The sequence below is a fragment of the Flavisolibacter ginsengiterrae DSM 18136 genome (assembly GCF_059568575.1).
The window spans coordinates 57,672-100,180 of the sequence record NZ_JCANTR010000017.1 but is presented as its reverse complement, the minus strand read 5'-3'; the positions used below and the strand labels follow the sequence as shown (position 1 = coordinate 100,180).

Here is a 42,509-nt window from a genome sequence, read left to right as displayed (position 1 = left end):
TTTTAACCGGTACAAAGCGGTAGATGATCGAAGAGATAATGTTGCCTGTACCAAACCTCTCTGCGCTTCTCCTACTTCCTTCAAAGGCAGGATCACTCCAGAAGCGCTTACTGCTTACGCCCGGAAGCATTCTTACCAAAAATCCCCATTCCACATCCTTATAAAAGTTGGTGTCACCATCCACGGTGCCTGTTGCTGTAATGTATCCTACTTGCCTGGCCATAACTGGTATTAGATTTTAATAGCTGCAAGTTTTTGAAAATCCCTCTCAGTTCAAAACCCCTATGTCCGTTTTGGCCGTTTTTGACCGATTTGACCGGTAATGACCGCTTTTGGCCGTATTGGCAGCTTTTGACCGTTTTCCTCTCTAACCCATTGATCCTTACTTCTTTTTCCCTCATTGAACATTGAAAATTGAGCATTGCTCATTGAGCATTCTTCCTCCTTCAACCCAAGCCAGGACCGCATCAACCAATGCCTCTCCGCCCTAACCCCACTTCATCATTCAACATTCCTTGTTCATCTGTTCTATATTCCCCTCCTTCTCCCTATCTACAGTATACCAGCGCCCCACCTGCAGTATAGCTACGGTATAGATACTGCGTAATCACCACGCAGTATCTATACCGTAGGTAGGGAGTAGATAGGGGGCAGCTATACTCCAGGTAGGTAAAAGATAGTACCCAGGCTGCTACCAGGCAGCAAGCAACCCCGAGTTTTGATTCATCATAACCCACAAGGCGTTCCGCTGGAACGCTATAGAAGATTTAAACTATTAAGCTACCGACAAGGTGTTCCTATGGAACACTGGAATGACGACATTCCAGCCCCTGGCCTGTCAACCAGTACTTTCAACTATCCACTTGTAGATTGACTTAAATCTTGTAAAACAACAAAATGCTCAGTCCCCTGCTCATCAAACTATCAAAGGCTCTCTTAAACTTTAGCCTTTGTGCATCTTTGCGACTTTTGTGTCTTAGCGGCTCTCTAATCTCCAGACTCCCGACTCCTAACTCCCGACTCCCGAATCATCCCCCGGGTATGTGGTTTGCAGCACCCTTCCTATGTTTCGGTGGATATCGGCAAAGTTCAGGAAGACGGCTGCGGCAATGGCTTTATTATCAGTGGAGATGGCTATCGTTGTCAGCCTGTTTGTTTGTGCCCTGGTGGTCTTCATCTTTGTTACCCGCCGGATATTTTTTATGCACCGCACCGGTTTTGATGAGCGGGTATTCAAATTATTGAGCAGCCATGTCAGTGAAAAGAACAACGAGATCGTCCTGTTTTTTACCTTCCTGGGTTCTCATGAGTTCCTGATCCCAGCTAACCTGGTATTGATAGCCTATTACCTTATAAGAAAACATAAATGGTATTCCATTAAGGTGCCGGCTATAGCCATCAGCAGCCTGTTGCTGATGTTCATTCTCAAACACCTGTTCAATCGCCCCAGGCCGGGGATTCCGCTGCTTTATGAAGCGAAAGGTCTAAGCTTTCCCAGCGGCCACGCCCTGATGAGTGTGACCTTTTATGGATTGCTGATCTATATTGTTTTCAAGACCTTCCAAAATAAAGGCGCTAAGTGGACCCTTATTTTCCTTTTGATCGCGCTTATTCTCATCATTGGGTTTACCCGCATATACCTGCGGGTGCACTATACTACTGATGTGATCGCAGGGTATTGCATAGGCTTTCTTTGGCTGGTATTTGCTGTCTGGTTACTAAACCGGCTGGAAAAATACAGCAGGCAGAAGCTGGCCCCAGGAGTGGAGAAGCCAGTTCCTGCAATGGAACCCGGCGCTGCAGCCGAATAATACCTGTTATTTCTTTGGATTGTTACCAAAAGTGTCCCTTTTAGAAAGGTCCACGCGGTTCTCCAGCTTTGCACTGTCAGTTGCCGGTTGGGCATTCACATATGGCGTATCTGCAAGACCTCCATTGGAATCAATGGGTTTAATACCGTCATTTACGGCGCCGCTTTCTCCGCCGTTATTGCTACAGGATTGAAGCATAATAAAGCCTGCCATTGCGATCAAAACCTTTTTCATAGTAAGTATTTATTGTTTTTGTTGTGAGTTGTCCTTGTTCATAGAATCTATTGCTGCATGGTTGTGGATGGAATCTTTGGGAACAAAAGCCGTGTCTTTATTAACCATATTGTCCACTTTAGTGGGCGCTGCATTCTCTGTTGAATTGTTGCAGGCGCTGAAGAGTAAAGCCAGTATGCATCCATAAATAAGTTTCATATGATTCTACTTTCTCTTTGTCAAGCAACTACTTTGCCATGGTAGTTTTGGAAGTGCATTACCTGCAATCTTAGCGGAAGCTCTTGCAGAGCTGTTTTGGTCCGGGAACAATTGCTTAGTTCTGCTTATATAGTGACGTATTCTTAACGTTTATCTTACCTGTAAAGCAGGCATAAATTTGTACCTTTGCCCGCCGTTTCAGGGTAGTAACTACCTTTTGAAGCAGAAAAATTTCAGAGAATTATGATTTCAGTTAATAATGTATCGCTTTCCTTTGGTAAAAGGGTATTATTTGACGAGGTAAATATTGGATTTACCAAGGGTAACTGTTATGGTGTCATTGGCGCCAACGGTGCCGGTAAATCTACCTTTTTAAAAATACTTTCAGGGGAGATCGAACCTAATAAAGGAACGGTAACCATCACTCCGGGTGAGCGATTGGCTGTATTGAAGCAGAACCAGTTTGAATTTGACGAGCAAACGGTATTAAATACCGTTTTGATGGGCCACAAGAAGATGTGGGATGTGATGCATAAGAAAGATGCGATATATGCTGATCCTGAAGCTACTGAAGATGATTACATGAAGGCTGGTGAACTGGAGGCTGAATTTGGAGAAATGGGTGGCTATACTGCTGAAAGCGATGCGGCTACCTTACTAAGCGAGCTGGGTGTAAAGGAAGAATACCACCAGATGCTGATGAAGGACATTCCTTCTATTTTAAAGCTAAGGGTATTGTTGGCGCAGGCTTTATTTGGAAACCCGGATATCCTGTTGCTGGATGAGCCTACCAACGGACTGGATATTGAAACGATTGGCTGGCTGGAAAACTTCCTGGCTGATTATGAAAATATCGTGCTGGTTGTTTCCCACGACCGTCACTTTCTGGATGCGGTTTGTACACACGTGGCAGACGTTGACCGCTCCAAGATCAAGGTATTTACAGGTAACTATACCTTCTGGTATGAATCATCACAGTTGATGGCCCGCCAGATGACAGATAAGAATAAGAAGACCGAGGAAAAGCGCCAGGCGCTCCTGGACTTCATTGCCCGTTTCTCGGCTAACGCCTCCAAATCAAAGCAGGCAACTTCACGTAAGAAAGCTTTGGAAAAACTGACCATTGAAGAAATAGAGCCTTCCAACCGCCGCTATCCCGGAATTATATTCCAGCCATTGCGCGAGGTGGGCAACCAGATATTAAATGTGGAGAACCTTTCTTCGGCTATTGAAGGCCGTAAATTATTCAGCAAGGTGAGCTTCAGCATTAATAAAGGTGAGAAGATCGCTTTCCTGAGTAAGGACCCATTGGCGGTGACGAATTTCTTTGAGATCATCAATGGCAATATGAATGCTGACGGTGGGAAGTTTGAGTGGGGAACCACTATTACCAAGGCCTACCTGCCGGTGGAGAACAATGGCTTCTTTGACAATGGACTGAACCTGATGGAATGGCTGCGCCAATATGTGCCGCCACATGTAACAGACGCCGATGAACCATTCTTACGTGGTTTCCTTGGTAAAATGCTTTTCAGTGGAGACGATATCAATAAAAAGACCAACGTATTAAGCGGGGGTGAAAAGGTGCGTTGCATGATCAGCCGGATGATGCTGCAAAACCCCAACGTAGTAGTATTGGACCAGCCAACCAACCACCTGGACCTGGAAAGCATTCAAAGCTTTAACGAAGGCTGCCAAACCTTTCCGGGCATTGTGTTGTTAACCTCTCATGACCATACCTTCTTACAGACCGTTGCTAACCGTATCATTGAACTGACCCCTAAGGGTATCATTGACAGGTTAATGACCTTTGATGAATACATGGAAGATAAAAGAGTGAAAGAGTTGAGAGAAGAAATGTATGGAAGCGCCGTAATGGCCTGATAACCGTCTAAGTTTTAAAGGTGAAATATAAAGATCCCGCTCCTGTGAGCGGGATCTTGTTTTATGGATATACTTATACGACGAGGGTCATTTTCTATAGGTTAGGCCTTGTATACTTTCGTGGTTCAAGCTTCTTTTCTTACATTGAACAGAATTCATGGCCCTGTATCGACCATATAGCTTATTCCCCCTTGGCGATACTGCCTTGCTGATAGATTTTGGAAATACCATCAACGAAGCTATCAATGATGATGTGTTGAAGCTTTTTCATTTCTTAAAAAGCCGGAAGCATCCCTTCATCAAGGACCTGGTACCGGCGTATAGCTCTTTGGCCGTGTATTACGACATCATGGATGTATTGCACCATATGGAAAACGGCACCACCGCTTTTGATGTGATGGCAGAAATGATAGATGTGCTGATAAGAAGTGCAGGGGAAGGTGATTTAACTCCCGGCAAGACCATTAAAGTACCGGTATGTTATGCAGATAAATTTGCCACAGATATTCATTACCTGGCAAAGCAAAAAGGGCTAAGCGTGGAAGAGGTCATCCAGCTTCATACATCAAGAACCTACAGGGTTTTTATGCTGGGGTTTACACCGGGGTTTGCCTATATGGGCGTGGTAGATGACAGGCTGGCCATAAAAAGAAAGCCAGTGCCACAACCTGTAGTGGCAGGATCAGTAGGCATTGCTGGTTTCCAAACCGGGGCTTACTCATTGGATTCACCGGGAGGCTGGCAGATCATTGGCAGAACACCCTTCAAATTATTTGACTCAAAGCGCGAAAACCCTGTGCTGTTTGAACCGGGCGACCAGGTACAATTTTATTCTATTACCGAAGATGAGTTTGAGAATAGTTAAACCAGGCGTTTTTGATACCATCCAGGATGGTGGCAGGTGGGGCTCGCAACACCTGGGCATCAATATTAATGGACCTATGGACCGGTTTTCTGCTCAATTGGGTAACGCGCTACTGGGCAAAGACCTGAGGGCACCGGTAATAGAAATGCATTTTCCCAGTGCACAAATTGAATTTACCAGTCCTACGATCATTTGCCTTACGGGTGCCGACTTTGCGCCTACTATTGATGGTGTTGAAATACCCATGCATCATCCCATAATGGTGGGTCCCAATGCATTTTTGAAATGCAACCGGATGGTGAATGGCGCACGTTGTTACCTGGCCGTATGGCATGACCTTGAACTTAAGCCATGGCTGAATAGCTACAGTACCAACCTGAGAGCTGCAGTGGGTGGAATAGAAGGCAGGATGCTGGCAAAAGATGATATCATTCCCCTTATTAAGAAAGAAGAAAGCCTGGCTGCATTTCTGCAGGCAAAAGATTGTATCGTCATGCCCTGGAAATCGCAGGAGATCGTAAGCAACCGGAATAATATACAGTTCACTTATGGAAGCGAATGGCAGTGGATGCCCGCAGAGGCAAGGGAAACGTTTGTAACCAACTGGTTCCAGGTGACCAATGAAGCCGACCGCATGGGGTACAAACTGGCTGGACCAAAGCTGGAAGGCTGTAATATCCCTGAAGTTATTTCATCTCCGGTAACATTTGGCACCGTGCAATGGTTGCCCGATGGGCAGTTGATCATCCTGATGGCGGACCATCAAACCTCGGGGGGGTACCCCAGGGTGGCCCAGGTGATATCGGCACACCTGCCCATACTGGCGCAGAAAAAACCCAACGATGTGATACAATTTGAATTGACAGACCTCACTATTGCGGAATCAAAAAAAATCAAGCAACAGAAATATTTACAGCAATTACAATTGGCCAGTAAATTCCGCATTGAAGAATATATAAGTTGAAAAGATTAATGTTAAGTTGCGCCTTCTTTTCAATTAACTCACGAAACCCTATTTAAAGAGCGTAGATGTTGCGGGCCATAGATATTAATTGCGATATGGGTGAAGGTATGGGCAATGACGAAGCCCTGATGCCATATATAACCTCCGCTAACATAGCCTGTGGATTTCATGCAGGGAATGGTGAGACCATCAGGCGCACGATTGAACTGGCCAAATTATACAATGTACGTATCGGCGCACATCCTTCATTCAGGGATAAGGATTTCTTCGGTAGAAGAGAATTGGATATTCCCGGGGATAAGCTGTATGCTATCGTCATTGAGCAGATCATCAAGATGGATATGATAGCCCGGGAAAAAGGAGTGAAGTTGTACCATGTAAAACCACATGGCGCCCTGTATAATATGGCTGCAAGAGATCCGAAGATTGCGCGGATCATTTCACAGACGGTAAAGGATTTTGACGAGAGCCTGGTGATCTATGGATTGAGCGGTAGCCACCTGGTAAAAGAATCACAGGCCATGGGACTGGTGGCCGTCAACGAGGCCTTTGCTGACAGAACGTACAGGGATGATGGAAGCCTGACACCGCGATCGCAACCCAATGCCATAATAACAAATGAAACAGAAAGCCTGCAGCAGGTGATGCAGCTATTGGAGCAGGGCTCAGTGACCACCGTTACAGGAAAGGTGATCCCTATGCAGGCTGAGACCATCTGCATTCACGGTGATGAGAAAACGGCGGTTGGCATTGCAAGGACCATCAGCAATGCACTACACCGAAAAATGATGAACCGGTAAATAGTTTGCAGAATACATTAGCCAGCCTAACAGGGAATACAATAAACAACACATTTCCAATTCAACGATCAATGAGAATAGCACAGGATAAATGGAAGCATTTTTGGGTTGGCATAGCTATGGGATTATTGTTCCAGGCAGTGGGGATGTATCTGCTGCCTATGCATTTGTATGTGGCCACTGCTATCAGTTTGATCATAGTGGTAGCTATCAGTTATGGATTCGAATTGTACTCAAAGTTTACAGGCCATGGGCATTATGAAGTGATGGATGCGGTAGCGGCTATCATTGGAGGGGGGATGGGGGTTGTTGTGATGATAGAGTTGGTATTGGCGTGAAGGATCAGGAATGTTGTAAACATAAGTGGTTTTTACGATTTACGCAATAAGGGTAATATTGATTGGTAGGAAGCGACAATACAAAAAGTATATTAAAAAAGTATTGGCAATCAATACTTGTTTTTCTTAAAGGGTTAAATCCTACATCATATATTTACTTGTTAGTGGCAATGCAATGCGACCTGCTACATCAATAGCAACTATACAGAATGACTCAATCTGAAAATTCAACATCTAATAGTAAAGACAAGGTTCTTTCCGCAAAAGAGCTTAAGGCTATATTGAGAAATCCTCCAAATGAATTTATAAAGGAAGAGTATGAAAAACGCATTATTCTTATAGATGGATACACTATCGAAGACGAACACCTTATATTAGATGATAGCATAACAGTTAACTTGCCACTTACTTTTCAAGGTTGCACAATTAAGTCGGACAAATTATTTTTTATTAGTGGGTTGACATGTAATGAGACTTTGACTTTTGAGGGCTGCACAATCTCAGATTGTATTTATTTTAATAGTGGGAATTTTAAAGATGTCATAATTAAGTATGTTCATGTTAAATCCATTCATTTAACCGGCGGTACGTTTGATAAAGTAAGCATCTCTAGTTATAACATCGACGACATATGGGTATCAGGACCAAAATTTGAGAGCCTGCATATTGGGCAGCATCTTGTCGGAGATAATATAAGCAAACTTGTAATTTTTGCTAAAGAAGATGAAACCGGTGATATTATTGTTAACGACCAAAGCTTTGAAGAAATATCATTGTTTGGAACAAACAAAGGAAAAAGAATCAGTTTCTCAAAATTAAAATGCAACAGCATTTCTATAACAAATTTCAAAAACGAAGGTATTTTAAACTTTTACGGAATTGAACCAAAAGACCTAAGTAGTGATAACAGATACTTTCAAATAATCAATAGCAATTTAGATAAAGTTGAATTTTATAGAGCTTTGTTTTCTCAATATAAAGAGATTGTAATTATCGATAGTTTCATTACTGATGCGCTTTTTATAGGTTGCAAATGGAGTAACAATGTCAGAGCATTATATGGACCAGGATATGGCACTTTTGAAGATTCATTAAAAACAGGTCGCAAAACTACACCTCATGAGATAGTCGCAATTAAGGAAGCTTATAGACAGTTAAAAATTTCCATGTCAAAGCATAGCGACAAAATTCAAGAACATAAATTCTATTCCGAAGAGTTAAATTTTCACAACAAAACTCTGACGTGGGGGAAGCCGTGGGAGAATCAGTTTTGGGATAAGGTGATTTTGCTTTGGAGTAGGGTGTTTAGCGACTATGGACAAAGTTTTGTAAAGCCTTTGTTCTGGTTATTATTTGGACACTATATACTTTTTATTTTAGCATTACTATTTAATGGCTTTAACCCATTGCATATATCACTCTGCGAGCCAACTGCTGCAGGTTTTAAGGAAGCTTTTGAAAAGTTTTTTATTTATATCAATCCGTTAAGAAGACTTGAAACTTCTCTTACTGGATACTTAATTCTCTTAGATTTATTAATGAGAATATGGTCATCCTACATGATATACAATATTATTAGAGCATCCAGACGATTCATTTCGTAACCATGAAAGCACTGCCACTAACATTGCGTTTTATGCAAGTCGGGCATGACCAGCAAACATCAGCCAATTGCAAAGCCAAGCTGTGGTTCGGGCTAGACAAACAACTTTCAACTTTAGTTCTTAAATTCAACTTTATATTTTCAATCAGCAGCGGTTGTGGGAAGAAGGAATACTATTTCCCTACCCGCATAAAGCCCTGCCCGTTGTATGTAACTTTATGAGAGCCTTCGTTTCCATATTGACATTTATTTTGACACTGCCTTTGTTTAGCTATCAACAAAAGGTTGACACAGCGTATGACCTTGATAATGAAAAATATCTAAACTTCCTTGCCGCAGTTCAAAACAATTCGACATTTAGCTACTTCACAGTCATTAAAGTAAAAAATCTTAATACAGGCGTGACAAAAGAAATTTGCACAAAGGGGAACTTTGTTGCAGGTGCTTTGCACAGAGAATTAAATATTGGTTTCGACACAAAAGGACAACAAAAAGTACTTGACTTTGCAAAATCAAAAAAGAACAGATACTTTGAATTTAAAAATAAAGAAGCCCTTGACAATATTTCATTCTTCGACTACAAGACAAAGCTTGTTGACAAAATTCAAACCGAATATAATTTTGACAAAGCAATTGAAATTATTAAAAAGGATAAAGAGTTTTCAATCCAACTTTCTCACGACGAAATGAAAGCTTTTGCTCACGTTCTTTTCAACAAAGGTTATTTGACAGGAGAAAACAATTGTTGGGGCGGCGCATTAGAATACGTTGACAAGTTAAAAGACGACAAGTAAAAAAGCTACATATAACATGGGGTTCGCCGCAAGTGTGGCTGGACGGAAGATCAATCGACAGTTTTGCAAAGCCAAACTTCAGTTCCGGCATGACAGGCAACTTTGAAATTCAATTCTTAACTTCAACAAAATAACTCAATCAGCAGCGGGTGTCGGCGGACGGAATACTAATCCCACACCTAACGGCAAGCCCTGAACGTTACCAGCAAGCGTAAATTAAACCAAATTCAACCTGATATTTAGGATAATGAAAATTAGACTTACACGGACAATAAAACTTAATCAGAATATCTTGAAAAAGGTGGTAGCTGAACTACTTCCAATTAATGGTCCATTGACTTTTATTGAAGAAAGAACTCCATTAATGTTTCAGGTTGACAATTTTGACTGGGGTTCCTTTTTTGGAAAATGTTCAGAATACAGAGTATCAAATCAATTTAATGAAAGCGACTTTCTCATTGTGCTGACCGAGCTAAGGAATAATGCAAACTGGTTCAGTTGTTTTTCGATGAATGGAGAAAGAACTATTTTTATTCACGCATCTGATTGGGAAAATTATATTTATTCTGAGCCTGAACTTCCTGCTGCTTATGAAGTTGTTGCCAATGTCTTACAATCTTTATCATTTAATAAGTTAGGTAATGACATTTTTAAATATGTACACGGTGATCCCATAGGTTGCCTAAATGATATGTGTGGGTGGAAACCTGACATTACCTTTAAACTAAGAACGGGTGATATATGTCCTGATTGTTTAACTGTTCTTTCGACTATCATTGAAAAAGAAATAATTGAACAATCAATAACCGTATTTGAATCATTAAGAAAGAAGATGCTTTTTAATAAAGCTTGGCAAAAACCAATGTCTTTTGAAGAAAATCTTCCCTTTACTGTTGCCATAACAAAACGTAAACTAGGCACGACTTTAGAACCTTTCAGGAAAATGTTGATGCTAATTGACCATTTTGATTCAATAGTTCGAACAACAGTGCTCATGTTAGCAGGTCTCACAAAAACGAAGGAACAAATGAATGAGTTTCTACAAGCAAGAAATTTGAATCATTTGCCGTCCTTAGGAAATTGGGTTGACGCATTAGCTGCAATAGCGAAAGAAAATGCACAAATTTTTCCGGAATTACAGTTACCTAGAGACTTTTCAACAAAAGTCCAACAAGTTGTTCAATTAGCGAATGATAATAAAATTACTTATATCCGTAATGAAAAACGCGGACACGGATATATTGATTGTCAAGACAGTAACTACAAAGAGCTATTTATACAATGTATTGCAGCGGTCGAAAACATAGAGCAATTACTATCTCCCTTGTTTTACAGGTTCAACTATTATCATACAATAAACCTAAAGAGAATTGACGGCAACAAGTTCAAAGTAATAGCACATTTACTATCTGGAAGTAACCCAACATTTATTGAAAAAGAAATAACAACGGAATTTGAAAAAATAGATGACCTGCCTATTGAAGACAGATTTTATTTAGTCACTCCCGATTTAAAAAAATGGGTAGACCTTAACCCTTATTTTAAATATGGTGAGTGTAACGTTTGTCATCACAATAGACTGTTGGTTTATGATGGCATTTATATGTTAGACCCATATATCGGACATAGATTTCAAATAGACAAAAACGAAATATGCTGATAAACTAGAGAAAAACGCCAGCTGGTAACAGCGGTTTAGCGTAATGGCGCGTTCAGTGCTTCGTATGACAGTTTTGTGGTAGGTTCAAGTGCAGTTCTTCGATTGAACTTTTGTGCTAAAAATCTCAGCGTCCGCCCGGGGTCTTCTCCGATGGGCCTTGTGTCATGCCGGAGCGACCCCGGGATTACATTTGAGTAGTATCAGGGAAAAAAATGTAGTACATATAAATGATGTCTTCCCAGGTGTAATCCCGGGGTCTCCTGGCGCACAGTGCCAGGAAGTGAAGACCCCGGGTTGACAGTGAAATACTAATGAGCATTTGAATAAAATTTTTACATTAGTTATTTAATCAACATCGGTTGTGGGCATATAATGTCGACACATTGCCATACTTTAACTTTAGCGGTAATGCTTGGAGGGGTTTCTTAACTAAACAACATGAATCCGAAACATTCTTTTCCTTTTTTCTTCGTTGTTTTTCTTATAGGATTTAATAACGCCGCCGGACAAAAAATAATAAAGGATACTATCAACCTAAATAATGAGATATGTACCTATTTTACTACCCAACCTAAAGGAAAAATAGCTGGGATCCTATTGCTCCTTCCAGGTAGAGGTGAAAGTCCAAAAGAGGTATTCAAAAATACCAGTTTGCCTATTCTCCTAGAAGCAAAAGGCTATTTGACTGTGATACCAGGTTTACGATATTCATTATTTGCCGGCAAAACGATCAAAGCTCAGATAACCAAAATACTAAGTGCACAATCAATAAAGAATAACTTAAACAAACCCGATTTATTAATAGGAGGATTTTCTGCAGGAGGAGCTGTCGCTATGAGTTATGCTGAATTTTTATTGTCGTCGGACACAGTTTCAAATCTAAGAGGGGTTTTTGTTATTGATTCTCCCCTTGACTTAGAAAGATTATATATTTCATCTGAACGGATGCTCAAGTATAACTGTAGCGATTTGATTCATAAAGAGGGAGCACTTACGAAAGATTTTCTTGACAAGTCACTCGGAGGTTCACCAAAACTTAAATCCGAAAACTATGTAGCGCTTTCTCCCTATTCTGCGAGTAGTCCAGATGGCGGTAATGCCAGGTGGCTTAAAAATATTGCCGTCCGGCTATATTCCGAGCCTGATCTTCAGTTTGTTCAAAATAAATATTGTGAAGAGCTACAGTTTGAAGATATAAATGCGTTTGATTTGGAAAAGCTTAATAAGTTTCTTTTACAAATAGGCAATGACAGAACTGAATATATCACAACTACCGGAAGAGGTTTTCATAGCTGGAATATTGTGGACCCTACTGAATTAATTGACTGGATAATTAAAGTTAGCAATTGAATTTCCTAACTGCACTTCAGCTTGCAGCGTTTTGCTGCAATTACATAATCACTTTAACCTTTTTCACCACTTCCGTGGGTTTTCTTGTAACCAAAATTCAATTTTAGTCGTCTTATCTGGTTCATCAGGAAAACAGACTTATGAATTACAGGTACGCCTTATGGCAGATTTTATTTACCTGCATTCTATGTTCCTCGTATTGCTACGGACAAACGAATACAACGCAGAAGGATAAAATAAAAACAATTGATGGGAAAGGCTTTAGAACCAAATCTGAAATAGACCAGTTCCTGAAGTTGCAACAGAATTCCTTAGGCATCATTGGACTCTCCATTGCTTTAATAGAAGACGAACATGTTGTCTATTACCGAACGCTCGGCATGCAGAACAAAGAGAAGGAAGTTAAAGCAGATGAAAATACATTATACGAAGCTGCTTCGATGACGAAGCCGGTGTTTGCCTACACAGTGTTGAAATTGGCGCAAAGAAGGATATTAAATTTAGATACTCCTTTGTACAAATACTATCCCTATCAGGACATTGCACATGATAACAGGTATAAGTTAATTACCGCCAGGATGGTTCTTTCCCATACCAGTGGATTTCCGAACTGGAGACATGAAAAATTCAGAGAACTTACCATCGATACAGACCCAGGCAGCAAATTCGAATACTCTGGTGAGGCTTATGGATACCTTGGTTTAGTTGTAGAACATTTAACGGGAAAAAGTTTACAAGATGTGATCCAGGAAGAAGTTTTCACACCCCTGAACATGAAACATTCTTTTATGATTTGGAATGATACTGTGGCAGCCAATAAAGCAATGGGATATGAAAAAGGAATACCAACCCAGGTATTTAAACCACTACGACCCCATCCAGCGGGTACTTTGCACACGGAAGCCATGGATTATGCCCAATTTGTAATTGAACTTATGAAGGAAGACAAAGTTGAAGGAAGTATTTTCAGACAAATGTCTGTACCAGTTATAGAGGGCAAGGTTCCAAGTGTTGGAGACCCGAATTCGGGTATATGGGTGGGGCTGGGAATTTTTATAGAAAAAACACCCAATGGCGTTAAATACCAACATGGAGGTAACAACGGCGATTTTATGGGCAATTTTCAATTTTATAAAAAGCAGAGAAGCGGATATGTTTTCTTTATGAATTGTGACAAAATGCCACAATTCTTAGAAAATTTAAACAAATTTCTAAACAGTCCAGTAGACTAAAATTTAGCAGTAAACTTTATAATCTTGCATTTCCTTTTCCAATGAATCACTGCAGCAGTAGCTAAACACTTTTTGATATCCAGCGCGAGAATCATTGGCGGAATCACTTGTACCTTTTCTTCTCTTTTGCTATCTTTTCTCCAGGAGACAGTAAACAAACCCGTAGCAAAGCAGGGATTTATTTTATCCCCTTTTGACTGTTAACAAAAAGTTGTTGCTGGAGTTAGAAGAAGGAAAGCAGGAGGAGCAGAATCGATGAGTCCCGCCGGAGAGTCTGGTGGTGGAGGCCAGTACTGCGGTGACTCATCGGGGAAGGGAGGAGTGAGACTTATATTAGAAGGAAAATCTCAACATTTTATAACGTATGAAAAGAGTTATTGTATTGCATGTCTTTTTTTTAATGATGCTGCAACTTGTAGCCCAAACTAAAACTGTCAAAATTCATGGGATTGTAAAGGACACAACGTTGAAAAGCATTGAAATTTCCCATTTGGTAGATGATAAGCTTTCAAAGTGGGAGAATACGAAGCTAAATGTCGAAAATGGGGCATTTAACACTGCCATTCAAGTTCCTTTTCCGGTAGAAATAAATATCTCCTATGGAAATAGGGTCTACGGGAAAAATTACATTTATAGTGATGCGGAAATACTGATTCCTTCCGTCGGCGAGCCGCATATTACCAGGTCGCCTATCCAGGATGAGTACGAAAATGAATTCTTGCCTTTTTTCCAATCGAATGACCAGGTATATGACACCTTAAGGTCTTTTTACAGGAGGAATTATCAAAAATATGGTCAGGATATTCCGAAATCAATTAAGGACAGTGCAATGCTTTTGCAAAAGAGATATTACGGTCAAAGAGCTAACTTACTAAGCGAATACATAAAACTACATCCCGATTCTTACGTTGCTTTATGGGACATCAATTTTTTTGTTTCGTTGCCCCCCACACATAGATATTTTGATTTCGAAAAATTGTTTTCTGCTTTTTCAAACCAAATGCAGCAGCAAGCCTTTATGACTGTATTAAAGGAAAAGATAAAAGAATCTGCTAAAATGCAAGTGGGTCAGGTATTCCCGAAAGATTTTTTCAAAGGGTATGAACAATTGCAAAGCAAAATCAAGAAAAACAATCAGTACTATTTGGTTGATTTTTGGTATAGCCATTGTGGTCCATGCGCTATTCGGTTTCCCAGGCTAAAAGAAATTTATAACCAGTTTCATAGTAAGGGATTTGATATCGTATCCATTTCGGTGGATCGGCAAAAAGACAAAAAGGATTATGAGGCAGCCATGAAAAAATATGGTCTTTCCTGGAACCATGCTTGGGATAAGGATGGAGTAAAAGCCGAAATGTATAACATTCATGTTTTCCCAACTTATATCTTACTGGATAAAAATGACAGAATCATCAATTCTGAAATTCAGGATAATGAATTGGAAGCGTTTTTAAAAGAGAATTTAGGAAGTCGTTAGTCATACATGCTGCATGTAGCTACTCCTGGTATTTCTCCTGAGGGTAGACAATAAGCAACGATTTTATTATGGAAAAAGCTGAACTGTTATTCGCACAACAGGTAGCTTGTCAATATACTTGCTGTGGAAACATTATTCAGCTTTTGAGCATATCAACTGTATCTAACTTACCAGGGATGAAGGATATCGAACTTCAGGATCATCGGCTTGCGTTAGCTGCCTGATTTTTATTAAGAATAAGCAGCTTCCTTATTGTTTCCAGGCACTAAGTTCTTATTTGCATCAAGCTTTATCTTCTTATGCCAATAGATGTAAGATAATATACCAGGCACAAACCAAAACAGCATCGTAAGCATAAGGGGATTAAAGGTTGGTGAAATGGCAAGGCCTGAATAAACAGCAGCAATTAAGTCAAAAAACAAACCTGCATATGCCCATTCTTTTATCCTGCCGTTACCGGGAATCAGGAGAACAATAGAGCCAATTAATTTAGCCCAGCCAGTAAAAGGAATAAAATACTCGGGGTAGCCCAGCATGCCATGGATTAATTTAATTGAATCTTCGTTTACCAAAATGCTTGACCACGCCGAAAAAATCATTAATGCACAAAATAGAATGGTAAAGGTCCAGTACAGCGTGTTGATGGTTTTGGGTTTCATGATTTTGATTTGATTTACAAAGATGTAATTGATTGTTGATTTTTTCAACGTGCAATTACGGCATTTTTAAAGGTGAATTGCGTCAAAAGGTACAATCGAATGCCACTTTTCAATAGGATGATGCCGTATATGACAGGAAGATACAAAAACGTAAAGATGTATGCCATCATCCGGGATACTAACATGATCCTTAAAAAAGGGCTGGCTACATTCAACCAATTAATTGTAGTGGAAAGCAGATAGAAAGAAGTTTTCCAAATGGCCTTAGTCATGAAAGTTTTATTTCGTTTACTATAATTTTAATAGAAAGTTTTTGATCGCGGATGCACCAGCAATTTGCCTAACATAAACACAATTCTATAGTTTGAGATATAATGTTTACGTTATTGAGCTTTCAAAGAAAGTGTTTACTGAGAACGCAAGGTTTCGTGCCGCTAATCCTCAATTCAATGGTGTTCTTGAGTGCCTGTATGTAGGTATGACCAGCAAAACTCCGAAAGAACGGTTTGATCAACACAAGAATGGGTACATCAATAAAAAAGGCATTAATCTATCAGCCTACCTGCCTCATAAATACGGCAGGTATTTAAGACCCAGCCTGTACGAACACCTGAATGCTAAGGGTATGACCAGGCTGGAAGCGTTAAAGATGGAAGAAAAACTTGCAATGGATCTTAGAAGGCAAGGATATGCGGTTTGGTTTAACTAACAAACAATTGGGACCTGGTGGAAGTTTTTAGTATTTTAACCATCTAAAATTTACTTGTGCAATCAAAAGCAACAACAGTCGATCAATATATCGATGAACTACCGGAAGACAGGAAGAACGCGGTAGCAGAGTTAAGGAAAGTGATTAAGAAGCATATACCCAAAGGCTTCGTGGAAGGCATGGGTTATGGCATGCCCGGTTACTTTGTGCCACACAGTAAATACCCGGCCGGCTACCATTGTGATCCTAAATTACCATTGCCGTTTTTGTCGTTTGCCTCCCAGAAAAATTTTATAGCTGTCTATCATATGGGTATATACGCAGATGCCAAACTAATGCAATGGTTTACCGAAGCTCATGCCAGTGCATCCTCCAAAAAATTGGATATGGGAAAGAGTTGCCTGCGTTATAAAAAGCCGGAAGACATTCCCTATAAGCTAATTGGCGAACTGGTTTCAAAAATAACGCCCGATCAATGGATAGAGATTTATGAAAGTAAATTTAAAAGCCAAAGGAAGGGGAAATAGCCAGGCTATTACATTACTCATATATACCTGGAACTATTTATATCCGGGTAGTTCAGAATTAGATCAACTTAGTCAGTAGAATGATCTATCTCAGCTTTTTAGTCAAAAGGTAATAATACCTTTTGTTTAAACTGTTTTATGGAAGTTTGGCTCCCCTTAAAAAGCATATTCCTGTTTATAATAATTTCACTTTCACTTAGTTCTTGTGATGTATATAGTTTTTCAATGCCACAGCCTGTGGATAAAGAAAATATTAAAACCTTCCCCAACCAATTTCTTGGCGCCTGGATTGATGAGGATAGTACAATTACATTTTTAGTAAATAAGGCGAATGTGTCAATGATTCAAACCCATGATGAAAAAGTTGTTGTGGGGGCATGGCCAAAACCCGGCAAAAACGGAGCTTATATTTATACTCCTCATTTTTATAAGAGTATGGAGACCATCCATTATGATTCTTCTAAAAACCCCATAGACACTATTGCTAAATATCTATTAAGGCGCGACAAGGTTTACGAAAAAACTGTTGATGGCTTTTTAAAAAATGGGTTTCCTTACCGGCAAGACAAAGACACTCTTATTATTTCTGTAAAAGATACGGTTAGTATTGACCTTGGAAAGAATGCATTTCTCAGGCAATTGAATAAGAATATTTATGCCTTCAATTTTATTCAGAATTCATTGAATGAACATACCACATGGTGGGAGGTAACTTTACTAGAAATAAAAGATGACAAAACCATTTATTTATGGGATGTAACCAGTAAGGTTAAAAACCTTCCCTGCATGTTTTATAGCAACAATGGTTCAAACTACTTAGACTGTCAATTTACTACTGCAGAAATGATAGGTCTTATGAAGGACAGTACATTTGAAGTAAGCGATCCGTTGCATAAAATGAAGATATTGTGAGTATATTTCTTCACCCGTGAGTGACCATTTAGTAATGGTTAGACTCACGGGGAAGAATACATCTTATAATGCTATCATTTGCCCGATGACTTCCTGTGGTCCGCCGGCAGGTCCCATCAAATTCACCTGGTCGAAATAATTGTACCAGCCTGCGCCTTCCACTAACTTTTCAAAGCCTTGAGCTGCTTCGCTATTCGGGAAAGTCCAAACTGCAAAAAAATCGTAGTCCGCCTTGCTAAAGGTGGCTTTATCATTGGCGCCCCAGCTAACTACCTGGGCACCATTTTCTAATAGCTGTTGAATAGCCGGCCCTAAGGCGTTCATATAGTTTCCCCTTTCTTCCGTTGACAGATCCATCCAGGCTTGTTTGGCCTTCCATAATTCAATGTAAGTGATCATCGTGTACTTTTGTTTAAGTAACAAACATATGGAATAAGTGTCCGTATGCGTTAGATATTTTTACTATAGGAAGAAGTGTACTTAGCGGGAATGTCCTTATTTAATATTATCCTACAGAATACACCGACGACTTAATGAAAAGTGATTTTGAGATTAGATAATTTTTTATCTTGACCATGAAAAATAATATGAAAACTATACTGGAAACAGAGCGCCTTTTATTAAGGGAATTCAGTTTGGATGATACAGCATTTATTATTGAATTGCTGAACAGTCCCGGATGGATCAAATACATTGGCGACAGGAATATCAAAACAGAACAACAGGCCCTGGCTTATTTGCAAAATGGCCCCTTAAAAAGTTACCAGCAAAATGGATTTGGTTTATCCATGGTGGAGAAAAAGGATGGCCATGTCCCTATAGGCATGTGTGGTATCATTAAACGGGACACCCTGGACAATCCTGATATAGGATTTGCTTTTTTGCCCGAGTATAATGGCAAAGGGTATGCTTTGGAAATGGCAGCTGCAACCCTGGCCTATGCAAAACAGGCGTTGGGCCTTCCGGTCATATCTGCTATTACGCTGGCTGATAATTCGAAGTCGATACGGTTACTGGAAAAGATTGGATTGCAGTTTAGTCAAACAGTAGTTTTTCCAGGAAGTGAAGAAGAGTTGCTGCTGTATAATGGATGAGTGAGTAAAGCACTAATTAATAAAACACAGAGGTCATCCCTATAAGGAATGACCTCTGTTCTTTTTTACCCGCGTATCATCAATAAAGCTGCGTGCTTTACTGCGGGAATAAAAAGATCCTTAATGCATTTCAGGAACTAATTCTTCTACTTTTTCAAAAGTGTAAACTTTTAATACAGGTTCTTTTGTGGTGAAGCCAATAACTTTATTACGCAGTTCTTTATAAACTGGTCCATTTTCATAAAGCTCAACTTCAGCCTTTGTTTTCCACTCAGAAAATGCAATGAATTCATCTGTAGTAACAATAGGTTCAAACAACCTGGCGTCTATACAGCCCTTAACTTTTCTTAAAGCAGGAATAATTTCCTTCCTGTATAATTCTTTTACTTTATTGATGTTTTCTGGTGCAATTCTCAGGAACATTTGTCTAACTAACATAAAAGACTCCTTTTGTTTTGATGAAGAAATTTAGTTTTCAGGGAGTCAAATTTGAAGAGCAGCACAAGGTATGTATGCTGTATTTACCAAACAATGATAGTGGTCATAACATGCCAGAATAAAACAAGTAATGCATGGATTAACTAGTAAAAATTGCAGAGAAATATAAGACATGGATGTACCAAATACAGCAGCTTTTGACAAACATTTATTCTTTATAAACCTTACATTACCTTACTAAGAATATCATGTACAACTAACACTAAATGAGATTTGCAATGAAACAAAAACAATTATTATCAACCACAATAGGTATCGTGTTGGCAATGGTTGCACAAAGCCAGGAATTGAAAAACACATCTTATATAAACCAGTCAGGTGAAAAGGTGTTAAGAATTGAAATGATATTACCTGTGGATAATCAAACTGCCTGGGAACTTTTTACAAATGACCAAAAGTTACAACGTTGGATAGCTCCTTTGGCGCATGTTGAATTAAGGGCTGGTGGGTATATACTCACCAACTACGATATCAATAAAAAATTGTCAGACTCCTCTTCTATCAGGCTTCCGATTTTAAGTTTCATTGACAATGAACTAATAGTTCTTAAAGTGATGCTCAATGATAACTTTCCCCAATCGGTGAGGGATGCTGATGAGAACCTGCAGGAGATCATCCAGTTTCAAAAATTGGGCAATAATACTACAAGGATCATTTCATCCATGACAGGATGGAAAACTGGTCCTGACTGGGATAAAACCTATGACTTTTTTGTAAAAGGAAACGAATGGACGTATAAAGAATTACTGAAGAATTATAAATAACTATATCTACCCATACTATCGTTGATTAACGCAATGATACCAGGTGGACTGCATAAAAAAAGCCTCCTTTCATAGCGAAGGGAGGCTTTTTATTTTTACATTCTATAATTAGAATGTCCGTGGAGTAGCTTTTGCTTTTTGTACCTGTTTTTGAATGGTATCCTTATCGCCTACCATCACCTTGATCATTTTGTTGTAGTCAACATAGCTGCGTACCATATTGGAAACTGTTTCAGGTGTAACCTTGTACAGGTTCTTTACATAGTTATTCAAATAGCTGTCATCCAGGCCATATAGATCCAGGAAGTTCAACTGTCCAATGATACCGCCAGGAGAAGAATTACGCAACACAAATATGCCTGCTTCATAATTCTGAATGCCCGACAATTCTTCTTTGGATGGAGGTTCTGTTTGCAATCTTTTGATCTCTCTTTCAATTTCTGTCAGTGCATCCACAGTGTGCTCACTGGTCACATCCGCCTGCTCTATCCAGAGCGAAGAGCCTACCTGGTTGTTCAATGAACTGAATGGAGAATAGGTATAGCCTTTGTTCTCGCGTATATTACTGGTTATGCGTGAGCCAAAAGAGCCACCTAATAAGGAATTGGCTACCAGGAACGGAACATAATCTTTATTGGTTGGTGTCACTACCGGGAGGCCTACCATCAATGTAGTTTGTGGAGCACCCTTGCGATCAATGACCAATGTATCAGAAAACGCTTTTGCTGTAACTGGTGGATAGGTCACCGCGGGTCCTGCTTTCCATTTTGTCAATGATGTATTGATGGCATTGTTGACCTCTTTGTCATCAAACTTTCCGACAACGTACAACACAGAACGCTTTGCTCCAAAGTTGGCATTGTAAAAATCTTTTACCATGGCAGTGGTATAACTGTTCAGCATTTCTTCTGTTGGGAATAAACGCCCATAAGGATGATCCTTGTATACAGCGGCATAAAACTGCTCCTGTGCCTGTGCCTGCGGGACCGCCTTTTGAGTGGTCAGCCTGCGTTTAAAATCGCTTTTCAATCTATCCAGTTCACTGGCAGGAAAAGAGGGTTGCATTACGAGGTCAGAGACCAGCTTAATGAACTCAGGTGCATATTCTGAAAGCACTGTACCTGAAATGGTAGTCTGGTTGGAGCCTACATTGACATTCAGGCTGCCACCCATCATGGCTACTTTTTTGGAAAGCGCAGCGAAGTTCAAGTTTGAAGTGCCTTCACGCAACATCCTTCCTGTCAGGTCAGCCAGCCATACCTGGTTAGGTCCTTCATGTACATTACCTGTCTTTATGATCAGGCTTATATTGGCCTTTGGTAATTCACCATAATGAACCACCATAGTTTTCAGACCATTTGGATAGGTCTTAACAGATTTAGCTGAGAGTTTGAAATCTTTGGCTACGCCGCCGGCAGGAGGTGTTTGCTTTTGAGCAACCAATGTTTGACAGGTGCAAAAGCTTATGGCGGCAATGATAATTATTTTGATCGTTCTCATTATTTGGAAGCTTTTGGTTCAATGATTAAAATGGTTCTGTTGTTAGGGGCGAGGTATTTCTGGGCCACCTGCCTTATGAGCTGCGGTGTTACTTTTTTAAATGAAGTTTCCAGTTTGTTGATCTTTGATGGATCATCATCAAATAATGCAAAGGAAGCCAGCAGGTTCACCTTGCCAATGCCAAAAGTGCCACCCATAGCATCATACAAGCCTGAACGCATTTTCACAATGGCCAGCTGGAGATCTTCCTGTTTGGTATTATTGGCAATATCGGCCACTGCCAGGTCATACTGCCTGATGATAGAATCGGCAGGTACTGAAGCATCGTGAATGAGGCTGGATGTCCATAACATGGGTCCATTATAGTCAAACATGCTTCCCAGGCCTATGTTGATGCCGGAGTTTACACTGCTGGCATAACCTTTCTTTTGCACCAGGGCTTCGTATAGTTTGCTATCCTGTCCCTGGCCCAGCATCTGGTCTATCAAGCCCATGGCATAATATTCCGGCGTATTACGCTCCGGCATTTTATAGCTGATGGCGATGGCTGGCTTTTTGGCCAGGGCATCTTCCTTGGTAAAGCGTTGCTCTTTTTCCTGGGGCGGTTCTGCCAGGTCAGGTTTTGGAGGCAAAGTAGATGCGGGGATCTTTGCAAAATACTGCTCTACCCATTTGCGGGCCGAGGCAATTTCAAAATCTCCCGAAACTACCAATACGGCGTTATTAGGGGCATAGAAAGTTTTGAAAAATGCATCTACATCTTCCAGTTTCGCAGAATCCAGGTCTGCCAGGTCACCATAAAAGTTATGTGAGTTGTACCAGTTCTTATTGGCATATTGAGGCATGTCAAGCCAGGGGAAACCACCATAAGGCTGGTTGAGCACATTGACCTTTACTTCGTTCTTTACTACGCCCTGTTGATTGGTCAGGTTGTCCTGCGTGATCTTCAAACCTTTCATGCGGTCGGCTTCTGCCCATAAAGCTGTTTCCAGTTTATGTGCAGGCATAACTTCAAAATAATTGGTAAAGTCAAAGCGGGTAGACCCGTTCAAAATGCCACCATTCTTTTGTACAAGTTGAATGAATTCCATCTTGCCCAGGTTTTCAGATCCCTGGAACATCATATGTTCAAATAAATGCGCAAAACCAGTGCGGTTCTTTGGCTCAATGCGAAAGCCGATGTTGTAATAAACACCTACAGCGATAGTAGGTGCTGTTTTATCCGGAGATAAAACCACCTTCAATCCATTGGGTAATTTGTAATACGTAACGGGCACCTGCAGTTCGTCGCCGGGTCCATTGGCGGGCTTGTGCCAGGAAAGAAGTGCAAGAACCGGCAAAAGCAGTCCTAAACTCTTGAAAGGCAATACACGTGAGTACTTCATAAGCATATGTGTGTTAAATAATTTACAGTTTTGAAACAGAAGATCTGTTGCCGCATAATAGCAGTTCAATATATATAAAGAAGGTCATTTGTTCTGGAAAATTATACCAGTGGTTGAAATGCCATGCGGTTCAGGAGATCTTTCGTTTTTCAAAGGTTCAATGACTACCTTCATAACAAAAACTATCCGGAAAACAATTGCATCCATACCAGGTCTGTTCAAAAAGTCCCTGAAAGAATTGTTGAAGCAAGATCCCTTGCGGATGGCTGGAGCGACAGCCTTCTTCACCACCTTCGCACTCCCGCCTATTTTGGTTATCCTTATACAGGCTTTGAAGTTGATCCTTGACCCCCGTACTATCAGGGTGCAGTTATTTAATAACCTCAGGGAGATCATTGGCAGGGAGGCCGTGAAGCAGTTGGTTGATGTCCTTGTTAACCTCCACAAGATCGCCCAGAACTGGTACATTACTTTGGGCGGGTTTATATTTTTACTATTTGTGGCCACTACCCTTTTTAAGGTCATTAAAAACTCCATCAACCAGCTATGGATGGTGCGGCCTCACAAGCGAAAAGGCGTAATTAAAGGATTACATACACGTATACAGTCGCTCCTTGTGCTATTGATCGCAGCCGTTCTTTTTGTGATCGGTATCATGATGGAAGGTGCAAGGACCCTGGTCAGTAATTATATTTTCGAATTCTCACCCCTGCTCTCCATTTATTTTAAAGGGATTCTGAACCAGGTGGTCTCTGTTTTAATTGTGATGTTATGGTTCATGATGGTATTCAGGTACCTGCCCGACGCCCGACCTGAATGGAGTATAGCTTTTATTGGGGCCCTCGTCACCTCTTTGTTGTTTACTGCAGGTAAGGTCATTCTTCACTGGCTTTTGACCTATAGCAGTATTAATAACGTTTACGGGGCTTCAGCTTCAATGGTTTTATTACTGCTGTTTGTATTTTATTCTTCCCTGATCCTGTACTATGGAGCCAGTTTTACCATGGTATGGGGTGAATACAAAAGGAAGCCCATTATGCCCCTTCCCTACGCGGCACATTACCGCGTGATAGAGGAAGTAGTTACCGGACCAAAGCCCAAATAAGGGCAAAAAGCAGAAAATATTTCAAAAAGCAGTCTTTTTGGCTATGCAAACAGTTATTCCTGTAAATTGTTTCCCCGGATAAATTAGGTGGTACTCCTTTTGTAATTACTAAACCAGATAGGGAATTGATGCTATTGAAATGGGTATATATCGGCAGTTGTGTGTTGACTGGTATTTTGATGGCAGGACGTGCCGAAGCGCAGGGCCAGAAAGAAACAGAGAACACCCTTGACAGCCTCCGTTCAAAAAAGGGAGTATTGGGAGTTATTGCCCAAACCCTGATAACAGATACCACGAAGGAAGAAAACAAAATACTTGAGCGTGCCGATTTGCCTTTTCAGAAATACAACAACAAGATCATTCGAAACATTACCATCGAACCGATAGATTTCGGTATCATGATCGGGGATACCAGTAAGAGATTCAATAATACCCTGACAGATATAGCCAATTTTGTCCATTCCAATACAAGGGGATGGGTAGTTAGGAATAACCTGTTCTTTAAAGAGAATGATCCCCTTTCTCCCTTTCTTTTGGGGAATAATGAACGCTATTTAAGAGATCTCCCTTTTTTACAGGAAGCGCATATAAAAGTGAAGTCAATAAAAGGCAATCCTGATTCAGTGGATGTGGTGGTATATACCAAGGATATGCTTTCCATTGGTGGCGCGCTGGCAGTGAGAAATTCTCAAAGTGGACGGGTGGAGGCAAGAGAAGACAATTTTATGGGCTGGGGCGACAAAATGGAGCTAGAGACCCTTTACGATAAGGCAAGGAATAATCAATTTGGATTTGGAGCCGAATATGTAAAACGCAATATTATTGGCAGTTTTATAGACGGAAGTGCAGGATACCTGAATTTCAGTCCAGCCTTCAGTACCCAGAAAGCCGAAGAGCAACTGGGTTATTTAAAACTGGAGAAGCAATTGGTTAACCCTTACATGCGCTGGACCTATTCTGCCTCTGCAGCCTGGCATTCTACCACCAATATGTTCAATTCGGATTCATTGTATCATAATAACCTCAAATACCGCTATCGTGTTTATGATGCCTGGGCCGGATGGAACCTGAGTTCAAATAACATTGGTAGTGAAAATGAATTTGGGCGTATGCGGTATTTGGTGAGTGCCCGTTTCTTTGATCAGCAATTCACAGAGAAGCCATTGGAATATAAAGACCGCTATTATTACGCTTATGCCAACTCAAGGGCGTTGTTAGGCTCCTTTTTCATCTTTAAACTCAATTATTACAAGACCCAGTATATCTATGGTTTTGGAAGGAAGGAAGACGTGCCGGAGGGATTGGAAGCCTCCATCACTGGTGGCATGACCATAAAGGAAGGCAGGAACCGTCCCTACCTGGGATTATCTTTCGACAGGTATTACCTGACCAGGAAAGAAGGGCATATGAGTTATTCCCTGGCTGTCGGGTCTTCTTTGTATAAGAGTAAGTTGGAGGATATCAACCTTATCGCCAACATCAATTATTTCACGCGGTTAAGACAATTAGGTACAAAATGGAAACAACGGTGGTTTTTTAACGCCAGTTTTGGCAGGCAATTCAATGGTCTGCTGGATGAACCTTTGCTTATGGAAAGCAAGTATGGCTTTGATAATTTCCAGAATAATTTCGTGGGTGGCTTTATGCGTTCCACCGTTAAGGGCGAATCGGTTTTCTTTAGTCCATGGAATCTTTTCTTCTTCAAGTTTGCACCTTTTGTGTTCAGCAGTGCTACCGTGTTTCAATTTCCTTCAGAAATGGCCAACTGCAATTCCCGGATTTATTCAGCATTGGGTGGTGGAATAAGGACACGTAACGAAAGCCTCATTTTCGGGACAATGGAGTTAAGAGGTTCCTATTTTCCTAAAAAGGATGCTTTCAATAATACCTACCAAATACAGGTGAATACCAATATTCGATTTAAATACAAACAGAACTTTATTCGCAGGCCTGAATTTGTACAGGTGAACTAGCACAGTTGTACTAAGTAATATTTAAGATGTAATATTCCGGGAATGAAACTAATGAGCGTGCATTCTTTCCTTTTCAACAGCTCTTTTAATCCGTTATACTTGTTTTTTGAACGCTGCGATGGAGCGTACCTACCTGCATGAGGGCTGCGGAACCATACCAGGGATGCAATTCCATATCAAACAGTCCCGCTTTTACCGCAGGATCAGTAGCAACTAAATTTTTGGCTTCTTCTATGGTGGTCACATTGAAAATAAAGATACCTGCGAGGTCTCCTTTGTCAAGGAATGGACCGGCAAGTAACAACTTGCCCTCTTTGGCCAGCCTGCCAATATTTTTTAAATGGCCTTGTATCAATTGATTCCTTTGAGAAGAATCAACAGTTTTGGAACCTTTTTTTAAAAATGCCATCACATACTGCTTCATGCCATATTGATCAGCCCCCCATTTTTTAGCAAGCACGGAATCATAACTCGTTTTATCCTGTGAAAAAGAAGCGAGGGTTATTAGCAGGGCTGAAAGCAGTAAGAGGGGTCGCATCGTGTAAATTTTAGAAATGAAACTAATAAGATTTATGAACCTGGCAAAGCTCACCATTGATAAGGGAATAAGTAGTATGCATTTGAATCATTTATGAAATCACAAAAGAAAAATTGCCAGATTTGCAGCTACAAAAAGATATGCAACTAAAAGTTATTGCCTTTGATGCCGATGATACACTTTGGGTGAATGAGCCTTATTTCCAGGAGACAGAACAGAAATTCTGCTCATTGCTGGAGGATTACCTGCCCCAACATACTACTGCAAGGGAATTGCTGAAGACCGAGATAGATAACCTGGCCTTGTATGGATATGGAATAAAAGGTTTTATGCTTTCCATGATAGAAACAGCGATGTCTGTTTCTCAAAAAACTATCAGCCTCGATGTCATTGAAAAGATCATAGAATATGGAAAGGCTTTGCTGGCTCGTCCTATAGAATTGCTTGATGGCGTGGAAGAAGTGTTGCAGGAACTAAAAGGAAGATACAGGCTGGTGGTTGCAACAAAAGGTGACCTGCTGGACCAGGAACGAAAGCTTAAAAACTCGGGCATCGAACATTATTTCCATCATATAGAGATCATGTCAGATAAAAAGGAATCGGACTACCAGAAGCTGATCAGGCACCTGGATGTGCAACCCGCCGAGTTCCTGATGATAGGCAATTCACTCAAGTCAGATATATTACCCGTGTTGAACCTTGGCGGCCATGGTTTTCATATTCCCTACCACACCACCTGGGCGCATGAGCACATTGACCATACGATAGAGCATGAAAATTTTAAACTGGTAGAACAGATCAGGGAAGTATTAAATCATTTGCCATGAGCAGTTATTTGTTGGATATTGATAATTGGAAACGTAAAGATCATTTTCATTTCTTCCGACAGTTCGAAGAGCCTTTTTTTGGTGTTACTGTAAATGTAGATTGCACGAATGCCTACAAGACGGCTAAAGAAAATGGCATATCCTTCTTTCTCTATTATCTCTACCATTCCCTTCATGCTGCAAATGCCGTAGAACCTTTTCGTTACAGGATTGTGGATGACAAGGTAATTGTATATGACCGGTCCAATGCTTCACCAACCATCAACCGTCCTGATGGGACATTTGGATTTTCTTACATAGACTATTACCCGGATCTCCGTGAATTTTTGACTCATGCAAAAAATGAAATAGAACGGGTACAAAACAGTTCCGGCCTTGTGCCTGCAGAGCCAGGACAAAACGTGATTCATTATTCCTCATTACCGTGGGTCAGGTTTACCGCACTTGCCCATGCCAGGGCTTTTTCATTTAAGGATAGCATACCAAAAATATCATTTGGAAAAATGGTAGAAGAAAATGGTCGTCAAACCATGCCCATGTCTGTCCATGTGCACCATGCTTTGATGGATGGCTTTCATGTAGGACAATATATTGACCTGTTCGAAGAGCTGTTGAATCATCCCAATTTGTAGGCATACAATTCATTGCGGCATAGACACGATTCGTGTAAGCTATTGTGAGGTCTATTCGGTTGTGCATTGTTTAACCTCCGGAATACATTCAACTTTACAGCACATAAACTCCATTTTTTCTCATTAGCAGTTAGTTTTGTTATCGGCGGTAATTTCCATTACCGCTTCTTTTTTGCCCTGAGCACCGAAGCATGCCTATACATCTATGATCTCTTGCTGGCATCCGGCATTGTAGCTGCAAGGGTACTGCCATTGTGGAGTATTGTAACCCTGTACTATACATGTTTATTCTCCGCATTGTCCCTGTTCTTTACCCGATGCCATACGGGGATACTACGGGGTTACTACGGAGATAGTACGGGTTTGCTACGGAGAACTTATACTGGAGCTTAGCTACTGGCAGGAAGCAGCTAAACTGTAAGTTGGAAAAAGACTCTTGCATCAAAGGCATCAATAAAAAAGAAAGACCGTCCATTAAAGACGGCCTTCTTCAACTGAACAGAGTGTATCTGTTTTTATTTTTTGATCTTTTTATCTACAGTCCATGTATTGACGTTGGACTTGATGATCATTTTGCTGTCTGCATTTTCTAAAGTAGCATAATAGGAAGTGCCTTCCTCTGTTGAGAACTCTATCAGGCTGGCGATCCAGTAGTCATTGTAATTTTCTTTCAGGTTATTCTGCAACAAAACAGGCAACTGCGTAGAAAGAATATTTTTTGACAAGCCTAATAAAGTACCTGTACCATCATAATAGGCAGTAACGTGCTGGTTGGTAAATGTGAACTCAGCTTTGTAAATGTCTTTACTAACGGTCCAGGCTACTTCTTTAGCAGTGCTGAAGGACTTCTGGAAAGAATGTAAAACTGGTTTGGTTACAGGTGAATCAGCTGCAAATGTACTCACACCAAAAAGGGTGAATAAAACGATGGAGAAGAAAAACTTTGTCATAAAATGTATTTTAAAGTGTTTTGAATTTTAATTCCACCACAAACCTACATTGGATAAAATCCTTCATCAAGGGCAATGGTACCGAACTGCCATTTTAGGTTGCTAAATGGCGTTAAACCCTTACTGAATTGTAATCAGCCATGGTGGGTTTTTATGTATTTGATGACATGCATGTACATAAGAAAGCCACCCGTGGGTGGCTGTTTCTCGTGTTTTGGTTGTTGTTTGGTTAAGGGTCCTTTTTGGTTGGTTCTGTCTTAGCGGGTTTAACTGTTTTCAGGAATTTATAGATGGCTATCAATTCTGTATCTGTCATTCTTCCAAAGGCTTCCCAGGGCATATGGCTGTAAGGGATCAACTTGCCCATTCTAAATCGTTTAATAAAACTTTCCTGGCTCCAGTTAGTAATGCGTCCCGTTGGATCAGGCGTCAGGTTGGGCGAGATGAGTGTGGGATGTCCTTTCTCTTCGAAGACCGTTCCGCCTGCAAGTGGTGCTCCCACAAAATTGCCAATACCATCTCTTTTGGTGTGGCATTCATTGCAATTGGCTACTGCCATCACCATGTGCCTTCCATAGGCAACAGTGGTATCAGCTTTTACAGCTATTGCCGGTGTAGCTGATGGACCTGAGGGTTTGATCAAAAATGCTTTAATGAGTTTTCCTACAAGATTATAATTATGATCAGGCACTTTATTCTTTACTGGTTTAACAGACCGGAGGTAGGATATAATAGCTGTAAGGTCCTCATCACTTAGATCCTGGAAGGGCATGAAGGGAAGAACAGCTTCACCGGTTTTCTTGACACTGTATCGCAACACCCGTGCAATTTCACCATCAGTCATATTGCCTATGCCTGTTTCTTTATCAGGGGTAAGGTTGCGGGTATAGAATTTACCAAATGGCAGGTCAAATGCAAAACCACCAACCGGAAGCACTTCCTGGCCATGGTTCAATAATGAATCTTTATTGGGAAGGGGACTGTGACAATCAATGCAATGGGCAGGACCTATTACAAGGTGTTTCCCCCTGGCAATGATGGCACTATCTGTAGAGGCTTTGATGTTGGGATAGGGAGCATCATATTTTAAATGCTGGCGAAAGATGGTGATTAATGTAACACCTGCTATAAGGACCAGCACCACGATGAGGGTCCATTTTAAGATCTTGCGTATCATAAACAATGGTTAAGGCCCCCGAAACTATAGCCATCGTAAAAAGATCACAACATGCCTGTGTATGAATTGGTGAAAACCCGGAATGGAATGTTATAAAAATATTCTCCGCAGGAAAGAATAAGTAGGAATGTTATAGCACCAGCAATTCATTAGCTTAACTATTGCTTTGCATAGGCGCTGCTTTCCCCGGAGGCACTGATCACATTATACTCCACATGATCTGCCAGGCGGTGATCAGGAGCTGGAAGGGTCTGTGATTTTTGGGGAGCTATATTGGAAAACTGTATGGTTTTTTTCTGCAACAGATCATTTTGTTCTGAAAAGTAGGAAACTTCTACTGTGGCATTTTTTAGCTGTGCTGAACTCTTATTATACAAAATGAGTTTAAGTCCCTGCACACCCATCATCCAATCGGCGGGTGATTGATTGGATCTCACCTGCACCTGGTCGGATAGGTCAATAGTTGTAGCTCCCTGTTCATCATCCCTGCGGGAGGCTGATCTTCCATTGCTGGTTGTATTGGCTGCACGTGCATCATCTTCTGCCTGCTCTTTTTTATTCTTCTTGAATAGCACATTCAGCAGACCACGTATAGTTCTTTTTTCTTTGGGCTGCTGTTGGGTGGTGGCAGCTTCAGTTTTTTCATCCGCTGGCGGCACAACGGTTGTGTTTTGAGTCGTTTGTTCAGTTATTTGTTGCGCCGGTTTTACCGTTTCGTGAATGGCTGGCGTGACAGCGCTTTTGGTGGCCAGCTCATTTTTGGATGTTACTTTTTTGACTGTAACCGGAGTTTTCGCACCAGGAACTTCATGCGAAGCAGCTTTGACTATAGAGTTATCTGAGGACGGAATAACTATTTCCTCTTTGGGTTGTATTTCTTCTTTGGGTTGCTCTATACGTGTGGCAGTAGAGGTGACGGGTGGTTGGTCTGGTTTGGATGCAGATGGCTTGAGCAACCACCAGGCGCCGGTTAAGCCAATGACAATAGTAATTCCGAATGCTATAGGTGAAATGCCGGCCAATATCTTTTTCTTTCTTTTTTTCTGGAAGACCCATGAAGTATAATCTTCTTCTACATCTTCCAGCTTCCTTGCATAATTGGTGCGGACGTCCTGCCTGGCCGCATCCTCCTGCGGGGTGTAGGATTGTATTCTTTTGCGCAGTTCTTCTGCTTTTTGTTCAATAGGGTCCTGTGCTACAGTTTGCGATTGACCTGGCATAGTTCCGCCGGGCATGCTGACATATATTTTTTTGGGAGCAGACGGCGCGGGAGTAGCCTGCCTTATGGGTTCTGTGTCTTCGCTAACAGGAGGTTGAGGAATAGGGGAAGGTCCTGTTCCCTTAACATAGGGTTTTAATGTATCAATCTCTGTGGGGTATGACCATCCATAGCTTTTTCCCTCGACCCATACAAGGTCTTTGGGTTTCAATTCAAGGTGAAGCAATTCTTCGAGGCTGTGCGGCCCCGTTTGCTGGTTGTTACGAAGAAGCAAATAAACCTTTTCCATACCCTTGGTTATTTAGGTCCTGAAAGAATATATGAGAGTTAACGATGAGAGAAATATTCTATTGCACAGCGGTTTTTAATGAAAAGCTAATTTCTCTCAGAGCCTGAAGGAATTATTTATAGACAACTCCGCAACCGGAATAAGTTTGATTATTATACTTTACCAGTATCTTGTTCTGGTAGGTGAAGTCACTCATGCCATCGCTACAAAAATAGGGAAGCACCATTAGTTTGATCTGGGATGAATCGTTTTGAGCGAGGTAAACAGTGGTGTCTTTTGACGATAATGTTTCCTTACGTTTTAATTTCAGTGCTTGTTCCCAATCGGCAAGACGGAAGCTAATGGTATCATTACTATTTACTTCTAGACTCCAGAAGGGTTCATTACCCACCCCGTACAATACCAATCCCTGTGCTTTTTTCTCCTGCCAGATATCCCTTTCCAGAACATCCTGGAGCTTTACCATGGAATAGCTCTTTTTATACGAGGGATCATAATACTGGAGGGTGTCACCTTTCCATTTATAACGTCCGCGGGCCACCTGTTCCTGGTACAGCCATATATAACCATTGGAAGGCAGGAATGTGCCCTGGATTGTTACCATACTGTCTTTTTTTGATCCGGGATATCTTTCCTGTAGCTGGTAGGTCTTGTTATTATAAAACTTTACGGTTTGTTCAATCTTCGTGGAATCCTCCAGGGGAAAAACGACGCGGTAAATGCCAACAGGGCTTTTCAGTTGGTCGGCCTTTGGCTTGATGGGAGCATCCATATCCATGCTTCCTGGTTCTGCAGGTTTTGCCGAATAGGAATTTGATGATACCGAACCCTGCAGGGTATCTGCCACTGTCACATTGCTGTCTTCATGGATATTCACAGCTTTATCCTGCTGATGGTTGGAGCAGGAGCAAATGAAAAGCAAGGAGAACAGCGAACCAAATTTTACCATGTATACGGTTTATTACAAGGGTAAAAAAGTTGTGCCATAAAAAACCCCGCTTTGCAGGCGGGGCTTAGATTTTATTGAGGAATTAATTAGTCTAAAACCTTGACCCCTTTGGCAGCAAACTGCACATCTTTTTCAGAGCCCTTTATGCTGGCGATCTCTTTTTTTGATTTACCGGCATCTTCAGCATAATGCCTGCGCATTTCTTCTGAGACTTCTTTTACAGTGGCAGCACCTTCTATCAGTACGGTTTTGCCAACAATGTTCTCAGGCATCAGGAAAGCGTGGTCTTTTGCCCTAACCAGCATGGCAGTTCCATCCTTTTTCTGCACCTTGATCCAGCAACCTTCAGCCTTGCATACTTCCACTACTTTTGCCTTTACCAGGCCTTCGTATTGATTGTCCACCAGTTTGGCTTTGATGTCATCAGGTGCAATGGCAGTTGATTCTCCGGAGGTCACAAGTCCATATACAACTCCTTTTGCTGCGGTGATCTTTTCTTTGTCCTGGGCGTGCAGGGCAAGGCCCATAAGCAATATAGCTGGCAACAATAATTTCTTCATGGCAATACAGTTTGAGACAAATATAATTGATAAGCGTAGCATAGTTTGACCTGTAGTAAAGATTCGCAACACTTATGGAGATGAATAGCAAGCTTTGAAAAATGGCAAACTAAGGAATGTTTTTTTCATTTCCCTTTAACCTAATATTAATGATTATTGGCCGATATTTTTTAGGTATGTTTTGCTAAAAACCTTAGCTTCGCCTGCAAATAATATTTTAAGAACAGATGCACATTTATGTTCTACATTAGAGCCATCTTTCTTATAACTCTTTCAACTAAAAAATATGTCAAACGCTGAAAAATTAAAAGCACTCAAGCTTACCATGGACAAGATCGACAAGGATTTTGGTAAGGGAAGTGTAATGATGATGAACGAAAAGGGCGAAAAGGAAATAGATGTCGTTTCAACCGGGTCCATTGGTCTTGACGCTGCGCTGGGCGTTGGCGGATTACCAAGGGGAAGGGTTGTAGAGATATACGGACCTGAAAGCTCTGGTAAAACAACTGTCGCTACCCATGTAATTGCTGAAGCACAAAAGAGAGGTGGGATGTGCGCCATCATTGATGCTGAACACGCCTTTGATAGTGCCTATGCACAAAAGCTGGGGGTAGATATAGATAATTTGCTGATCTCCCAACCTGACTATGGTGAGCAGGCTTTGGAGATTGCTGACAGATTGATCCTGTCCGGGGCCCTGGATGTGGTGGTGATAGACTCCGTGGCTGCGCTGGTACCTAAAGGGGAACTTGAAGGTGAAATGGGTGATTCCAAGATGGGTCTGCAAGCCCGGTTGATGTCACAGGCTTTGCGTAAGCTGACAGCCACTATTTCCAAGACCAACACCATTTGTATTTTCATCAACCAGTTGCGTGAAAAGATCGGGGTGATGTTTGGTAATCCTGAAACAACAACAGGTGGTAATGCACTGAAATTCTATGCTTCTGTACGCCTTGATATTCGCCGTATGGCACAGATCAAGGATGGCGAGGAAGCTATCGGAAACCGCGTAAAAGTGAAAGTAGTAAAGAATAAGGTAGCTGCTCCTTTCCGCACCGCTGAATTTGACCTCGTATTTGGAGAGGGTATTTCCAAGATCGGTGAGATCCTGGATATGGGGGTAGAAATGGGTATTGTTCAGAAAAGTGGTAGCTGGTTTAGCTACAATGGAGATAAATTGGGCCAGGGCCGTGAAGGTGTAAAATCACTTTTGAAAGACAATCCAACACTTGCTGATGAAATAGAGGGTAAGATCAGGGAGAAACTCAGAGAATTGCAATTAGCCTGATGAGGGATATAAAACAAAAATCCTCCTGGTGAAAACAGGAGGATTTTTATTTCAAAGCCTGTGAAAATCATTTCAGGCAATAAATGGTGTTCCAATAGGTTTAAACTTTCAAACGGTTGTTCAGATTTGGATTCAAGACACGAGGCTAATGGCTTTCATAATTATCTGCCTGGATCGGGCAGTAGAATCTTTACAAAGACTCTGCCATATATATAATTGTTTGATATACAGTCCATATATTTATAATTCACTCTATTTTTTAACGAATACTGAGCCTTATTCCCTGGAATTATAAACCCTGGCTTAGCTAATTTTGTATGTATGGCATTTTCCCTTCAATCTTCCTATCAACCCGCAGGCGATCAGCCTTCAGCCATACAGGAGCTTACCGAAGGCATTTTAAGAGGTGAGGGCGCCCAGGTGCTGCTGGGTGTTACCGGTTCAGGAAAAACCTTTACAGTAGCCAATGTGATCCAAAATGTGCAGCGGCCAACACTGGTATTGACCCATAACAAAACACTGGTGGCACAGCTATATGGCGAGTTCCGCCAGTTTTTCCCGGATAATGCTGTAGAATATTTTGTTTCCTACTACGATTATTACCAGCCAGAGGCATACATGCCGACCACAGATACGTATATAGAAAAAGACCTTAACATCAACGAAGAGCTGGATAAGCTCAGGCTAAGGGCTACTACCAGTCTGTTGTCAGGGCGCAGGGATATTATTGTAGTTGCCAGTGTGAGTTGCATCTATGGTATGGGTAATCCTACGGATTATGAAAGTGGGATCATCCGGATTGCCAAAGGCGAAAAAATATCAAGACAGGGCTTTTTACACTCCCTGGTCAATTCTCTGTATAACAGGACCTCCATTGAGTTTAACCGGGGAACTTTCCGTGTAAAAGGAGATACGGTGGATATCAACCTGCCTTATGTAGACTTTGGCTACCGGGTTACTTTTTTTGGTGACGAGATCGAGGAGATCGAAAGCATAGATGTAAAGGATAATAAGCGGATAGGTAAACTGGAGAATGCCGCCATTTTCCCCGCTAACCTGTATGTGGCACCCAAGGATATGATCCAGAATGTGATGTACGAGATACAGGATGAAATGCAGGCCCAGGTGGATTATTTTAAAAGTACAGGGAAGTTCATAGAAGCCCAGCGATTAAAGGAAAGGGTTGAATATGACCTGGAAATGATCCGGGAACTTGGGTATTGCAATGGTATTGAAAACTACTCCCGGTTCTTTGACAGGCGCAAACCAGGCACTAGACCATTCTGTTTATTGGATTATTTTCCCAAGGACTTCCTTTGCGTGATAGATGAAAGTCACCAAACAGTGCCCCAGGTGAGTGGCATGTATGGCGGTGACCGTAGCCGAAAGCTTACACTTGTGGACTATGGCTTCCGCCTGCCTTCTGCATTGGATAACCGCCCGCTCAATTTTCATGAGTTCTCTGACCTGGTAAACCAGGTGATCTATGTAAGTGCTACGCCGGGGGACTATGAATTGGAACAAACAGGTGGTGTGGTTGTGGAGCAGGTGGTAAGGCCAACAGGCCTCTTGGAACCTCCTATTGACGTGCGTCCCAGTGTGAACCAGATTGATGACCTGCTGGATGAAATTGATAAAAGAGTCAAAAAAGGAGACCGCGTTCTTGTCACCACACTTACCAAGCGGATGGCTGAAGAAATGGATAAATACCTGAAGCGGATCGACATCAAGTCGAAATACATTCACAGTGATATTGACGCACTGGAAAGAGTGGAGATCCTTCGTGACCTTCGACTGGGTAAGATCGATGTATTGGTGGGAGTGAACCTGCTTAGGGAAGGACTGGATCTTCCGGAAGTGTCATTGGTAGCTATACTAGATGCAGACAAGGAAGGTTTCCTGCGTAATGAAAGATCCCTGACGCAGACTGCAGGACGTGCGGCCAGGAACGTGGAAGGCCTGGTGATCTTTTACGCCGATACGATGACTGAAAGTATGCAGCGCACCATTGATGAAACCAACCGGCGCCGCGAAAAGCAGGTAGCTTATAATATACTGCACAATATAACGCCTACGACTGTCCGCAAATCAATTGAGCAGGTAATGGCGCAGACCTCTGTTCTTGATATCAAGGGTTATGATCCTGATTCTCCCTATGCGGTTGAGGAGATCATTACCAAGGCAGCAGAAGATGATGCAGAGTACACAACCATTCCTCAATTAGAAAAAGCCATTACACGCACTAAGAAGGAAATGGAAAAAGCAGCAAGGGATATGGATTTTATGGAAGCAGCCCGTTTGAGGGATGAAATGTTTGCTATGCAGAAAAAGCTGGAAGGGATGAAGATCTGATCTGATTACAAATCCTTACTGATAGTGCTTTTTGCCCCCTTAGCCCTTGCCCAATAAGGTTTTTCGTAGTTCTACGATAGGGGGCTAAGTGGTTCCACTCTATTTTATAAAAAAGGGATAGCAAAGATTTGCAGGATCAAAAGAGCCGATATAATTTGGCATTGCACTTTAAATCCAAATCTAATGAAGAAGCGTCTTTCCCGAGTCCTTAACTTTTTTGCATTTAACCTACTGTTTTTTGCACTTTACCTGAACTTTATTCACAAGGATAGCAACACTCCGGCTCCTATCTCTGCTAAATCTACCACTGCATCAGTGCAGGGAACTGTTTTAGTAAGCAACCCGGAACAATATATCAATAAAGAGATAAAGCCACAAGGAAGTGTTCAGGCTCAAAAGCTATCCTATAATTAATTTACTAACCCAGATACACAGACCTTAAACAAGCCCCGCAAACCGAGCGGGGTTTTGCAATTTCTAAACCTTTACAGAAAGGTATTTAACTAACTTCGCCGGCATGGACAAAAGACTGTTTTTGCTGGATGCGATGGCCTTAATCTTCAGGGCTTACTATGCCCTAATCCGCAACCCGCGGATCACTTCCAAAGGGAAAAATACAAATGCCCAATTTGGCTTTACCAATACGATCATTGAATTGATCAATAACCAGAAGCCTACCCATATGGCTGTATGTTTTGATACTGCAGCCCCCACAGAAAGACATACCGATTTTGCCGAATACAAAGCACACCGACAGGAAGCGCCTGAAGATATTACCCTGGCTATTCCTGATATCAAAAGGATCATCAAAGCACTGAACATCCCGATCATTGAAAGTGATGGTTATGAAGCTGATGATGTGATAGGCACACTAAGCAAACAGGCGGAAGCAAAGGGTTATAATGTATTCATGGTAACACCTGATAAAGACTATGGTCAACTGGTAAGCGATAAAGTAAAGATCTATAAGCCCGGCTACCAGGGCGGAGATGTAGAGATCATGGGACCCAAGGAAGTGTGCGAGAAATGGTGCATAGATTCCGTTGACCAGGTCATTGATATTTTGGGCTTGATGGGAGACGCGGTTGATAATATCCCGGGCATTGCAGGCGTAGGCCAAAAAACCGCCTGTAAACTGCTGACAGAATACAAGACATTGGAAAACGTTTTGGCCAATGCCGACAGTATTAAAGGAGCATTGGGAGAAAAAGTAAGGAACGGAAGAGAAGATGCTATCATGTCTAAAAAACTGGCTACTATCATTACTTCTGTACCAGTTGATTTTCATGAAGAGGACTTCCTTATCAAGGACTGGAACACTGATGCTTTGAGAGATGTATTGACAGATCTGGAATTTAAAACCGTACTAAAACGCTTGCTGGGTGAAGAGACAGATGCAGGTGCTATCAAAAAATCCGGTAATGGACTGCAAACGGAATTGTTTGGCAGTAATGCTGTGGAAGCAGAGCCGGAAGTGATCTCGGTTGTTCAGCCGGGAAATAATATTTCCAATACACCGCACGATTATGAGCTGGTAGAAAGCGAAGCTGAATTTGCTATGTTGCTGGAAGTTCTAAACAAATACCAGGAGATCTCATTTGATACAGAAACCACTAGCATAGATGCGAATGATGCCGACCTGGTTGGTTTGAGCTTTTCGGTGCAACCGCACAGGGGATGGTATGTACCTGTTCCATGCGATGATGTGAGTGCCACTAAAAAGATACTGGAGCGCTTTGCTTCTTTGTTCAATGATGAAACAAGAACATGGATAGGCCATAACATCAAGTATGATCTGTTGATTCTAAAATGGTATGGAGTTGATATCAAAGGAAAACTGATCGATACCATGTTGGCGCATTACCTGATAGAGCCTGATGGCAAGAGCAATATGGATTGGCTTAGCGCTAAGTACCTGAACTATGAGCCTATACATATTGAAGAACTGATAGGGAAAAAGGGAAGGAACCAGCTCTGTATGAAGGATATTGAAATAGAGAAGGTAAAGGATTATGCTGCAGAAGATGCTGATGTGACCTTGCAATTCAAAAACATCTTTATCCCCAAGTTGAAGAAACTTGAATTAGAGCACATATTCTATGAAGTAGAAAATCCTTTGGTTCCTGTATTGACAGCAATGGAATACGAAGGTGTAAGGATCGATATTGATTTCCTGCATGAATACTCGAGGGTGCTGGATATAGAATCAAGGGTACACGAAGAGAAAGTATATGAAGCAGCAGGCGTGAGGTTCAACCTGGGCTCGCCCAAACAATTGGGGGAAGTATTGTTTGAGAAATTAAAATTGGATCCCAAAGCCAGGAAGACAAAGACAGGCCAGTATGCAACGGGTGAAGATGTATTGAGAAAGATGGCCGTAGTGCACCCGGTAGCTGATGATATTTTAGCTTACCGCGAGTATACCAAGTTGAAGTCAACCTATGTGGATTCGCTTCCGCTCCTGATCAATAAGAAGACTGGAAGGGTGCATACTACCTATGGACAGGCTGTAGCTGTTACAGGCCGTCTGGCAAGCAATAACCCTAACCTGCAAAATATACCTATCCGAACGGACAGGGGCCGGGAAATACGTAAAGCATTTATTGCCCGTGATGCAGACCATGTGATCGTGAGCGCTGACTACTCACAGATAGAATTGAGAATAGTAGCAGCATTGAGTGCTGATCCCAGCATGTGCGAGGCTTTCCGCCAAAACAAGGATGTACACACGGCAACGGCAGCCAAGGTGTATGGAATAGAAGAAGAAACGGTGACCAAGGAAATGCGCAGGAAAGCCAAGAGTGTAAACTTTGGAATTATTTATGGGCAGGGCGCATTTGGTTTGGCAGAGAACCTGGGTATCAGCCGTACAGAAGCCAAGGAGATCATTGACAACTATAAAAAAGAATTCTCCGGCATAACCAAGTACATGGCTGATATGATCCATTATTGCCAGGAGCATGGTTATGTGCAGACTGTACTGGGACGGAAGCGCTGGTTGCGGGATATCAACTCGGGCAATTTCACTGTACGTGGTTATGCGGAACGCAATGCCATTAACTCACCCATACAAGGTACAGCAGCAGATATGATCAAGCTGGCCATGGTAAAAATTGATAAGGCTTTTAAAGAGCATAAATTCAAATCAAAGATGATCCTGCAGGTGCATGATGAACTGGTCTTTGATGCTACGCGTGACGAAGTGGAACTGATAAAACCAGTGATACTGGATTGTATGCAATCTGCCATGACCCTTCCTAATGGCATTCCGATCCTGGCGGAAGTTGGCGAAGGAGATAACTGGCTGGAAGCACATTAAATAAATGCGTTGAATTTGCTTTGTCTGTTTGAATATTTCGAATACAATTAAAATGATGACATGAGTGATGAGATAATGAAAACAGGAGATAGCCCGGAAACATCGGATTTTAGCAAAGGCATCATTTATTATTGTTATGATGCTTATTGTGGCTGGTGTTATGGATTCAGTAAGGTGATGAAGGAAATTGCCACTGAATATAAAGAGGTCTTTGATTTTGAAGTGCTTTCCGGTGGAATGATATTCGAAGAAAAGCCCCGGCATATCAGTGCCATTGCGCCATTCATTCAAAAGGCTTACAAAAATGTGGAAGAATTGACAGGTATAAAATTCGGAGAAGACTTCCTCTGGCACATCTTTCATGCGGATGAAAGCGACTGGTATCCCGAATCAACATTACCTGCTATTGCATTGTGCATCTTTAAAGAATATTTTCCTGAGAAAGCAGTATTCATTGCCAGTGACATTCAATATGCACTGAACTATGAAGGCAGGGATCTGACGGATAAGGAAGCATACCGTCACCTGGTACAGAAATATGGTATCCCTGAAGAAGAATTTTACACAAAGCTGCAAAGCGAAGAGTATAAAGAGAAGGCTTACTACGAATTTGCCCTGGTTAAGCAATTACAGGTTACAGGTTTCCCCTGTGTATTGCTGCAGGTGAGTGATTCAAAATTCTACCTGCTGGCGCAGGGCTATACTGACCATGAAACCTTGAAGCAAAGAATAGAAAATGTCAGGCAGGAATTACAAGCAGCCAGCTAGATCTTTTATCCTGCGAGTTCATATGATTGCCTGATCCATTTGATCAACTGGGGTGTCACATCAGTTTTGTTTTCCAGTTTAATGCGGTGTGTACACATAGCATTCCAGCTACCTGCAGCTTCCAGCTTACCAGAAGCAGGTGTGTCCTTTAACATGAGGCCTACATCCAGTCTTGTTTTGGTGGAAGGCTGCAGTATGGCAAACTGCTTCTTCCTGCGTACACTCACATAGGCTTTTTTGGGTGCCAGCTCAACATCAGGTCCAAATTGCCTGATCTCTTTGATCAAGAGTTCATACAATTCTTTCAATGCCTCCTTGCCTTTATATTGTTCTGCAACCAGTTCATCGTCGGGTGAAGCGGCGGCATGGGTCTCCTTTGCCTTATGCACAACCATATTGGCATAACCATGACCGATACCATATTTTTCTTTAAGCATCGATACCAGTTCCCCATGCTTTTCGAGGCCACTCGTATTGACAATTGTTATCCATTCATCAATCGATTTACCCGTTTTTTCTTCCAGGTTCTTTACCTGGTTTTCTACAGCTTTTTTTATGGCATCTGTTGACATACGTTAATAAGATTTACAACCAGGAATTAATGTTGAGGAATGCTGTGAAGCGCAACCCTGTTTCCTTCCGAATCCAGGAATACGGCCATGTGGCCATGCTCAGGAGAGATCTCGGTTTTAGGAACAATGATCTTTCCTCCGGCTGATTCCACCTTATCCAACACTCTTTGCACATCCGGGTTGGCGTTAAAATAGATCATAGGACCTTCAGTTGCGGAAGGTTTATAAAACTCACCTGCCTTACAGATCGCACCACCAACACCTGTTTGAGTATCTTCAATGGGGAACATCCGCATTTGTAAATTGGGTAGGTCCATTGGTATCAATGATACGCCGAAGATGGCCTCGTAAAACTTTTGAGCCCTGTCAATATCTGTAGCGGGGATCTCAAACCAGCTTATAGCATTCTTAAAGGTCATAGCAGTTATGTTTCATTAAAGGTAAAAAGGTAAAATCTAAAAAGTAAAAATGTAAAGGATCTCCTGGCTATAATACCCTCTCCCTGTTGTATTTGTTGGGCTGTAAAAATGAATTGACAATGATGATACATTACAATACAACCATGCTCAACTGACTAAGCATTTTTAATTATCCCTTGTCCTCATCCTGTTTGCTGCCCTGGCAGCTGCAGTACCAAAATTGCGGAGGTTGTAGGTAAAGGTGAGCATGAAATATTGCTGCAACACCTGGTTTTGAACATCCTGGATATACTCACTGGTAACCTCCCGGGTAA

General features: G+C 41.5%; 44 protein-coding genes (1 of these 44 only partly in view). 27 read left to right on the top strand and 17 right to left on the bottom strand.

Translation table 11 applies throughout. The features are described 5' to 3' along the window. Positions 1-223 (bottom strand): hypothetical protein (locus BP74_RS16500; RefSeq protein WP_496375484.1); only part of this gene is annotated, 223 nt, incomplete at its 3' end. An 841-nt stretch (positions 224-1,064) separates the two neighbouring features. Here BP74_RS16500 and BP74_RS16495 point away from each other — a divergent pair. After that, positions 1,065-1,811: a phosphatase PAP2 family protein gene (locus BP74_RS16495; protein WP_496375666.1), complete on the top strand. Its 747-nt coding sequence runs from the start codon at positions 1,065-1,067 to the stop codon at positions 1,809-1,811. 6 nt (positions 1,812-1,817) lie between these two features. Here the strand turns inward: BP74_RS16495 and BP74_RS16490 are convergent, their stop codons facing one another. After that, complete coding sequence (locus tag BP74_RS16490; RefSeq protein WP_496375664.1) at positions 1,818-2,045, bottom strand: hypothetical protein; 228 nt, start codon at positions 2,043-2,045, stop codon at positions 1,818-1,820. Between the two features lie 9 nt (positions 2,046-2,054). Beyond that, positions 2,055-2,243 carry a hypothetical protein gene (locus BP74_RS16485; protein ID WP_496375662.1) on the bottom strand — a complete coding sequence of 63 codons (189 nt, stop codon included), beginning with the start codon at positions 2,241-2,243 and terminating at the stop codon, positions 2,055-2,057. Between the two features lie 243 nt (positions 2,244-2,486). On the opposite strand from BP74_RS16485, the gene BP74_RS16480 reads away from it, so the two are divergent. The 11 genes from BP74_RS16480 to BP74_RS16430 all read left to right on the top strand — a co-directional run bounded on the left by BP74_RS16480 (position 2,487) and on the right by BP74_RS16430 (position 15,210). Beyond that, complete coding sequence (locus BP74_RS16480; RefSeq protein ID WP_496375660.1) at positions 2,487-4,127, top strand: ABC-F family ATP-binding cassette domain-containing protein; 1,641 nt, start codon at positions 2,487-2,489, stop codon at positions 4,125-4,127. Positions 4,128-4,284: 157 nt separating this feature from the next. Then, positions 4,285-4,992 (top strand): 5-oxoprolinase subunit PxpB, encoded by a 708-nt coding sequence (pxpB, locus tag BP74_RS16475; RefSeq protein ID WP_496375658.1) that lies wholly within the window; start codon positions 4,285-4,287, stop codon positions 4,990-4,992. Then, positions 4,973-5,956 carry a 5-oxoprolinase subunit C family protein gene (locus BP74_RS16470; RefSeq protein WP_496375656.1) on the top strand — a complete coding sequence of 328 codons (984 nt, stop codon included), beginning with the start codon at positions 4,973-4,975 and terminating at the stop codon, positions 5,954-5,956. The genes pxpB and BP74_RS16470 overlap by 20 nt, the downstream gene beginning before the upstream one ends. 65 nt (positions 5,957-6,021) lie before the next feature. Continuing rightward, positions 6,022-6,756 (top strand): 5-oxoprolinase subunit PxpA, encoded by a 735-nt coding sequence (locus BP74_RS16465; protein ID WP_496375654.1) that lies wholly within the window; start codon positions 6,022-6,024, stop codon positions 6,754-6,756. A 71-nt stretch (positions 6,757-6,827) separates the two neighbouring features. Beyond that, positions 6,828-7,094 carry a hypothetical protein gene (locus tag BP74_RS16460; RefSeq protein WP_496375652.1) on the top strand — a complete coding sequence of 89 codons (267 nt, stop codon included), beginning with the start codon at positions 6,828-6,830 and terminating at the stop codon, positions 7,092-7,094. A gap of 209 nt (positions 7,095-7,303) precedes the next feature. Then, on the top strand, positions 7,304-8,698 hold the full coding sequence (locus tag BP74_RS16455) for a hypothetical protein (protein ID WP_496375650.1): 1,395 nt from the start codon (positions 7,304-7,306) through the stop codon (positions 8,696-8,698). A 154-nt stretch (positions 8,699-8,852) separates the two neighbouring features. Next, positions 8,853-9,491, top strand: coding sequence for a hypothetical protein (locus BP74_RS16450; protein WP_496375648.1), 639 nt, complete (start codon positions 8,853-8,855; stop codon positions 9,489-9,491). Positions 9,492-9,783: 292 nt separating this feature from the next. Beyond that, entirely contained in the window at positions 9,784-11,151 is a 1,368-nt protein-coding gene (locus BP74_RS16445; RefSeq protein WP_496375646.1) for a hypothetical protein, read from the top strand. 438 nt (positions 11,152-11,589) lie between these two features. Continuing rightward, positions 11,590-12,501, top strand: a complete 912-nt coding sequence (locus BP74_RS16440; RefSeq protein WP_496375644.1) for a hypothetical protein — start codon at positions 11,590-11,592, stop codon at positions 12,499-12,501. Between the two features lie 140 nt (positions 12,502-12,641). Next, positions 12,642-13,733 (top strand): serine hydrolase domain-containing protein, encoded by a 1,092-nt coding sequence (locus BP74_RS16435; protein ID WP_496375642.1) that lies wholly within the window; start codon positions 12,642-12,644, stop codon positions 13,731-13,733. A 364-nt stretch (positions 13,734-14,097) separates the two neighbouring features. Beyond that, a complete protein-coding gene (locus tag BP74_RS16430; RefSeq protein ID WP_496375640.1) occupies positions 14,098-15,210 on the top strand; it encodes a TlpA family protein disulfide reductase in 1,113 nt (370 codons plus the stop codon). 230 nt (positions 15,211-15,440) lie between these two features. On the opposite strand, the gene BP74_RS16425 is transcribed toward BP74_RS16430, so the two are convergent. Next, positions 15,441-15,869 carry a DoxX family protein gene (locus BP74_RS16425; RefSeq protein ID WP_496375638.1) on the bottom strand — a complete coding sequence of 143 codons (429 nt, stop codon included), beginning with the start codon at positions 15,867-15,869 and terminating at the stop codon, positions 15,441-15,443. 99 nt (positions 15,870-15,968) lie between these two features. Between BP74_RS16425 and BP74_RS16420 the strand changes: the two genes are divergently transcribed. The 4 genes from BP74_RS16420 (at position 15,969) to BP74_RS16405 (ending at position 18,017) form a co-directional block, all read left to right on the top strand. Continuing rightward, on the top strand, positions 15,969-16,112 hold the full coding sequence (locus BP74_RS16420) for a hypothetical protein (protein WP_496375636.1): 144 nt from the start codon (positions 15,969-15,971) through the stop codon (positions 16,110-16,112). Positions 16,113-16,233: 121 nt separating this feature from the next. Further along, positions 16,234-16,578, top strand: coding sequence for a ribose-5-phosphate isomerase (locus BP74_RS16415; protein WP_496375634.1), 345 nt, complete (start codon positions 16,234-16,236; stop codon positions 16,576-16,578). 56 nt (positions 16,579-16,634) lie between these two features. After that, a complete protein-coding gene (locus BP74_RS16410; protein ID WP_496375632.1) occupies positions 16,635-17,105 on the top strand; it encodes a DUF1801 domain-containing protein in 471 nt (156 codons plus the stop codon). Positions 17,106-17,243: 138 nt separating this feature from the next. Then, a complete protein-coding gene (locus BP74_RS16405; RefSeq protein ID WP_496375630.1) occupies positions 17,244-18,017 on the top strand; it encodes a hypothetical protein in 774 nt (257 codons plus the stop codon). 63 nt (positions 18,018-18,080) lie between these two features. Here BP74_RS16405 and BP74_RS16400 read toward each other — a convergent pair whose 3' ends face one another. Next, complete coding sequence (locus BP74_RS16400; protein WP_496375628.1) at positions 18,081-18,416, bottom strand: DUF6616 family protein; 336 nt, start codon at positions 18,414-18,416, stop codon at positions 18,081-18,083. A gap of 188 nt (positions 18,417-18,604) precedes the next feature. Here BP74_RS16400 and BP74_RS16395 point away from each other — a divergent pair, with 188 nt between their 5' ends. Next, positions 18,605-19,111: a GNAT family N-acetyltransferase gene (locus BP74_RS16395; protein ID WP_496375626.1), complete on the top strand. Its 507-nt coding sequence runs from the start codon at positions 18,605-18,607 to the stop codon at positions 19,109-19,111. 120 nt (positions 19,112-19,231) lie between these two features. On the opposite strand, the gene BP74_RS16390 is transcribed toward BP74_RS16395, so the two are convergent. Then, positions 19,232-19,549 (bottom strand): putative quinol monooxygenase, encoded by a 318-nt coding sequence (locus tag BP74_RS16390; protein WP_496375624.1) that lies wholly within the window; start codon positions 19,547-19,549, stop codon positions 19,232-19,234. Between the two features lie 278 nt (positions 19,550-19,827). On the opposite strand from BP74_RS16390, the gene BP74_RS16385 reads away from it, so the two are divergent. Further along, a complete protein-coding gene (locus BP74_RS16385; RefSeq protein ID WP_496375622.1) occupies positions 19,828-20,373 on the top strand; it encodes an SRPBCC domain-containing protein in 546 nt (181 codons plus the stop codon). A 108-nt stretch (positions 20,374-20,481) separates the two neighbouring features. Here the strand turns inward: BP74_RS16385 and BP74_RS16380 are convergent, their stop codons facing one another. Both BP74_RS16380 and BP74_RS16375 read right to left on the bottom strand, forming a co-directional pair. Further along, positions 20,482-21,873, bottom strand: coding sequence for a M16 family metallopeptidase (locus BP74_RS16380; protein ID WP_496375620.1), 1,392 nt, complete (start codon positions 21,871-21,873; stop codon positions 20,482-20,484). Beyond that, entirely contained in the window at positions 21,873-23,258 is a 1,386-nt protein-coding gene (locus BP74_RS16375) for a M16 family metallopeptidase (protein ID WP_496375618.1), read from the bottom strand. Before BP74_RS16375 ends, BP74_RS16380 begins: the two co-directional genes overlap by 1 nt. 160 nt (positions 23,259-23,418) lie before the next feature. Between BP74_RS16375 and BP74_RS16370 the strand changes: the two genes are divergently transcribed. Together BP74_RS16370 and BP74_RS16365 are read left to right on the top strand one after the other, a co-directional pair. Beyond that, a complete protein-coding gene (locus BP74_RS16370; protein WP_496375616.1) occupies positions 23,419-24,363 on the top strand; it encodes a YihY/virulence factor BrkB family protein in 945 nt (314 codons plus the stop codon). 125 nt (positions 24,364-24,488) lie between these two features. After that, positions 24,489-26,336: a hypothetical protein gene (locus BP74_RS16365; RefSeq protein ID WP_496375614.1), complete on the top strand. Its 1,848-nt coding sequence runs from the start codon at positions 24,489-24,491 to the stop codon at positions 26,334-26,336. A gap of 85 nt (positions 26,337-26,421) precedes the next feature. Here the strand turns inward: BP74_RS16365 and BP74_RS16360 are convergent, their stop codons facing one another. Continuing rightward, positions 26,422-26,874, bottom strand: coding sequence for a YciI family protein (locus BP74_RS16360; protein WP_496375612.1), 453 nt, complete (start codon positions 26,872-26,874; stop codon positions 26,422-26,424). A 122-nt stretch (positions 26,875-26,996) separates the two neighbouring features. Here BP74_RS16360 and BP74_RS16355 point away from each other — a divergent pair, with 122 nt between their 5' ends. Both BP74_RS16355 and BP74_RS16350 read left to right on the top strand, forming a co-directional pair. Further along, on the top strand, positions 26,997-27,701 hold the full coding sequence (locus BP74_RS16355; RefSeq protein WP_496375610.1) for an HAD family hydrolase: 705 nt from the start codon (positions 26,997-26,999) through the stop codon (positions 27,699-27,701). Then, the gene (locus tag BP74_RS16350) at positions 27,698-28,333 is read left to right on the top strand and encodes a CatA-like O-acetyltransferase (protein ID WP_496375608.1); all 636 of its coding nucleotides are present in this window, start codon (positions 27,698-27,700) and stop codon (positions 28,331-28,333) included. Before BP74_RS16355 ends, BP74_RS16350 begins: the two co-directional genes overlap by 4 nt. A gap of 515 nt (positions 28,334-28,848) precedes the next feature. On the opposite strand, the gene BP74_RS16345 is transcribed toward BP74_RS16350, so the two are convergent. The 5 genes from BP74_RS16345 to BP74_RS16325 all read right to left on the bottom strand — a co-directional run bounded on the left by BP74_RS16345 (position 28,849) and on the right by BP74_RS16325 (position 33,477). Next, entirely contained in the window at positions 28,849-29,283 is a 435-nt protein-coding gene (locus tag BP74_RS16345) for a hypothetical protein (RefSeq protein WP_496375606.1), read from the bottom strand. 229 nt (positions 29,284-29,512) lie between these two features. Then, positions 29,513-30,460 carry a c-type cytochrome gene (locus BP74_RS16340; RefSeq protein ID WP_496375604.1) on the bottom strand — a complete coding sequence of 316 codons (948 nt, stop codon included), beginning with the start codon at positions 30,458-30,460 and terminating at the stop codon, positions 29,513-29,515. Positions 30,461-30,618: 158 nt separating this feature from the next. Then, a complete protein-coding gene (locus BP74_RS16335) occupies positions 30,619-31,968 on the bottom strand; it encodes a hypothetical protein (protein WP_496375602.1) in 1,350 nt (449 codons plus the stop codon). Between the two features lie 112 nt (positions 31,969-32,080). Further along, positions 32,081-32,917: a copper resistance protein NlpE N-terminal domain-containing protein gene (locus BP74_RS16330; protein ID WP_496375600.1), complete on the bottom strand. Its 837-nt coding sequence runs from the start codon at positions 32,915-32,917 to the stop codon at positions 32,081-32,083. Between the two features lie 86 nt (positions 32,918-33,003). Then, complete coding sequence (locus tag BP74_RS16325; RefSeq protein WP_496375598.1) at positions 33,004-33,477, bottom strand: DUF4920 domain-containing protein; 474 nt, start codon at positions 33,475-33,477, stop codon at positions 33,004-33,006. 286 nt (positions 33,478-33,763) lie between these two features. Between BP74_RS16325 and recA the strand changes: the two genes are divergently transcribed. From recA to BP74_RS16300, 5 genes are all read left to right on the top strand, one after another. Then, positions 33,764-34,765, top strand: a complete 1,002-nt coding sequence (gene recA / locus BP74_RS16320; RefSeq protein ID WP_496375596.1) for a recombinase RecA — start codon at positions 33,764-33,766, stop codon at positions 34,763-34,765. A gap of 321 nt (positions 34,766-35,086) precedes the next feature. Next, complete coding sequence (gene uvrB / locus BP74_RS16315; RefSeq protein ID WP_496375594.1) at positions 35,087-37,117, top strand: excinuclease ABC subunit UvrB; 2,031 nt, start codon at positions 35,087-35,089, stop codon at positions 37,115-37,117. Positions 37,118-37,300: 183 nt separating this feature from the next. After that, a complete protein-coding gene (locus BP74_RS16310) occupies positions 37,301-37,531 on the top strand; it encodes a hypothetical protein (RefSeq protein ID WP_496375592.1) in 231 nt (76 codons plus the stop codon). A gap of 103 nt (positions 37,532-37,634) precedes the next feature. Then, positions 37,635-40,436 carry a DNA polymerase I gene (polA, locus tag BP74_RS16305; RefSeq protein WP_496375590.1) on the top strand — a complete coding sequence of 934 codons (2,802 nt, stop codon included), beginning with the start codon at positions 37,635-37,637 and terminating at the stop codon, positions 40,434-40,436. A 60-nt stretch (positions 40,437-40,496) separates the two neighbouring features. Continuing rightward, entirely contained in the window at positions 40,497-41,204 is a 708-nt protein-coding gene (locus tag BP74_RS16300) for a DsbA family protein (protein ID WP_496375588.1), read from the top strand. Positions 41,205-41,209: 5 nt separating this feature from the next. Here the strand turns inward: BP74_RS16300 and BP74_RS16295 are convergent, their stop codons facing one another. The 3 genes from BP74_RS16295 to BP74_RS16285 form a co-directional block, all read right to left on the bottom strand. Then, complete coding sequence (locus tag BP74_RS16295; RefSeq protein WP_496375586.1) at positions 41,210-41,776, bottom strand: DUF4287 domain-containing protein; 567 nt, start codon at positions 41,774-41,776, stop codon at positions 41,210-41,212. 26 nt (positions 41,777-41,802) lie between these two features. Further along, positions 41,803-42,195 carry a VOC family protein gene (locus tag BP74_RS16290; protein ID WP_496375584.1) on the bottom strand — a complete coding sequence of 131 codons (393 nt, stop codon included), beginning with the start codon at positions 42,193-42,195 and terminating at the stop codon, positions 41,803-41,805. Between the two features lie 165 nt (positions 42,196-42,360). Then, a protein-coding gene (locus tag BP74_RS16285) for a TonB-dependent receptor domain-containing protein (RefSeq protein ID WP_496375582.1) crosses the window boundary here: on the bottom strand, positions 42,361-42,509 show its final stretch. 2,740 nt of this gene lie beyond the right edge of the window; only the last 149 of its 2,889 coding nucleotides appear in the window; its start codon lies off the right edge, out of view — the gene reads right to left on this strand; it ends in the stop codon at positions 42,361-42,363.

What these genes read in the sequence shown, in the direction of transcription:
- BP74_RS16295 (WP_496375586.1), bottom strand. Translation starts at nt 41,776, where the DNA reads ATGTCAACAGATGCCATAAAAAAAGCTGTAGAAAACCAGGTAAAGAAC.
- BP74_RS16480 (WP_496375660.1), top strand. Translation starts at nt 2,487, where the DNA reads ATGATTTCAGTTAATAATGTATCGCTTTCCTTTGGTAAAAGGGTATTA.
- BP74_RS16300 (WP_496375588.1), top strand. Translation starts at nt 40,497, where the DNA reads ATGAGTGATGAGATAATGAAAACAGGAGATAGCCCGGAAACATCGGAT.
- BP74_RS16495 (WP_496375666.1), top strand. Translation starts at nt 1,065, where the DNA reads ATGTTTCGGTGGATATCGGCAAAGTTCAGGAAGACGGCTGCGGCAATG.
- BP74_RS16440 (WP_496375644.1), top strand. Translation starts at nt 11,590, where the DNA reads ATGAATCCGAAACATTCTTTTCCTTTTTTCTTCGTTGTTTTTCTTATA.
- BP74_RS16310 (WP_496375592.1), top strand. Translation starts at nt 37,301, where the DNA reads ATGAAGAAGCGTCTTTCCCGAGTCCTTAACTTTTTTGCATTTAACCTA.
- BP74_RS16350 (WP_496375608.1), top strand. Translation starts at nt 27,698, where the DNA reads ATGAGCAGTTATTTGTTGGATATTGATAATTGGAAACGTAAAGATCAT.
- polA (WP_496375590.1), top strand. Translation starts at nt 37,635, where the DNA reads ATGGACAAAAGACTGTTTTTGCTGGATGCGATGGCCTTAATCTTCAGG.
- BP74_RS16385 (WP_496375622.1), top strand. Translation starts at nt 19,828, where the DNA reads ATGAAACAAAAACAATTATTATCAACCACAATAGGTATCGTGTTGGCA.
- recA (WP_496375596.1), top strand. Translation starts at nt 33,764, where the DNA reads ATGTCAAACGCTGAAAAATTAAAAGCACTCAAGCTTACCATGGACAAG.
- BP74_RS16370 (WP_496375616.1), top strand. Translation starts at nt 23,419, where the DNA reads ATGACTACCTTCATAACAAAAACTATCCGGAAAACAATTGCATCCATA.
- BP74_RS16335 (WP_496375602.1), bottom strand. Translation starts at nt 31,968, where the DNA reads ATGGAAAAGGTTTATTTGCTTCTTCGTAACAACCAGCAAACGGGGCCG.
- BP74_RS16340 (WP_496375604.1), bottom strand. Translation starts at nt 30,460, where the DNA reads ATGATACGCAAGATCTTAAAATGGACCCTCATCGTGGTGCTGGTCCTT.
- BP74_RS16375 (WP_496375618.1), bottom strand. Translation starts at nt 23,258, where the DNA reads ATGAAGTACTCACGTGTATTGCCTTTCAAGAGTTTAGGACTGCTTTTG.
- BP74_RS16345 (WP_496375606.1), bottom strand. Translation starts at nt 29,283, where the DNA reads ATGACAAAGTTTTTCTTCTCCATCGTTTTATTCACCCTTTTTGGTGTG.
- BP74_RS16430 (WP_496375640.1), top strand. Translation starts at nt 14,098, where the DNA reads ATGAAAAGAGTTATTGTATTGCATGTCTTTTTTTTAATGATGCTGCAA.
- BP74_RS16395 (WP_496375626.1), top strand. Translation starts at nt 18,605, where the DNA reads ATGAAAACTATACTGGAAACAGAGCGCCTTTTATTAAGGGAATTCAGT.
- BP74_RS16465 (WP_496375654.1), top strand. Translation starts at nt 6,022, where the DNA reads ATGTTGCGGGCCATAGATATTAATTGCGATATGGGTGAAGGTATGGGC.
- BP74_RS16485 (WP_496375662.1), bottom strand. Translation starts at nt 2,243, where the DNA reads ATGAAACTTATTTATGGATGCATACTGGCTTTACTCTTCAGCGCCTGC.
- BP74_RS16405 (WP_496375630.1), top strand. Translation starts at nt 17,244, where the DNA reads ATGGAAGTTTGGCTCCCCTTAAAAAGCATATTCCTGTTTATAATAATT.
- pxpB (WP_496375658.1), top strand. Translation starts at nt 4,285, where the DNA reads ATGGCCCTGTATCGACCATATAGCTTATTCCCCCTTGGCGATACTGCC.
- uvrB (WP_496375594.1), top strand. Translation starts at nt 35,087, where the DNA reads ATGGCATTTTCCCTTCAATCTTCCTATCAACCCGCAGGCGATCAGCCT.
- BP74_RS16420 (WP_496375636.1), top strand. Translation starts at nt 15,969, where the DNA reads ATGCCACTTTTCAATAGGATGATGCCGTATATGACAGGAAGATACAAA.
- BP74_RS16425 (WP_496375638.1), bottom strand. Translation starts at nt 15,869, where the DNA reads ATGAAACCCAAAACCATCAACACGCTGTACTGGACCTTTACCATTCTA.
- BP74_RS16460 (WP_496375652.1), top strand. Translation starts at nt 6,828, where the DNA reads ATGAGAATAGCACAGGATAAATGGAAGCATTTTTGGGTTGGCATAGCT.
- BP74_RS16325 (WP_496375598.1), bottom strand. Translation starts at nt 33,477, where the DNA reads ATGAAGAAATTATTGTTGCCAGCTATATTGCTTATGGGCCTTGCCCTG.
- BP74_RS16470 (WP_496375656.1), top strand. Translation starts at nt 4,973, where the DNA reads ATGAGTTTGAGAATAGTTAAACCAGGCGTTTTTGATACCATCCAGGAT.
- BP74_RS16390 (WP_496375624.1), bottom strand. Translation starts at nt 19,549, where the DNA reads ATGTTAGTTAGACAAATGTTCCTGAGAATTGCACCAGAAAACATCAAT.
- BP74_RS16490 (WP_496375664.1), bottom strand. Translation starts at nt 2,045, where the DNA reads ATGAAAAAGGTTTTGATCGCAATGGCAGGCTTTATTATGCTTCAATCC.
- BP74_RS16330 (WP_496375600.1), bottom strand. Translation starts at nt 32,917, where the DNA reads ATGGTAAAATTTGGTTCGCTGTTCTCCTTGCTTTTCATTTGCTCCTGC.
- BP74_RS16400 (WP_496375628.1), bottom strand. Translation starts at nt 18,416, where the DNA reads ATGATCACTTACATTGAATTATGGAAGGCCAAACAAGCCTGGATGGAT.
- BP74_RS16435 (WP_496375642.1), top strand. Translation starts at nt 12,642, where the DNA reads ATGAATTACAGGTACGCCTTATGGCAGATTTTATTTACCTGCATTCTA.
- BP74_RS16455 (WP_496375650.1), top strand. Translation starts at nt 7,304, where the DNA reads ATGACTCAATCTGAAAATTCAACATCTAATAGTAAAGACAAGGTTCTT.
- BP74_RS16360 (WP_496375612.1), bottom strand. Translation starts at nt 26,874, where the DNA reads ATGCGACCCCTCTTACTGCTTTCAGCCCTGCTAATAACCCTCGCTTCT.
- BP74_RS16380 (WP_496375620.1), bottom strand. Translation starts at nt 21,873, where the DNA reads ATGAGAACGATCAAAATAATTATCATTGCCGCCATAAGCTTTTGCACC.
- BP74_RS16290 (WP_496375584.1), bottom strand. Translation starts at nt 42,195, where the DNA reads ATGACCTTTAAGAATGCTATAAGCTGGTTTGAGATCCCCGCTACAGAT.